We start from the raw sequence: 42,436 nt of genomic DNA, 5'->3' as shown, positions 1-42,436 counted from the left end.
GTGACGATGCGCTTTAGGGAAACACCCGTTCCCATACCGAACACGTAGGTTAAGACTAAAGCGGCCGATGGTACTTGGCTGGAGACGGCCTGGGAGAGTAGGTGGTTGCCAAATTTATGCGGGTGTAGTTCAATGGTAGAACACCAGCCTTCCAAGCTGGCCACGTGGGTTCGATTCCCATCACCCGCTTCATGCCGGAGTGGCGGAACTGGCAGACGCACAGGACTTAAAATCCTGCGGGACTTACCTCCCGTACCGGTTCGATTCCGGTCTCCGGCATAACAAAAAAGAGAGTAACTATAAGTTATTATAGTTACTCTCTTTTTTTATTTTTAGCAATACTCATATAAAAATGGTTATATAGAAAAAAATATTTTAGAATAGACTTTTGACTAATTAACAAAATGAGTTATTAGATTCATATATTCCAAAAGGCAGGTTAACAAAGGCTACAGAACAATTATTTAAACTAAAATAGAGAGCATTATAAATTGTATTGTAATAGAGATATAAATCTTATGGAAGCTTCGAAAGAGTGTTTCACTGAGATTGTAGTTATGTTACAAACTTCTAATATGAAGGGATATTTACAACTATTAGATGGTTTAGGAATAAATGTGTTTGCAAAAGTAAAGGATAAAAAGATAAGCATATTTTTCAGTCACTTTTTACTAAACTTTTTTATTAATATTAGCAATCTATGAGAAATACAATTATTAAAGAGACTCTAGGTATACTTTATATTTAATAAAAAATAATAAAATCAACAATTACAAGGGATTGGTATTATAAAAAAATAAAAAAATAGACACATATATACTAAACTTATGGTTTCATAAAAATAAATTTTTTACTAAAAATGATTGACGATTGCTAAAAAAGTAAGTATAATTCGTATGGTGAAGTTTAATTTGTGTAAACAAAAAGTTTATTATTAGATACATAGAAACAATCAAGAGGGAGGCAGAACAATGGATATTGGGAGCAAGATCAATCAGCTTAGGAAGAAGAATGGCTTGACTCAAGAAGAACTGGCTGACCGATGTGAACTATCAAAAGGGTTTATTTCTCAGGTAGAAAGAGGGTTAACATCACCTTCTATTGCTACTTTAATAGATATATTGGAGTGTTTAGGTACTAATCTTAAGGACTTTTTCAATGAAACAAGTCAAGAGAAGATTGTATTTACGAAGCAAGATGTTTTTGAAAAAGAAGATAAAGAACTCGGAAATATGATTACATGGCTTATTCCAAATGCTCAAAAAAATGACATGGAGCCTATTTTAATTAATATTGATCCAGGTTGCAAGGCAATGGAACAAGCGCCTCATGAAGGTGAAGAATTTGGCTATGTGCTATCGGGAACTATCTATATACACCTGGGTAATAAAAAGTTTAAAGCTAAAAAAGGTGATAGCTTTTACTTTAGACCAACAGGAGATCATTATTTAGAGAATGCAGGCAAGACTAAAGCTACTGTACTTTGGGTTGCCACACCACCAAGTTTTTAAAGGAGATGGGATTAATGAAAGAAACCAAACAACAGACAGAACCTATTATAAATCTTGTAAATATATCTAAGACCTTTGATGATGGCGCTCAAATTTTAAAAGATATTAATATGTATATTAGACGCAATGAGTTTCTTACATTACTAGGCCCTAGTGGATGTGGTAAAACAACTTTACTTAGAATTATTGGTGGATTTGAAGAAGCCAGTAGTGGCGAAGTATTATTTGAGGGCAGTAACATTGCAAAGTTACCACCGTATAAAAGACGTATCAATACAGTATTCCAAAAGTATGCTTTATTCCCTCATATGACAGTTGGAGAAAATATTGCTTTTGGACTTCAAATCAAAAAAGTAGACCAAAAAACAATTGATGAGAAAGTAGCACAGATGCTTGAACTTGTTAATCTTAAAGGATTTCAAGATAGACGTATAGAATCTTTAAGCGGTGGTCAGCAACAACGTATCGCTATTGCAAGGGCAGTTGTTAATGAGCCAGAAGTACTTTTACTAGATGAGCCACTTGGAGCACTTGATTTAAAGCTTCGTAAAGGTATGCAAATGGAACTTAAAAAGATTCAGCAAAAACTTGGGATTACATTTATTTATGTAACACATGATCAAGAAGAAGCACTTACTATGTCTGATACAATTGCTGTTATGAATGAAGGACGTGTACAACAAATTGGTACACCAGTAGATATTTATAATGAACCTAAAAATGCATTTGTTGCAGATTTCATTGGGGAAAGTAATATCCTTCAAGCTACAATGATTAAAGATTATCTTGTATCTTTCCATGGTGTAGATTTTGTATGTGTCGATACAGGATTCGGAGAAAATGTAGCAGTAGATGTTGTAATTAGACCAGAAGATATTCGTATTGTAAAAGAAGAAGAAGGTATGCTGAAGGGTACAGTAGAATCTGTTACTTTTAAGGGGGTACATTATGAGATGATGGTTAAGAGTAATAATTACACATGGGCTGTACATTCTACAGCTATGGCACCAGTAGGAGCAAAAGTAGGAATGGTATTGACACCAGAAGATATTCATATCATGAAGAGGGGGTAAGAAAATTGGATAAAAAAAGATTAGCACTACCCTATGTAATATGGGCGAGTATTTTCGTTGTCGTACCTGTACTTATCATTGTATATTATAGTTTTTTTGATAAAGGTATTTTCACTTTACAAGGATATAAGCAAGTGCTTAATCCAAGATATTTAGGAAATATTATGGATTCTATAGGCATTGCTTTTATTAGTACAGTAATTTGTCTTGTATTAGCTTATCCATTAGCAATGATTTTAAGTAGTAAAGAAATGTCAGCAAAAGGGATTATTTTACTTCTTGTTATTTTGCCAATGTGGATGAATTCTTTACTTCGTACTTATGCATGGGGATATTTATTACAGGATACAGGTGTAGTAAATAGCCTATTAAGTAGTATGGGACTGCCAACAATGCAATTTTTATATAAAAAAAGTGCTATTGTATTTGGGAATGTGTATAATTTCTTCCCATTTATGGTGTTACCAATTTATAATGTACTTTGTAAAATTGATAAAAATGTTATTGAAGCTTCCTATGATTTAGGAGCAGATAAATTTACAACCTTTAAGCGTATTATTTTACCATTAAGTATGCCTGGTGTTATAACAGGTATTGTAATGGTATTTATGCCAGCACTTACAACATTCTTAGTATCTAGATTATTAGGTGGTGGTAAAACAACGCTTTTAGGTGACCTTATTGAGCAACAATTTAACAAGACAGGCGATTGGGCATTTGGTTCAGCCTTATCTGTTATTTTAATGATTATTATATTGATTACGCTTGTCTTTATGTCTAAGAAAGATTCATTTGATAAAGGAGGCGGCCTATTTTGATGAAATTTATAAAAAAGTCATATGTAGCATTTATTTTGCTTATTATGTATGCGCCTGTAGCCATTTTAATGGTGTACTCCTTTAACGATTCTAAACTACCAATTTGGAAGGGGTTTACCCTTAGATGGTATGAAGAAATATTTAAAGATTATAGTATTCAGCAAGCTTTTTCAAATACTATATTAGTTGCAGTAGTATCTTCGATTATAGCGACCATAATTGGAACTTTTGCAGCTATTGGGATTGAACGTATGACAGGCTGGAAAAAAAGTCTTGTAATGAACGTTACTTATATTCCATTATTAAGTTCAGAGATTGTAACAGGGGTATCATTAATGTTACTTTTTGGGGCGCTTGGGATGACACCAGGTATTTCAACTCTCATTTTGTCACATATTACATTTAGTATACCTTATGTGATTCTATCTATTATGCCTAAACTTAAACAGCTTAACTATAACATATATGAAGCAGCTTTAGATTTAGGAGCTAAACCAAGTTATGCATTTAGAAAAGTTATTTTACCTGAAATTTTACCAGGTGTACTTGCAGGGCTATTTATAGCTTTTACATTGTCTATTGATGATTTTATCATTAGTTTCTTTAATACAGGTCCGGGAGTAGATACTTTGTCAATAAAGGTATTCTCTATGACACGTAAAGGGGTAGCTCCGACGATTAATGCTATTTCAACTATTATGTTTGGGACTATCATTATTATTCTGATTACAACTAATATAATGGCAAGTAAAAAACAAAAAAAAATAAATAAGTCTAATAAGAGTTTATAAACCAAAGGGAAGGATGATCAAATAAAATGAGAAAATTATCAAGGCTATTTTTAGGAATGGCTTTAGCAGGAACTATGGCAATTACTTTAACAGGATGCGGTAATAATGATGATAAGCCAGTAGTTAAAGTATTTAACTGGGGAGATTATATTGATCCAGAAGTCAATAAAATATTTGAAGAAGAAACAGGTATTCGTGTTATTTATTCTGAATTTGGGACAAATGAAGAGATGTTCCAAAAACTTGAGCCAGGTAATGTAAGTTATGATATTGCAATACCTTCAGATTATATGATAGAAAAAATGATCAATAATGATATGTTAGAGCCTATTGATGTGACAAAGCTTACGAATTATCCTAAAATAGATGAGCGTTTTAAAAACCTTCCATACGACCCAAATAACCAGTATTCTATACCATATATGTGGGGAACGGTAGGAATTATCTATAATACAACAATGGTAGAAGAACCAGTAGATAGTTGGAATGCTCTTTGGGATGAAAGATATGCAGGTAAAATCTTTGTATATGATAGTGAACGTGAAGGTATTATGGCAGCTCTTAAAAAGTTAGGCTATTCTATGAATACAAGAGATCCTAAAGAACTTGAAGAAGCAAAACAAGAACTTATTAAACAAGCACCACTTGTACTAAGCTATGTTGGGGATGAAGGTAAAGGTAAGATGATTAGCGGTGAAGCTGCCCTTATGATGGCATGGGCAGGAGATGCTATGGTTATGACAGAAGAAAATCCAGACTTAGCTTTTGCACTTCCAAAAGAAGGAACTAATTTCTTTGTAGATGCAATTGTAGTACCAAAAGGTGCAGAAAACTTAGAAAATGCTTATAAATATATTGATTTCTTATGCCGTCCTGACATTGCAGCAAAAAATGCAGAATATATTGGTTACTCAACACCAATCAGTGAGGCACGTGCACTTCTTCCAGAAGAGATAAGAAATAGTGAAGTTGCTTATCCATCAGAAGAAGAGACAGATAAAATGGAAATGTTTACAGACCCATCAGATGTTATTAAATTATATAGTAGTATTTGGATGGAAGCGAAATCAAGCGCATCTCAATAAGAATAAAAGAACCTATTTAGGCTATAATCTAGATAGGTTCTTTTGCTCTTTTAAAATTTATAATATTCCTATATAATAAAGTAAAAAGTAGTTCTTAATAAAAGGAGGAAGTAAGAAATGAAAAAAAAGCATGCAAAAAATGAAGAAATAGAATTCTATACTAAAGAGTATGTAGCAGGTGAAAATGATACAGATAGTTGTGTAGAAATGGTGCCTAATATTGTACCAGTACAACGTCCAAATCCGAATGCATGGACCTCTTTCATTCTAGGTATTATTAGCTCAGTTGCATGGATTATTCCTCTTATAGGTCTTCCAATTACAATTGTAGGCACAGTACTTGGTGCAACAGGTATGCGTAACAAACGTAGTAAAGGAATTGCAATTGCAGGCTTTGTGACTAACTTAGTATTTTTAGCAGCAACAATTGCAGCAGGTGTACTTGAAATTATTTACTTTGTAAAAAAAGCTAAAAAGAACAAATAGTAACTTTTTGCATACTATATAGATAGAGTAGCGTATAGGAGGAAGTCTATATGTATGCGAAGGTTATTATTGTAAATAGCGAAGCACTAGGAAAAGGAGATGAGGGAGTAGGTCAGACGCTACTTGCTGTTTTCCTAAGAAAAGTGCTGGCTAGTCTTAAAAAGCCAGATGCTATTATTTTTTATAACTCTGGAGTAAAACTTCTTGTACAAGGCTCACGTTATTTAGAGGTATTAGTGGCATTAGAAGAGCAGGGTGTAGAGCTATTAGCATGTGGAACCTGTGTTTATAAAGTATGTAATCAAAAAGCTTTACTAGCAGGTCGAATTACAAATATGAGTGAAATTACAGATATTCTATTGGATGCAGAGACTGTTATTACACTATGAGAGACTATAGGCAGTAACCTAAATACAGGTTTACTGCTTTTCATTTGTATAGATAAAAGAAAACTGGACAAAAATGAGAATGAAAGAGGTGGAAATAATGAAAATCTTACATACTTCAGATTGGCATTTAGGACGTACATTACATGGATATAGTTTAATTGAAGATCAAGCATATATGTTAGATCAGCTTATAGAATATATGATACAAGAGAAGATAGAACTTCTTATTATAGCAGGAGATGTATATGATAAATCACTGCCTAATGAGGAGGCGGTAGCTCTTTTTAATCAATTTATTAGCCAGGTCATCGGTAGACTAGAGATACCTACAGTTATTATTGCTGGAAATCATGATAGTAATACGCGTATTCACTTTGGAAGTGAGCTTTTTGCAAGTAAGCACCTCTATATAGTAGGAGAATGTGAAAAGGGCTACCAACAGGTAACTATTGAAGGAAGTGAGACTATAGATGTCTATCTCATTCCTTATATGGAGCCAGCCTATGTACGTGAAATAGCAGGAGATGAAACCATTAAACGCCATGATGATGCCATGCGTTATTTAACAAGGCAAATAGAAAAAGAAAAAAATGATAGGGCCACTTTATTAGTAGTACATGCTTTTGTAGCAGGGGGAGACTTATCTGATTCTGAGCGTAGATTATGTGCTGTTGGAACCGCTGAAATGGTAGGAGCAGATTGTTTTAAGCCTTTTACTTATACTGCACTAGGGCATTTACATAAGCCACAAGCTATAGGGAGTGAGCATATTAGATACAGCGGTTCACTTTTAAAATACTCTATATCTGAAGCAAACCAGCCAAAGTGTTTTGTGAAACTAGAGATTGTAGATGGGCAACTTACTACATTAGAAGAAGTATCCCTTAAACCAAAACGTGACCTGAAAATTGTACAAGGACCTATTGAGGCTATTGTAAAAGCAGGTGCACAGCTGGGAGAAGAAGAGAGACAGGACTATGTGTATGCTAAGATAGAAAGTAAAGGAACGGAAGATGTAGTAGGCCTTTTGAAACAAATTTATCCTTATACACTAGGTGCTGAATTTGTAATGAATAAAACGACTTCTAAAGACAGAGAAAGTAAACAGAGTGAGTTTGAGGCAAGAAAGAAGAAGTCTCTTTCGGAACTTTTTATAGATTTCATGGATTATGTAGGAGAGACTACTTTTGATGAAGAAGAAACTGCTTATATGGGAGAGGTTATTAAGCAGATTGAGGAGGAAAGAAAATGAGGCCTAAAGTATTAACCATGCGTGCATTCGGGCCTTACGGTGGGAGCCAGGTCATTGATTTTACTTTATTAGAAGATATTAATATGTTTCTTATACATGGACCAACGGGTTCAGGTAAGACAACCATATTAGATGCCATTTGTTATGCACTTTATGGGCAGACTAATGGTGGTGAGCGTACAGCAGAAAGTATGCGAAGTAAGTTTGCAACCACAGATGAGCCAGCAGAAGTTACCTTGACTTTCTACTTAAAAGGGGATGAATATAAGGTTATTCGTACCCCTAAATTTGAGCGCCCTAAAAAAAGGGGTGAAGGGTTTACTGTAGAAGAAGGTAAAGCACTTTTATATAAGCTAGAAGAGGACGAGTTTAAGCTTGTAGCGGCAAGACTTCAAGAAGTAGATAGAAAGATAGAAGAATTGCTTGTCTTTAATGTAGATCAGTTTAGACAGGTGATTATGATTGCACAAAACAAGTTTAGAGAGCTACTGACTGCTGATAGTAAAGAACGACAAAAAATTTTACAAGATATTTTCGAGACAGGCATTTACCAAAGTGTAGAAAAGCAGCTAGAAGAAAAAAATAATGCACTTACTGAAGCCATGAAAGAAAAAAACATGGCTTATGAGATGCTGTTAAGTAGGTTAAAGGAAGAAAAGGATGAAAGGCTTATCAGTTACTTACAAACTAAACTACTTAATAATACACCAGAGGTAAGTGAAATTTTACACGACCTTATTAAAGAATATAGAATCTATGAAGAAGCTAATAAAGCTAGAACAATAGAACTTAAGACAGAGCTAGAGAAAGCACAAAATGTTTTAATACAGCAAAATGAAAAACATTCAGCTTACATGCAACTTCAAGAGGTAAAAGAAAAATTAAACAGATTTGTTTTAGAAGAGACAAGCTATAGACAGCTTGAACAAGAAGTTAAAAGCTTACAAAAGCTTCAACCTATTTTAGTTGTAGAAGAGCAGTGGCATAAGGCACAGGAAGAAGAAAAGCAAAATATACAGGCTATTACACTCTTGCATAGAGAAAAGGAAAAAGAGGAAGGGAGCCTTAGTCAGCTATTAAAAATACAGGAAGATAGTAAAGAAGAAGCCGCTAAAATAGAAGCGGACAAAGGTAGATATCTTGCATTAGAAAGTTATTTACCTAAGATAGATAGTCTAGGGGAACTTATGAGTGCTCAGCAAAAATATGAACAGGATAAGCAGAAGCTAGAAATAGAGAAGGAACGTATAGAAAAGATTATAAAAGCTTATGAAATACGTATCAATGAAGCAGAAATAAAGCTGAAAGATAAAGACACTTTAGCAAAAAGCATTCAGGAAGGAAAGGTTACCCTTCAAGCTATAGAATATATATTAGAATGCCAAGGTGAAAAAGCGCGAAAATCAGCAGAGCTTATAACCTTACGTAATCAATATAAAGTTATTGCACAAAACCTAGAAAAGCTTAAAAAAGAAGAGATGCAGTTAAAAGTACAGTATGATGAAGTTACACTAGCATGGATGAATGGACAAGCAAGTATTATGGCAGAACATCTCGAAGAAGGTAAGCCATGTCCTGTATGTGGCAGTACAGAGCATCCACATAAGGCAAAGTCAGGCCAGACACTTGTAAATCCAGAGATTATGAAAAAGTTAGAGACTAAGAGAAGTACTTACATTGCAGAAATCAGCAAAAAAGAAGAAGAGCAAAATAGCATTCTCATACGTGGAAAGAGCTTAAATGAAGATATTACACATCTAGATAAAAGAATAAATAGTTATGTAGAGAAAATAAATCAGTCAGCAGAAGAGATTACATCGACTTATAAAGGGCAAGTAGAAGAAAGATTAGGAGCTAATGAAAGAAAACTTCAAGAAATTGAAAAGCTTACTGGGATGATTGAACAAGATAGAAGTAAAGTGACACTTGAAATGAATACACTTGAGAAAATAAAAGAAGCCATTTATACGTGTCAAACTCAGCTTGAACTGCATAAGAGTAGAGTAGAAGCAATTAGGAGTGAGTTGCCAGAAGGTATGGCAACTCGAGATCAGCTTCTTGCGCAAATGAAGGCTTTAGAGGAGGAGCGAAAAGCCTTTGAGGCGCGTATGCAGCGTCTTCAAGATGAATTAGAGAAGGTTAAAGTACAGCTTTCTAAAATCATTGGTATGCTTGAAGAAAAGGAAAAAGTCTTAAGTGATTTAAAGGCAAAGGTGATAAAAGCTGAAGACAGTTTTAATAAGGCTTTAAATGAAGGACAAATTGAAGATTTACAAACTTATGAGGTACTTAAATTAAAAGTTAATGAATTAGAATCGCTACAAGAGAAGATTAAGGCATATTATACTCAAAAAGCTATTTTAGAAGAGAACAAGAAAGTACTAGAAATAAAGGTAGCTGATTTTCGTATTGAAATGCTTATAGAAGCTAAGGAGCATTTTGAAGTACTTGATAAAGAAAAAGAGAAATTGCAACTTGAAGGAGCAGATTTAGAGTGTCATATTATGCTTTATGAAGAAGTTGAGCAAGGTATAGAAGCTCTTTATGAGGAAAGTAAAGCAGTTGCTAAGAAGCAGCACATTATAGGAACCATGGCACAAATGGCAAAAGGGAAAAATAGTAAAGGTTTATCTTTTGAGCGCTATATTCAAAGTAGTATCTTTGATGAAGTATTAGAAAGTGCTAATCAGAAGCTACGTCCTATGACAACTTCAAGATATGAGCTATATCGTACAGGTGACATGAAGCGTAAAAATGCTCAGTCTGGTTTAGATATTGCTGTTATTGACCATTATGTAGGTCAGACTAGACCTGTCAGTACTCTATCTGGGGGAGAAAGCTTTATGGCAGCACTTGCACTTGCACTAGGTCTTGCAGATGTTATCTCAAGGCTGGCGGGAGCATCTAGCTTAGATACTATGTTTATTGATGAGGGATTTGGAACACTAGATGAGCAATCTCTAGAACTTGCTATTAAAACTTTACTCAGTTTACAAGACACAGGTAGGTTAGTAGGGATTATTTCACACGTAAAAGAACTTAGGGAACAAATTCCAGCACGCCTTGAAATTACAAGAACTAGTAAAGGTAGCTCAGCGCAGTTCAAGTTATAAAAAATACTATCATTACCCTATAAAATAAGGTATATTATAAATAATAACCGACTAGAGGTAAAATCAAGGAGTGGAATTAATGAATAGAACTAATATTATTCATTTACTAGAGAAAAAAATCAATCGTGAGTATATTATAGAAGATGAAATGATGAATAAGCATACAACTTTTAAAGTTGGCGGACCAGCTGATCTTTATGTAATTCCTAGGTCGGAAGAAGAGCTTGTGTATGCTATAGAGGTATGTAAAAGTCAAAATGTACCTTATTATGTTATTGGGAATGGAAGTAACTTACTTGTTACAGATAAAGGTTTTAGAGGTGTCATTATTGAAGTTTATAGGCAAATGTCAGATATTACAGTAGAAGGGAATTGCATTACAGCCTATGCAGGTGCATTACTTTCAAAAATTGCAAATACAGCTTTAGAGCATGGATTAACAGGTCTTGAGTTTGCACATGGTATTCCAGGGACCCTTGGTGGGGCAGTAACAATGAATGCAGGAGCTTATGATGGAGAGATGAAACAAGTTTTAGAATCTGCTACAGTAATCGATGATAAGGGGCAGGTTAGAACCTTATCAGTAGAAGAACTAGAACTTGAATATCGTAAGAGTATTATAAGCAGACTAGGTTATACAGTTATTAAGGCTACAATGTGTCTTGAGGGTAGTGATAAAGAAGCCATTTCAGCTAAGATGAAGGACCTTATGCAAAGAAGACGTGATAAACAGCCTTTAGAGTATCCAAGTGCAGGAAGTACTTTTAAACGCCCAGTAGGACACTTTGCAGGAAAACTTATTATGGATGCAGGACTACGTGGCTATCAGTTAGGTGGCGCACAAGTTTCAGAAAAACACTGTGGTTTTGTTATTAATAAAGATCATGCAACTTGCCAAGATATATTAGATCTTATTCACTATATTCAAGAAGAAGTAAAAAGTAAGTTTGATGTACAAATAGAGCCAGAGGTTAAAATGATAGGAGAAAGATAAAGGATGGAATTTATTATTGTTACGGGTATGTCTGGAGCAGGTAAGAGTACAGCAATTAACTGTTTAGAAGACATGGGATATTATTGTGTAGATAATTTACCACCAACACTTATTCCAAACTTTGCAAGTCTTATCGTAGACAAAAGACAACATTATGATAAGGTAGTCTTAGGGATAGACATAAGAGGTGGCATCTTATTTGATGACTTATTTACAAGTTTAGATGCATTAAAAGTAGCAGGATATGAATACAAAATTATCTTTTTTGACTGTTTAGATGAGGTGCTCATTAAACGCTATAAAGAAACAAGAAGGCTTCATCCTCTTGCACGTAATGAGCGTATTCAGGAAGGAATAGAAAAAGAGCGCCTTATCTTGACAGAAGTTAAGAATAAAGCAGATTATATTATTGATAGTACACATCTTTTACCGAAAGATGTAAAAGATGTGATTTATAATATTTTCACTCAGAAAGCAGATTTTCAAAATCTCATGATTACTATTCTCGTATTTGGGTTTAAGTATGGTGTACCTATAGATGCAGATTTAGTCTTTGATGTACGTTTTGCGCCAAATCCATACTATATATCAGAACTTAGACCACTTACAGGAAATAATAAGAAAGTGGAAGACTATGTTATGAGTTTTGAAGTAACACGTCAATTTACAGAAAAACTTAAAGACATGATAGACTTCCTTATTCCTCACTATACTAAAGAAGGCAAAAATCAACTCGTTATAGGGATTGGTTGCACAGGAGGGAAACACCGTTCGGTCGTTATTGGTAATGCCCTCTATAATTATCTAAAAAAATGTGGTAATGCAGTAACAATTCAGCATAGAGATATAGATAAAGATAGTAAGAGAGGTAAATAACATGAATACAAGTTCCTTAAAGGTCGTAGCAATTGGTGGCGGCACAGGCCTTTCAACTATGCTTAGAGGTATTAAAAAATATACCCCTAATATTACAGCTATTGTAACAGTGTCTGATAATGGTGGGGGATCTGGCATATTAAGAGAAGAGATGAATATTATTCCTCCAGGAGATATTAGAAACTGTATCGTAGCATTAGCCAATACAGAACCGGTTATGAAACAATTGTTGCAGTATAGATTTAAAGAAGGCTCTTTAAAGGGACAGAACTTTGGAAATCTCCTTTTAGCAGCACTTGCAGATGTAAGTGGGAATTTTGAAAAGGCGGTACAGGTAACAAGCAATGTTCTTGCTATAACAGGGAAGGTATTGCCTGTAACCCTTGAAGATGTACAACTTTATGCTACATTTGAAAATGGTATATGTGTAAAAGGTGAGACCCAGATTGTAGATTATAGTAAAGCTAATCATATTATGATTGAAGATATTAGATTAGAGCCAGATAATCCAAAGCCGGCAGAAGAAGTTATAGAAGCAATTGAAGATGCAGATATAATTTTATTAGGGCCAGGAAGTTTATACACAAGCATTATTCCAAATCTACTTATTAAAGAAGTATCAGAAGCTACTAGAAAGTCTAAGGCTGAGAAAGTTTATATTGCAAATATGATGAGTCAGCCAGGTGAAACAACAGGCTTTACTATAGAAGATCATATAGAGGAACTTGAAAAATTTATTGGCAAAAACACGCTAGATAAAGTAATTGTAAATAATGAAGATGTACCAGAAGAATATCTTAAAAAATATATAGAAGATGGGGCTCACATGCTCATGCTAAATGATGCCCATCCTATTTGGCAGACACTTAAGCGTATTGAAGCACCTCTTGTACAGGTGAACCATGAAAAGCAGTTTATTAGACATAATCCAAATAAATTAGCTGAATATATTTTTAAAGATATTTAAATAATAAAGAGTATCTAAAGAGGTGGCAAAATGTCTTTTTCTTCAGAGGTGCGTAAGGAACTTACAGAACTTACGGGTGATGCAAGGCACTGTATGATTGCAGAAATTGGAGGCTTCTTACTCATTGCAGGTAAAATAGAATGTGAAAAAGGAAAATTTAGTATTCAGATTCAAATAGAAAATGAAGCCATTGCTAGAAAATACTTTACAATGATAAAAAAAGCTTTTAATATTAATACAGAAGTCCTATTAATAGCTCATAAGAATAAAAATAGGAAAACATATCTTCTTAAAATAAATAATCCAGAAGATGCAAAGAAAATTTTATTAGCAACAACACTATTAAAGTATGAGCATAATGTACCTATTTTACGTAATCATATGGATTACACAATGGTACAAAGTATTTGTTGTAAACGAGCATATTTAAGAGGCTCTTTTTTAGGGGGAGGTTCAGTCAGCGACCCTGAAAAAGGTTACCATTTTGAATTTGTAACGATTTATTATGAGAATGCAGAGTATTTACAAAATACGATGAAAAATTTAGAAATGGATGCAAAAATAGTAACGCGAAAAGGAAGTTATGTGGTATACTTAAAGGAAGGTTCACAAATTGTAGATTTGCTCAATGTTATTGGGGCCCATATTGCACTTATGCAATTGGAGAACATAAGAATTGTAAAAGAAGTACGCAATAATGTTAATAGGCTTGTAAACTGTGAGACAGCTAACCTTAAGAAAACTGTTTCAGCTGCAGTTAGACAAGTTCAAGATATTGAATATCTAAGAGATACTATTGGCTTAGCAGCACTTCCAGAAAACCTTGAGCAAATTGCTAGATATAGACTAGAGTATTCCAGTGCAACACTTAAAGAGTTAGGGGAGCTCATGGTTCCTCCAGTAGGGAAATCAGGGGTTAACCATAGACTCAAGAAATTAAGTGAAATCGCATGTCAAATAAGGGAACAAAGAGGAGGATTAAGTAAAAATGATTAAAGAAAGAGTATGTGTAGGTCTTAAAAACGGCTTAGAAGCAAGACCAGCAGCATTATTTGTACAAATTGCAAGTAAGTTTGAAAGTCATATTGCAGTGGTAGTAGATGAAAAAAATGTTAATGCAAAAAGTATTATGGGAATGATGTCTCTTGGAACAATTAAAGGGGCAGAAATTGAACTTGTTGTAGATGGAGAAGATGAGAAAGAAGCAGTAGCTGCTCTGAAAGAATTCTTAACTACAGAAGAAACAGCTGAATAATGAATAGGAACAGTGTAGATGAAAATCTACACTTTTTTATTTGGGTGGTAGACAAATAACAGAAGACTTATTATAATATTAGTTGATAATAATTATCCTAAAATAAATAGATAGTGTTTTAATCGATGATAGATGGGTATCTTAATGAATTCTATATAGTATAATGGAGGCTTAATATGGAACAGTTAAATCAAGAAATAAAAGATAAATTAGAAAAAGTATGTATTTGCCGTGGCATTACAAAAGCAGCCATTAAAGCAAGTGTACGTAATGGGAAAAAAACAGTAGAAGACATTGCGGCTGATACAGGTGCTACATTAGGTGGTTGTAAAGGATTTAGATGTAATGCTAAAATCCAAGAGATTATTGAAGGTTATGGAACGGAGTGGAATTAATCCACTCTGTTTTTTATTATATAGGAAATTAGGCGTTCGCTTAAGAAAGGAATATGGCATTAGCCACTTTTTTGTTTTATTTTAGAAAGCTCGTACATATACTAATAGAAATGATAGGAATAGGAGTAGGAGTTATGGCAGCATGCAATTTATTAGTTTATGGCAGTGGAAATTGTGAATTAGCAGCTGTAATTGAAGCAGAAGTAAGTAGACTTTTACAGGTTGAATCTGAAGAAGTGAAGATTTTTGCAAGAGGCTACATCCTAGAAAATAGTTGCTTAGCATTGTATAAGCGCTTCACTCCCTTAAAAGAACAGCTCGGCCAAGTCAAAAAAGGGGGATTATATGAGTATTTTTATGATGGAGCGGAAAAAGTAGAACGGCAGGAGCTCAGGATGGAAAGTAGTGCACATAAGGAGGCTCTTGAAGAATGTGTGCAAATAGGGATTAAAAGGATGAGGGCAGAAGTCATAACATTAGTACTCATAGGAGAGAGCAATGAAACGGGGCTTTTTTGGGATTTCACAGAGGAACATCCTTCTAAACTGACCTATAAAGCATTAGATGAAGTCCTTTATAAATTGGGAAAGCGTAATCATATAAAGTTTGATGTGATTATGGATATACCGATATGGCATGGAATAGAAGTACCTCATGCACTGGCTAAGAACCCTTATATTAAAAGTTTATTTATGTATGAAAGGCAGACACCCCTGCATATTTTTCCTGTTGCATGTTGGATACAGCGTACTTATTTAGAGCAGAAGAATTATTTAGAAGTCCTTTATAAGTATTATTATGTGACGTTGGACCAAGAAAAGTGGAAGGAATGTATGGACAGCTGGAGACGTTATTGGGATAGTCCAGATCATATAATGTGGAGGCAGTTCTATGAGAATTATAAGGCCGTGGTACTTTATACAAATCCAGAAAAGCCAACACAGTATGCTAAACTTTACTTTAGACAACAATGTATCCCTGAGCAGAGAGAGACTATTAGTGAACAGGAGCTTCAAGATTATTTAGTAGAGATGTATCATACTACCTTTGATGACAAAAATATTAAACTTTGGTTAACAGATTTTAAAACTTGCGTAGATTATTATAAATTGTAGATTTTTGGTAGCTATCCATTATATAATGTAGAAAAGTATAAAAAGATATAAGTGTACAAGAAGGAGGAACATCTTGAGCAATAAACTACATTGTATAAAGGGCATAGTGGGTATAGGGGTGCTTGTTTTACCAACAGTCATATATGCTAAATCTCCAGATTCCATTAGAATTGGACTTGAGTCAGTATATAAGGATGCTTATACCATACAGATTAAAAGTGAAAGCCCACTTGCTGTGGGTTATTTTGATGAGGAGAGATGGATTCAGGAAGGTTATCTAGAGAGCGAAGAAATAAATGTTACTTTAGCAAATCAGACATACTATAGTTATGATGAAGTTTATAGTGACTTAGAGGAAGCCTATGCTGTATTAGATGCTTATGATAGTGAAGCAGTTGTAGCATATGTAGAACCAGGTGAGTATAAAATTTATACAACAGATGACTTTGAGGCACAAACAAAAGTACATACGAATAATAATCGCATTCAGATTGCAGATTCTTATGGTGAAATTCTTTTAATTAGTGAGAATAATAATAGTCCATTAGGTTTTAGAGGAAGTTATAATACCTATGATTTTCCTGCAACAGGAGTAGGGAATAGCCGTATCTATAGAGGTGTAATAGAAGTGGTAAAAGGACAGTATAAAGGTCTTACAGCAGTTAATCAGGTAGATATGGAAGATTATTTATATGGAGTTGTACCTTGTGAGATGTCTGCTTCTTGGCATGGAGAGGCCTTAAAGGCTCAGGCTGTTGCAGCTAGGTCTATGGCTACATTCCAATACAATAGATTTTTATCAAGAGGTTATAACTTAGTAGATACAACAACTAGCCAGGTATATAGAGGGATTACTGCAGAAGATTCAAGGTCAAATGCAGCAGTAGACGCTACAAGTGGTGAAATAGCCACTTATAATGGAAAAGTTGCAGAGACTGTTTATAGTGCAAGTAGTGGTGGTTATACAGCAGACTCTCAGTATGTGTGGGGAAATGCAGTACCTTATTTAAAAGCTAAGCCAGACCCATATGAATCAGCAGCAAATCATGTACCTTGGACACGTACAATTACAACAAAAGAACTTGAAAAATGCGTAGCTAATCAAGGACAAAATATAGGTACAGTAAAAGGAGTTAGAATAGAAGGCTATACAACAAGTGGTAGAGTAAAAGCTTTAACTATACTAGGAACAAATGGTGAATATACTGTAAAGAATGAAGCTACAAGAACTTTCTTTAGTGGAAGTAATGAGGGTTCACTTAAAAGTCGTATGTATAAGTTTACACCTTATGACGAGGGGAACCAAGTTACGCCACCTGTTATCCCAAAACCATCTCAGCCAGAAAGTTCTAATAAGGTGAATATCTTAACTTCGGATGGGGCGGTTACATTAGACTTAGAAGGGCTATGGATTGAAAGTGACGCTACTTTTTCTAAAGTAGAAGGAGAAGTATACATACAGGATCAAGATAGTGTAACAAGTAGCATAGAACTTGGTATAGGTGATGCAGCAGATAATACGGATAGAGATTTAGATTTTAAAGAGGATGCCATAACATCAGAAGATGCTACGACTGTATATGGTGATATTACCTTATATGGAATGGGGTATGGTCATGGTGTAGGTATGTCACAGTATGGTGCAAAAGGCATGGCAGAAGCCGGCTTTGATTATGAAGATATTATTATGTATTACTATGATGGCGTTATCATAGAATAAAATAAATAAAGAGTAGCAGATTTAAACGCATTATACGTTTTAATCTGCTACTCTTTTTATTAAATACCTGTATCTTTTATATGACTTGACGAATTTAGGCATAAACTTTAGTATTATAGGTAGAAATTCGAATAACCTAAATGGGCTGAGATAGATTGGAGATATTATGAATACATCAGACTTTTACTTTGATTTACCTGAAGAACTGATTGCACAGGTACCTCTTAAGAACCGTACTGCTTCGAAGTTAATGGTACTTGATCGTGAAACAGGCGCAATTGAACATAAACATTTCTATGACATGATTCATTATTTAAATCCAGGAGATTGCCTGGTGCTTAATGATACACGTGTTATTCCTGCAAGGCTTTTTGGTGCAAGAGAAGGTTCAGGTGGGAAGGTAGAGTTCCTACTTCTCACAAGAAAAAGTGAAAAAGATTGGGAAGTCCTTGTAAAACCAGGGAAAAAAGCACGTATTGGTGATCGTATTGTATTTGGTGAAGGGATTCTTACAGCGACTATTAAAGAAATCATAGAAGATGGTAAGCGTATTGTAACTTTTGAATATGAAGGTATTTTTGAAGAAGTGCTTGATCAATTAGGTGAAATGCCACTTCCGCCTTATATCCATGAGAAGTTAGAAGATAGAGAGCGCTATCAGACAGTTTATTCTAAACATGAGGGAAGCGCAGCAGCGCCTACAGCGGGACTTCACTTTACAAAAGAGCTTTTAGAAGAGATTAAAGCAAAAGGTATTCATATTGCCTATGTGACACTTCATGTAGGACTTGGTACTTTTAGACCTGTAAAAGTAGAGAATGTATTAGAACATGAAATGCATTCAGAATTCTATATGATTGATGAAGAGAACGCTAAAATCATTAATGAGGTAAAAGCAAATGGAGGTAAAGTTATTTCTGTAGGAACAACAAGTACAAGAACACTTGAATCTAATGCAGATGAAAACGGTTTTGTAACAGCAGGCAGTGGATGGACCAATATCTTCATTTATCCAGGCTATACATTTAAATGCGTAGACAGACTTTTTACAAACTTCCACCTTCCAGAATCTACTTTAATTATGTTAGTAAGTGCCTTAGCAGGTAAGGAAAATGTATTACATGCATATAATGAAGCTGTTAAAGAAAGATATCGTTTCTTCAGCTTTGGGGATGCTATGTTCATCAAATAATAAAAGCAATAAAAAAGTAGTGATTGAAGACACTTTATAGAATGTCTAGTCACTACTTTTTCATTTAATAAGTATATTTGACTTTTTATTTAAAGAGTTTTTTCTTATAGTAGCCATCTGCTTGGTAGATAGCTCCGAGAGGATTATGGCAAAGAACTCTATCTTTAACTGCAAATATAGTAATAGGTGCTTCTGAGTGTTTAATAAAGAGTGTATCGTGACCAACACAAAGACCAAATAAAATATTTAAATCTGTCTTAGCTTCGTTTAATAAAAGAGCTTGTCCAATTGGATTACACATAATATCATTTTTTACATAAGTTTCTTTCTCAGGTTGGTCAATCCCTAAGAAGCCTTTAAGAATGGCTCCATTTTTACATACAACAGATACAACTTCTAAACCATGGTGTTCTAAAATTTTAACAAAGGTTTTAGCTTCCTCATGTAAACCTGTACAAAAAGCAAGACCAATACGTTTAAAACCACATTTTTTAGCAAATTGAATTGTTTCTTCTACTCTAGTCCAGTTTGTATTTCCTTCAGACTCTACTAAAGCAGATTGAAGAGCGATTGTTAAATTATCGCCAGTATGTAATTCTTTAGCCTTAGTTTGAAGTTCAATATTTCTACTAGGACATAATTTTTTTGGCATTTTTTCTTCATTTTTTTCTAAGCATCCTCTTGAAGGACATTTTGCGCAAATACTCATAGTGTATCCCTTTCTATAATGAAATAAAGTTTAAATTAAACAATTTTTAAATTAAATAATTCCTAAATAGTTTATGCCATTGTAAATACTAATTAAAATGATACCTACAACCATAGCAAGATAAATTTTATCTACACCTTTGAGAGAAAGTTTTTTAGAAATAACAGGGCCTACTGTTCCACCAATAATACCACCTGCAATCATCATAAAGAATACAGACCATTCAAATTCAGGTACAGCACCTTTAAAGAGTGTTTGAAGAATACTTGCTGCTTGTGAGAAGAAGATGATGTAAATTGAGTTAAGTGCAGCAGTTTTACTATCCATTGCAAAAAATAGGTAAAGTACAGCAAGGTTAATTGGCCCACCACCTATACCTAAGAAAGAAGAAATAGTACCTAAACTAAATCCGATTATAAGAGGCATTATCATACCTTCTACTTGAAGTGGACGAATTTTAGCTTTTTTAAGTGTAAAGATTAAAATTCCAAAAGTAATGATAGCTAATAAGAAAGATTGTACAGCACCAGCCATTTCCGGATTTCCACTAAGTGTTTTAACTATATCAAAGATTTGTTTACCAAGTAATCCACCGATAGCAGCACCAATAGCTAGTATTGTTCCTTTCTTTTTATCAATTTTTACTTCAGAATGCCTGTTACGGTAAAGTGTCATGGTTGTCATTGAAAGAACTGTACATCCTGATAGGAAACTAATGGTTGAAACATTAAGTGTTCCTAGAGAATCTAGTACAGGTTTGATAATAACACCACCACCGATACCACTGATAGCACCTAGTATAGATGCCCCTAAACAAATGAGAAAATAAATGACATACATAATTATACTACCTCACATTATTAATATATTGTCTAAAAATATATTATTATGTATTATTGATTATGTCAAATTTTTTAAAAAATAGCCTATGATATTTTTTGAAAAAGATAAAAAATGTTATACCCTTAGTGTTTAGAGCTAACATCCTCTTCTTTAAGTGTAGCCATCATAAAAAGCTTCTCAATCCTGCGATTTTTGTTAGTGGAGCATGAGGGTGGAGAGGTATTGGACCCGATATTAAGCCTATAAGAAAAGAGAGAAAGAAGTTATAAGGGCTTGCATCAATTAGTTCGACACGTTATACATAGATATGAAGGCGTACTATAAAGCTATAAGAAAGCAGAGGGTGGCTGAAAATAAAATGTTTGAGCTAGAAGTTCAAGATTAAAGAATGGGTGGCATGAAATCATTTCACCTAATAAAGTAGGGAGAACGTGATGAATCAACAAGAAAAATATGCACTTATTACAGGTGCAACAAGTGGAATTGGTAAGGCAATGACCTATTTATTAGCCGAGGAGGGTTACCATTTAATCTTGGTAGCACGTAATAAAAATAAACTTGTAGAATTGCAAAATATACTTATACAGGCGTATAATAAAAAAATACATGTTTTTAGTGTAGATTTAACGCAGATAGGTGAAATAGAGTGTTTAGTAGAGGCTTTAGATGGACAAGCTTTAAAAATAGATGTATTTATAAACAATGCAGGAATAGGGGTATATGGGCTCTTTAGTCATGTAGAAGCAGAGTATGATTTAAGTGTGATTGATACGAACATAAAAGGCTTTACATATTTGATTAAACGGATTAAGCCTTATTTGAAAGCAGAAGCCTGTGTACTTCAGGTAGCTTCAACGGCTGCCTTTGCACCAGGTCCTTATATGGCAGTCTATTATGCATCAAAGGCGTATGTATTATCTTTATCTATGGCTCTTAGAGATGAGTGGAAAGCTGAAGGAATTTATATAAGTACCTTATGCCCTGGACCGACTAAGACAGCCTTTATAGAGAAGGCTCATATGCAAAAGTCTGGTCTAGCTAAATTTACAGCTATGACACCAGAAGCTGTGGCAAAAGTCGCTTATAAAGGGATGAAAAAGCATAAGGCAGTTATTATACCTGGCTGGACGAATAAGCTGGCATGCTTAGCTATGTCTATTTTACCACTTAGCATTACTACAAAGCTTGTACGTAGTACGCAAAAGAAATAAAAGAGGAGGGAGCTAGATGATAACTAAATACAGTAAGAACTTTAAAATTAATTTTAGAGATACGGATTTTAACTATAACCTACGCATGAATGCTCTGGTAGATTTCATGCAGGAAGTAAGTGGAGAACATGCTTTATCACTTGGGATAGATTTTACAACAGATGAAGACCAGAAAGCTTACTGGATTGTATCAAGAGCAAAGATGCATTTAGATACTTATCCAAAATGGCAAGACTATATTCGTCTTGAAACTTATCCAGTAGGACTTGAAGGGCCTTTTGCAGTGAGACGCTTTGATATTTTTGATACAGAAGATAGACAGATTGGCTATATTATAGGCTATTATATCTTAATGGATTTTAAAACACATAGACCATTAAGAGTGAAGAATATGCCAGAGGTTGCAAGTCTTTTAAATTGGCTTTATGAAGGTGAATCACTTCCTAAATTGAAAGCGCCTGTAGAAGTAATAAAAGAGGATACAAGAAGAGTACGTAGCGGCGAAATTGATATTAATAGACATATGAACAATGCACATTATGTAAGATGGGCAACAGATATGTTAGATTGCAGTGAGTATGATGAAAAGATTATTGAAAGTATCCAGACTAACTACACAACATCTCTTGTAGAAGGGGACATTGCAAAAGTAGTAAGGGGTCTAGATGAAGAAGGTAATACCATTATACAAGGAGTAAGTCCTGATGGTGCCATTACTTATTGGACAAGTAAGATTGTATTTAAATAGACATAAGATAATATTTTCATAAAGCAACTTATATATTATACTACTTGTATGTGTTTTATTTTAATAAAACAGAGATTGAAGTAAGGAAGGAAAACAAAATGGAATTTATAGAAATTTTAAAAGCCATTATTCTTGGAATTATTGAGGGGATTACAGAGTGGCTTCCAATTAGTAGTACAGGTCATATGATTTTAGCAGATGAATTTATTCAGTTAAATACATCTGATGCTTTTAAAGAAATGTTTTTTGTAGTAGTTCAGCTTGGTGCCATTATGGCAGTAGTTGTTCTGTTCTGGAATAAGCTTTTCCCATTTTCTTTGAAAGATAAGAAACTAGAAATTAAAAAGGATATTTTTGATTTATGGTTTAAAGTAATTGTAGCAGCACTTCCAGCAGCAGTGATTGGTTTATTATTTGATGATATGTTAAATGCTATTTTCTACAATTACCAAACAGTTGCTTTAATGCTTATTATTTATGGAATACTCTTCATTATTGTCGAAAATCGTAATAAGAATAGAGTACCTAAAGTTGAGACACTTGAAGCCTTAACTTATAAAACAGCCTTGATGATTGGTTTATTCCAAGTACTTGCCTTAATTCCAGGTACATCACGTTCAGGTGCAACCATTATTGGAGCCATTTTAATTGGTACATCACGTTTTGTAGCAGCTGAATTTACATTCTTCTTAGCTATACCTGTAATGGTTGGAGCAAGTTTATTAAAACTATTAAAATTTGGTTTAGCATTTACAGCAAGTGAATTAACCATTCTACTTGTAGGGATGTTTGTAGCCTTTATTGTTTCTGTTTTAGCTATTAAATTCTTAATGGGTTATATTAAGAAACATGACTTTAAAGCTTTCGGATACTATCGTATTGTATTAGGTATTATTGTACTTGCTTATTTCTTAATGAGATAATAAAAAAGGGCCGCATAGCGGCCTTTTTTGATGCATTAGAAATGCTATTCTATTGCCATAAGTATTAAAGGAGAAGCATCTTCAATGCCTAAGCAGTAGGTAAGCTGACCAGTTGATAAGTTATAGCCAGAAATATAATTTCTAAAGCGTAGGCCTAAAGGATCTACAGTAGCAATAAAAAGTGTATCCCCTTTAATACTTAGGTCAATCAACTTACAAGAAGAGGAGGGGAAACGAGTGGTATGCATAGGTGAGAGATTAAAAGATTCATCTAATACACTCGTATATAATACGCCATCTTGCTCACCATATACTAAAGTAGTATGTGCTTGACTTATGACTCCTGTTGTTGTAAAAGGTAGAGGAATAAAAGACTCTACATCAGTAAAAGGATTATAAACTTGAAGTTTGTCTCCAGCTATAAAAAGAGCTATGCCATCTGATGTAAGTGTAAAATGGGTGCCACCTAAAGCAGAGGGGTGAGTTCCTAATTGCTTAGAACTTGTCACTTTTAGTGTAGGTAAATCCACAGTATAAATAAGTGCATTATAAGCATGGGCCTGACCAGCAAGAATAATAAGTTGGTCACCTACTTGCTGCATATGAGACACGTACATAGGACTGAGGTGGGTAGACTCATCTATAATCAGCTGTTTAATTTCATCCGTTGTACGGTTTAATACACGAAATGAGCTTAAGTCACCAGGAAAGGCAAAATACACAAAGTCTCCTGACTCATAATAGTCTTGGAACATCATGGAGAAGTCCTCATTGTTTTTGAGAAAAGCCTTTTTATACTGCCTATAAGCAGCATTAGGTATAAAGCCTTCGCTATAGGGTACAAAGGTTTTATTAGAAACTTTTGGCTTTGAGGAAGTCAAGGTATAGCTCTTAATTTTAGTGTAGTTAATATTTGAGTAAATAATATAAATATCAGTAAAATCCACATTATTATGTGTATTTACGATTAATTCTGTGTATAAGTCATCCTTAAAAGAAAAAAGGCTGAGGATAACTCCAGCCAAAACCAGAAAAAAAATAAAAATTTTATTTTTCATATTACCAATCCTTATCTGGATTAAAGCCGTAAATTTGTAAAGTTTCAAGATATGGGCTACGTCCTATATCTCCAGGGGAAACAAAAATACCACCAGAACTATCAAGGTCAATACCAAACTGATTGAAGGTATGCCATACAATATGTGAACAATGTGTGCTAGATGGAACAGGCTTATTATTTTTCATAGCTAAAATATTATAAGGAATACCTTGCATATTTTCAGTAGCATAGCGTGCAATTTCATCTAATTGATCTTGGTCAGTATCTTTAAGACGCATCATCTTAAAAGTTGGATATAAAGTCCACTTAGAAGCATTTTGTTCCATGCTTACGGTAAATGGTTCTAAGGATTCCAGCACTTTACCACGTACTTTGTCAATAACGATACCAGCATGGCCGTGGCGCCAGTTATAAGTATAAGTAGATTTAGTGAGGAAGATATAGCCGTTATCATAAGGTGCTAGTTCAAAGGCTGCAACTTGTTTGCCTGTTTCATCTTGGACAACATCGATATTAGTTACAGGAGTCATGGCTGTCTTGACAATACGAGGAGAGTTAAGATACTTGGTTTGGAAGCGGAGAATAGTCTCTTCAAAATCTGGTTCTTTTTTTAGTATATCAATCATAGGGGCAGCAAGGCCGGTTTGATGATACAAAGTATTATAATCTTCTTCCGAGAAGCTCGTTTGTTTAAGAATAGGCATAAGGTCTACATACGCTACTTCAGGCACAAAAAACATATTACTTCTTGCATGAAAGCCTAATAAGATATAAATAAGTATAGCAATACCTAAAATACTGCCAACTATTATAAATGATCGTTTTAATTTTTTCATAAAGGAGCCTCCTTATTACATTATCCACATTATAGCAAAGGATTATTGTACAAGAAAGTAGGACTTCCCTATTTAATAAAAAACTAGAAAAATACAAGTGAAGCATATAGAATAAAAAAAGATAATGATGCAAACGAGGTGAGCAGATGATTAAGCTAATTATTTCTGACTTAGATGGAACACTAGCGGATAACAAGGGGCAAATACCAGAAGAAGCCTTTACTGTTATAGAGGATTTAGAGAAGAAGAATATTCATTTTGCTGTAGCTACGGGAAGACAATGTGCTACAGTAGAGAATGACTTTAAATCTGTTTTAGATAAAATTTATGTTATTGCAGATAATGGAGCACTTATTAAACATAAAGGTAAATGTGTCGGTGTGACGTACTTAGAGCAGGAGAAAGCTAGAGAGGTTATAGAAGAAGTTAAAAGGCTAGAAAATATAGAGATGATTATTTCATGTGAAGATACTGCTTATAAAATAACAAAAGATAAGGCTTTTCATGAAGAGGTTTCTAAATATTATTATAGCTTAAGTTATGTACAGGACCAAAGTCTTATTGAGGCATCCATTATTAAGCTAGCACTTTATAATAAAGATGGTATTACAAAGGAGTTTGAAACTTGGCTTAGGGAAAAGTGGGGAGAAGATTTCTCCATTACTGTATCAGGGCGTAATTGGGTAGATATTGGAAGCCTATATACAAGCAAGGGCATGGCTGTTAAAATGCTAAAAGAGCAGTTAATAATTGAAAAAGAAAACTGCATGGCCTTCGGAGATTACTTCAATGATGTATCTATGCTTGCTGAAGCAGAGGAGAGTTATGTTATGGAGCATGCACCAGAGGAAATGAAAGCTTATGGCAAATATAGTTTAGATGAGGGGAGTGTACTTAAAGTTATTAAAGAGAGATGCTTATGAAATTTTAAGAAGAATATGTAATCATTAGAAGTAGTATGGGACAAGTTTGCGGCCGCATATAATACTCCAAAAAGGAGTGATCCACATGACTTACAAGACGCACATTATAGGTGGAGTGGCCCTGGCCATAGCCATTAATGAATATCTTATTCCTATAGAAGGAATAGAATTAGTTTATTATTATGGAAGTGCTATAGTGGGTTCGCTTTTACCAGATTTAGATCATCCTAAAAGCTGGATTAGTAGCAAGACCGTTATATTGCATTATCCTTTTCGGAAACTAGGGCATAGAAAAGCTACACATAGTTTATTTGCTGCCATACTTTTATGGGCAGTACTCACACTACCTTTTGGTATAAACTTCCTAGCATTAGGGAGTTTGTTAGGATACCTATCACATTTAATATTAGATATACTTAATCCAACAGGAGTTCCCTTACTTTATCCTTTTACTAAGGAAAAATATAAAATAGGAAAGATACACACAGGAGATACAGGAGAATATATTGTTACCGTATTACTTATCATTATAAGTGTAGTAATGATTAGGATATAAATAAAAGGTGAGGACTAGTAGTCCTCACCTTTTATTTGCAATAAGCGGCTTTAACCTGTTCGAGTTTAGAGGTTGCGCCTTGAAGTAATAAGTCAGCAATGGCAAGAGCGGCCATTGCTTCTACGACCACAACTGCACGTGCTACTACTGTAGGGTCATGGCGCCCTTCAATAGCAATATCTACGTTTTCTAAATGTGTATTGATCGTATGTTGAGTTTGTGCAATAGATGGTGTTGGTTTGAAGTGAGCACGTAGTACAATAGGACTACCGTCAGAAAGACCACCTAGTATACCACCTGAATGATTAGTACGTTTATGTATAGATGGAGTAGTCTTATAATGTGTGCCAACAAAACCGTGCGATTCATGACCATTTTCGCCATATTGAGGAGCTGTGTGAGTATAGAATGCATCGTTGTACTCTGAACCCTTCATCTGAGCAGAGGCGATGCCAGAACCTACTTCAAAAGCTTTAACGGCATTAATACTCATAATGGCTTGTCCTAAAATGGCATCAAGTCTATCAAAAACAGGTTCTCCGATACCTACAGGCATACCTGTAATTTGGCATTCAATAACACCACCAATAGAGTCTTTTTCAGTTTTCATTTGCCCGATATAATTTATAGCCTCCTCAGCTTTTACCGCATGAGGCATAGAGAGAAGGTTATTAGAAATTTCATTAAGATTCATTTCTTCATCAGATACAGAGATAGGACCTAAAGCCTTAGTGTACGCTTTAAAATGAATTCCCATTTCCTCTAAAAAGCGCATAGCAATACTACCGGCAGCTACTCTAGCTGCTGTTTCGCGAGCTGAGGAACGTCCACCACCACGATAATCACGGTTGCCGTATTTCATACTATAAGGGTAATCGGCATGAGAAGGACGATAGATGTCTTTAATTGCATCGTAGTTGTGAGAGCGGTGATCAGTATTGCGAATCATAAGGCAAATAGGGGTACCTGTTGTTTTACCCTCAAAGAGGCCAGATAAAATTTCTACGTCATCATCTTCTTTGCGAGAGGTAGCGATTTTAGCGTTACCTGGTTTTCTTCTTACCATATTCTTCATAATATCTTCCTTTGAAAGAGGTATATTAGAAGGGCAGCCATCTATAATGACACCTATAGCAGGGCCGTGGGATTCACCAAAAGTGGAAATTGTAAAATGTTTGCCAAATATTGAACCAGACATAAATTAAGCCTCCTTATTAGATTTTTCTTAATTGTATCAAATGATGTAATTATATTCAATAAGACCGTTTAAAAGTATAGAAAAATGACAAAAATACAGGATAGAATTCTTGTAATCATCGTCTTTTTCTTGTAAACTGTATGATAGTATATGACAGATAGGAGACCTAATTAAAATGTACGAATTACTAAAAGTAGAAGGACGCGCGAAACGTGGTAGATTCCATACTGTGCATGGAACAATTGAAACACCTGTATTCATGAATGTAGCAACAGTAGCTGCCATTAAAGGGGCATTAAGCGCGGATGACCTTCATAATATTAATACACAAGTAGCTTTATCCAATACGTACCACTTGCATTTAAGACCTGGTGACAAGGTGATTAAAGAGCTTGGTGGTCTTCATAAGTTCATGGTTTGGGACAAGCCGATTCTTACAGATTCAGGTGGGTTCCAAGTATTTTCTTTAGCGGCTATGCGTAAGATTAAAGAAGAAGGCGTGTACTTCTCATCTCATATTGATGGACGCAAAATTTTTATGGGACCAGAAGAGAGTATGCAAATTCAGTCAAACATTGCTTCAACAATTGCTATGGCCTTTGATGAATGTCCACCAGCACTTGCTGATAGGGAATATATTATTCCTTCCGTAGAACGTACTACAAGATGGCTTAAACGTTGTATGGCAGAAATGAATCGTTTAAACAGCCTAGAGGATACAATTAATAAAAAACAAATGCTCTTTGGTATTAACCAAGGTGGTATTTTACCAGATATACGTATTGAACATGCTAAAGTTATTCGTGAGTTTGACCTTCCAGGTTATGCTGTAGGTGGACTTGCAGTAGGTGAGAGCCATGAAGATATGTACAATGTATTAGAGGCAGTTGTACCCTACTTACCACAAAATAAACCAACTTATTTAATGGGTGTTGGTACACCAGAAAATATTTTAGAAGCTGTTGATCGCGGGATTGATTTCTTTGACTGCGTGCTTCCAGCACGTAACGGACGTCATGGGCATGTTTATACAAACCACGGTAAGATAAATCTTTTCAATCAAAAATTCGAAAAAGATATGAGTCCAATTAGTGAAGAGTGTGGATGTCCAACCTGTCAGAAATATAGTAGAGCATATATCAGACACCTTCTTAAAGCAAAAGAGATGCTTGGTATGAGACTTTGTGTTATTCACAACCTTTACTATTTCAACAACTTAATGACTGAAATTCGAGATGCATTAGACAAAGGTGAATTTGCTAAATACAAGAAAATGCGTCTAGAAGGATATAAACAAAATAACAATTAATGGAGGAGACTATTATGGCACCAACAGCTTCAACAGGCGGAATGCTTATGTCAACAGTACTTTATCTTGGATTTTTCTTCGTAATTATGTACTTCTTAATCATTCGTCCACAAAAGAAAAGAGACAAACAAGTTGCAGACATGCAAAGCTCTATTAAAGTAGGCGATGAAGTTTTATTAAACACAGGAATTTATGGTAAAGTTGTAGACATTATCAACGACTTATTTATCATTGAACTTGGTCTTAACAAAAGTGTTCGTATTCCAGTTAAACAAGTAGCGGTAGCGGCAGTAGCAGCACCAAACCTTACTATCGCAAAAGCATCTGAACCAGTAGATGATGAAGATGAATACGAAGATGATGAATATGAAGATGGTGAATACGAAGACGAGGATGAGGAATAATCATCCTCGTCTTTTTATTAAGGAGGATAGAGATGTTAGAGAACAATAGAATGGTACAAGCATCTTATGAAGGGAATAAGCCCAGCTTAGCTTCTATTATTATGATGCCTTTTTTATTTACGCTAACATTATCTATAGGTAATGTACTAAGCGAACTCATAGGCTCATTATTGTTTAATAATCTAGAAGAGAGCTTATTTAGGATATATATGCAGTATTTTCAATATGCAGTATCTTTTGCATTAGCAGGAGCCATTGTAGTACTATTCATGTGCAAAGTACAAGGAAAAAACTGGAGAAGTATAGGCTTATTTAAAGAGAAAGCGGTAGTAAGTTATTTTAAAGGAGCAGGTATAGCCTTTTTAGGAATAGTAGCGATTATTAGCTTTTTACAATTTAAAGGAGAACTTACGATTAGCCCTATTCAAATTAATAGAGGCGTTCACTTATTTGGTATTATTTTAATCATTTTAATAGCTTGGATTATTCAAGGGGCGGCAGAAGAACTGTTTCTAAGGGGCTTTATGTTTCAGGCTATTACAGCACGCTATGATGTTTATAAAGGGATTATTATACCAGCTATTGTTTTTGCACTTCTACACTTAGGCAATAATGGTATTAATGCCATTAGTTTAATTAACATTCTATTATGTGGTTTAGCCCTTATGTTGATAGTATTAAAAGATGGTAATCTATGGGGAGCCTTTGGGTTCCATACGGCATGGAATTTATTACAAGGGAATGTATTTGGGATTTCTATAAGTGGTAATATGATGGACGTAAGTCTCTTTAAGACAGTTATACAAGCGGATACAATTTGGTCAGGAGGAGCCTTTGGACTTGAAGGGAGCCTACTTACTACTTTATTTTTTATCCTTGCTAGTCTGGTGTTAGTAAGACAATTAAGTAAACATAATAGATAAAGATTTCTTTATAAAAAGTTCTTAATTTATTAGACAGTGCGTCATAGTTTGTTAAAATATCCAAGGCATAATAATACGTGAAGAGAAGATATGTAGCAGAAATCTTCCCTAACAATCGACGCTACATACTCACTCTAAATTAAAATCTCCCCATATTATTATCCCTTTTTCAGTTTGTATAAAAATATAAACGGAAGCAAGAAAGGCGCCCTCCCCAAGGCGCCTTTTTTGGTTTTTAAATGGGGAATAAGTAAGGCTATTAAATACATACTATATTCTTTATTTTTGTAAGAAAGATCTTAAAGTAATTTATCGAAAAATATTAGGGCATTTCGAAATAAAAAACAGAAAATTGTAAACTTATAGATTAAAAAGGAATAGTATATAGTGTTAGTATATAATAAGAGAGGGGTTTATCAATGAGAAAAGATTGTTATTATGATGACTACGATTATGATTACGAAAGTAGAAATTGTTGCTCTCAAGTGAAAGATGTTGATATCCGACTTACTAGATTAGAACAGCGACAAGAACAATTCCAAGCTCAAGTTCAAGCTCAGTTACAAGAAATGGAACAAAGGCAAGAACAATTCCAGGCTCAAGTTCAAGCTCAACTTCAGGCCCAAGCCCAACTTCAAGCTCAACTTCAGGCACAATTACAAGCAGTTGAGCAGAATCAAGCTCAGCTCCAAGCTCAACTCAATGCTCAGGCCCAACTACAAGCTCAGCTTCAGGCACAATTACAAGCAGTTGAGCAGAATCAAGCTCAGCTACAAGCTCAACTCAATGCTCAGGCCCAACTTCAAGCCCAGCTTCAGAACCAATTACAAGCAGTTGAGCAGAATCAAGCTCAGCTACAAGCTCAACTCAATGCCCAGGCTCAACTTCAGGCACAACTTACGGCTCAGGCTCAAGCTCAGCTTCAGGGGCAAGCAACTTCACAAAATGATACAGAAAGAACTAGTATAAATACCCCAAGTACTAGCACAGTAGATAATAGATTTACAATTCGTATTAATGTTGGTGGTTCAAAATCTAATGCAGACCCTGATACCGATGTAACTCCTGTGCAAGTAGGGATACCGGTTCAAGTATCCGAAACGAGTGTGAAACAGGAGCAGGAGAAATAAGAACAGGTGGTACAGCTGAACAAGGTAAAGATAAAAGTCTGATCTAGTAAAATTTTGATAATCTAGTTAATGACACAAATATAAGAAGAAGTATATAAGAATTGTATAAAATATAAACAGAAGAAATCAAGGCGCCTCCCTAAGGCGCCTTTTTTGGTGTGTGTAAATAGCAGATTTAACATAGATTTAACATAAGCCAAATATGTTTTGAACATTAGGGTTCTATCCTATGCTTGTAAATTAAATAAGGGGGCAATAAAAAATGAAAAATAAATTATTTAGAATATTAGGTATAACAGTACTCGGAATGGCAATGTTAACAGGATGTGCATCAGGTGCAGGTAATGCAGCTGCAAATGCGGGCAACGCAGCAGACGGATCAGCTCCTGCAAAAACAGAAAGCAGCAAAATTGTAGCAGTTGGTTCTACGACAGTAGCAGTGCCAATGGAAGAGTTAGCAAATAAATATAAAGAAATTGAGCCGAATGTAGTTGTTGAAGTACAAGGTGTAGGTTCATCAGCAGGTGTTAAAGCGGCAGCAGATGGGACTGCAGATATAGGTATGGTTTCACGTGAACTTAAAGATTCAGAGCAAAGTGATGACCTTGAAGTAACAACAATTGCATACGATGGTATTGCTATAGTAGTTAACCCAGCAAATGGCGTAGAAAACTTAACAAGTGAACAAGTTAAAGGTATCTTTGAAGGTACAATTACTAACTGGAGTGAAGTTGGTGGTGCTGATGCAGATATCATCGTTGTAACACGTGAAGATGGTTCAGGTACACGTAGTGCATTTGAAGAAATTCTCGGTCTTCAACAAGAAATCGATGGTAAAAAAGTATCTTCAATCTCTCAAGGTGCACTTGTAGCAGAAGGTAATGGTACAATCAAAGCAACAGTAGCTTCTAAAGAAGGTTCAATTGGTTTCGTATCATTAGGTTTCATTGATGACACAGTTAAAGCAATCAGTGTAAATGATGTTATGCCAACAGTTGAAACAGTTAAAAATGGTGAGTACAGTGTTTCTAGACCACTTCTTGTTATTACACATAAAGATGGTACACAAACAACAAAAGACTTCTTAGAGTTCATCTTAGGTGATGAAGGTCAAGAAATTGTAAGTGAAAAATATATCTCAGTAAAATAAGACCTTTGTAGTAATAGACCTTGCAAAGAGAGAGATAAGGTGATCAAATATGGATAAAGTAATGAAGAAAGTATTCTGGTGTTTTGCAGCACTGACTATGACAGTGGTTGCATTTATGGGAGTCTATATTATAGCTAACGGGCTCCCTTTTTTTAAACATACAAGCTTATGGGCATTTTTAACAGGCAAGAACTGGATGCCATCAGGTGAGATTTTTGGGATATTCCCAATGCTTGTAGCAAGTTTATACGCTACAATAGGCGCTATGGTTATTGCAATCATTGTAGGTGTGAGTACAGCCATCGTTCTAGTGGAGCTCCTACCAGCTAAACTTGCAGCATTATTATCAGCAGCAGTAGATTTGCTGGCTGGTATTCCTTCAGTTATTTATGGTTTCTGGGGACTTATGGTAGTTGTACCACTTATCAATGATCTTTGGGGTGGTAAAGGTGCAGGAAGTAGTTTGCTTGCTGTAATCTTTATTTTAGCCCTTATGGTACTGCCAACTGTTATTCGTATGACAGAAGTAAGTTTAAGGGCTGTACCAAATGAATATAAAGAAGGTGCCCTTGCATTGGGATCAAGTAGACTTCAATATATTTTCAAAGTACAGCTTAAAGCGGCAAGTTCAGGAACACTTGCTGGAATTATTTTAGCCATTGGGCGTGCTCTTGGGGAAACAATGGCAGTTATTTTAGTAGCAGGTAATACAGCGTTACTCCCACAAAGTATTACTGACCCAGTTAGAACGCTTACAGCTAATATTGCTATAGAAATGGGCTATGCATCAGGTGTCCATCAACAGGCACTTTTTGCAACAGGTATGGTTTTATTTGTTCTCATTATTGCTATTAACTTAGCAATGCACATGCTTAATACTCGTACAGAAAGGAGAGAACGCCGTGAAAGCAAAGGAAAAAATACTCTATAGTCTCTTAGGAATTATTGCCTTTTCAACTTTTGGCATGCTGATTTGGATTTTGTCTTATATCTTTATTAAAGGCATTGGAAATGTGGATTTAATAGGCCTTATGCCAGCTATCATTACAACAATATATATGGTTGTAATTGGTTTAGTTATAGCTGTACCAATCGGGATGGGAACAGCCATTTACCTTAATGAATATGCCAAACCATCTAAGTTTGTAAAAGGTATTAGATTTTCAACAGAATGTTTAGCGGCGGTCCCTTCAATTCTATTCGGATTATTCGGCATGATGTTCTTCGTTACACAACTTAAACTTGGTTATTCCATCTTAGCAGGTGGACTTACAGTAGCTCTTATGATACTTCCAACAGTTGTAAAAACAACAGAGGAAGCTTTAAAGACAGTGCCACTTAGTTATAGAGAAGGGTCTCTTGCATTAGGGGCCTCTAAATTTTCAACTATTATGAAAGTTGTTTTACCAAGTGCAGTACCTGGTATTTTAGCAGGAATTGTATTTAGTACAGGGCGTATTATTGGTGAAACGGCTGCAATTTACTTAACAGCAGGTATGGTATTTAGAGTACCAGGAAATGTAATGGAATCAGGTAGAACTTTATCAGTTCACCTTTATATGTTAGCTAAAGAAGGTATTTCATTAGAGCAGGCTTATGGTACAGCTATAGTTTTATTAATGGTAGTACTTGGACTTAACCTATTAACTTATGTGATCGGAAGGAAGATGAAAAATGGCAAATAAAATCATTAAAGCACGTGACTTATCCTTTTACTATGGTGATTTTAAAGCTTTAAAAAACATAAATATAGATGTAGTTAAAAATGAAGTTTTAGCATTTATTGGACCATCAGGATGTGGAAAATCTACTTTTTTACGTATTTTAAATCGTATGAGTGACTTAGTGGAAGGAACAAAAGTAGAAGGTAGCATTACTTATAATGAGCAAGATATTTTCAGTATGGATCCTATTGAACTTAGAAAAGGAGTAGGGATGGTATTCCAAAAACCAAATCCTTTCCCAATGAGTATTTATGATAATATTGCTTACGGACCACGTATGCAAGGTATTAAAAAGAAAGCAGACCTTGATGCTATTGTAGAAGACAGTTTAAAAAAGGCTGCGATTTGGGATGAAGTTAAAGATAAGCTTAAAAAGAATGCTATTAGCCTTTCTGGTGGACAACAGCAACGTATTTGCATTGCAAGAAGTATTGCTATGAATCCAGAAATTTTACTGATGGATGAACCAACTTCTGCACTTGACCCTATTTCAACACTAAAAATAGAAGACCTTATTAATGAACTTAAAAAGCAATATACAATCGTTATTGTTACCCATAATATGCAGCAGGCAGCACGTATTTCTGACCGTACAGCATTCTTCTTATTAGGAGAATTAGTAGAAGTAGGCCCAACAGATAAATTATTTGACCAACCGGAAGATAAACGTACAGAAGACTACATTACTGGAAGATTCGGCTAAGGAGGATTAGGGAGATGTCACCAAGAAGAGTATTTGAAAAAGAATTAGAAGAATTAAGACTCGATGTTATTAAAATGGGCAGTGAAGTTGAAAGACTTGTAGGTGAAGCGATTGAAGCTGTTACGACACAAAACAAAGAACTTGCTCAAAAGATTATTGACAATGATGATAAAATCGATGCTATGGAAATTGAGATTGAAAAGAAATGCATTAGCCTTATTGCACATCAGCAACCTATAGCTAGAGACTTACGCCTTATTATGTGTATTCTAAAAAGTGTAACAGATATGGAGCGTATAGGAGACCACTGTGAGGATATTTGTACATATAGCTTAAAATTAGAAGATGGCACATGGGATAAGGAAGTAGCATATAAACGACATATTGAAAGAATGGCACAAAACGTAAGAAAAATGCTCATTAAAACATTAGATAGTTACGTACAAAAAGATGCAGACCAAATTCGTGAGATTTGTTCCTACGATGACCAAATTGATGAAGAGTTTACAAAAATCTTTAAAGAAATTGTACTTGAAATGAGTAACAAACAAGAGTTTGCACCAAGTGGAGCAGCATACCTTATGATTATTAAATATCTTGAGCGTATTGCTGACCATACTACTAATATTGCAGAATGGCTTATTTATAATTTGACAGGCGAATATAGTAAATAAGAAAAAGAAGGCTTTTATAGTCTTCTTTTTTTGTGGGAAAAATTAACTCATAAAACATAAATAAATATGAAACTTTTTCGAGGAAAAACAACTCTAATAGATAGATAACACATTAGACATAAAAATATGATTAAAATATGGGAGGAATATTAAATGAAATACAAAAAAATATTTATAGGAGTGCTTATGCTTCTAGGTAGTACTATGATGGTTATGTCAGGATGTAGCAGTAAGTCTGAAGAAAAAAATGAAGAGGTACTTACTTATTCAAATTTAGTGGATGAGGAAGGCAAGCAAGAAGTAGAAGAGTATTTGCTTGAGAGGGGAGTACCAGCACAATCTATGAAGGTATTTAGGGATTGGGTTAATGATTACAATGAACATATTAATGCAAAAGAAAACTTAAAAAAAGGATTTCAGACTATTTCCACAGCACAGGCAGACTACAAAGAAATAGATTTTGAACCACGTGAGAATGAAGAAGGCATACCATATTCTGAAATAAACTGTAGATTAACTGCTTTTTTACTCTTTAAAGACTTTGTAAGTATTACTCATCCTATAGAAGCAGCAGATAATTATCTAATGTTTGATGTAGAGGCCATGGAGCAATATCCATTAATGGCATTTGATAAAGGGGATGAAAGTAAATTCATAACTTTATTTAATCCTGTAGTTGTAGAAGATACTACAGATAAAGATAAACATATAAAAAGTATTAGTGAAGAATGGCAAAATAGAGGAATTTCCTTTGAAGAAGTAGAAGGAATTTCTCTGCTGAACTTATGGATGCATGATCCTTATGAGCAAAAAAGATTTGTAGGGCATAGTGGTATATTAGTTAGTTTAGAGGAAAGTTTTATATTCATTGAAAAATATTCAGCAAGCAATCCTTTCCAGGTTTCTAAATTTAATGAAAAGCAAGAAGTAATAGATTATCTTTTAAGTAGAGAGGATATCTACGGTGATGATAGTGAGTCAGATATTATCATTACAGAAAATGAGAAAGTCGTTTATTAATAGAAAAATAAAAGAAGCAGACTGCTTATTTCAAGTAGCCTGCTTCTCTTATTTTTATTCTTCAATAGTTGTATCTTCCGTACCAGTAGCATCATCAGAAGTAACATTTTCTGATATGACATCTTCAGTAGCCTCTTCTTCTTGAAGAGCTTCTTCGTTAGGTGTTTCTTCTTTAAGAGATTCACCATCAGCAGTTTCTTCAGTAATAGCTTCAAGAAGAGGTACTTCGTAGGACGTTGTAAGAACAGCATCTTTATTATCTGATAAAGCGATTTTTATAGCGTCCATAAGTATACTGGTAGATGCGGAAATAGTGCTTGTTTCAGGCAAATCAAGAGATTGTGTTGAAGTAACGTAGTCGTTTACAAAAGGAATACTCTCATTAAGGTCTTTGTAAAGAGTTCTTTCTGTTTCATCAAACCCATCTAATGAAATAGATTTGATCTGTTTGTCCTTAACTTCAACAACTAAATCCATGTCTGCATCTGTAAAAGCAATATTCGCTATGTACATACCGTCTTCATAGCTGTCATCTGGTGCAAAGGTTGCAGTAGTATCATCACCTGACAGCATAAATACTGAGAAGGCTACAACTGCAACAGCTAGCATAATAAATGGAATCTTGAGGTCTTGTAATTTGAAGACCAAAAATTTAGGATGAGACATTATTACCCTCCTTTTTAATATATAAGATGTCCTATTACATATATATGGAATAAGGGACAAATATATGTCTTTTAATTAAATGAAATTTATACTATGCACAAGGGGGGAAAATAGCACGTATAGTATTAGTAGAAGGGAAGAAGTTTAGCAGGAGGGGATTCCTATGAGAGCGTCTAGACAATGTTTAAGAAGGTTACATGATGAGCTAAGAGAAGTCATATGCCCAGAGAGAGAGATTAGGGGGATTTTTATCGATGAAAGAACGAAAAAGCATATTAGAAGACGCCATCCTTATACGTATAAACTTTACTTTGATAAGTTAGTGGAGGTGCTTAGGGAACCAGATTATATAGGAATAGATGGGCTTGCAACGGGACGATTTGAATTGGTGAAATGGTACAAAGATCCTTTGCTAGTTGCACTCAAAATAGATGAACAATATAGAATATTTGTTTCAAGTATGTATATTATCGAACCGGGTCGAATTAAGAAACGTATAGAATACGGTACATTAAAAGGTATTGAAATCCATAAGGTTGAGCATAAAAAAATAAATTGCGTGTAGAGATTAAATAGAGAATAAAAGTTAAGGTTTCGAACATTAAATGTAAACGTCTTATAAAATGTTCGAAAAAACTATTGACCTCCTCTTAGTTGTAATGTATGATACAGATATAAGAAATTTACAACGTACTCTATATTACAAGAATAAGAGGGGGATTTATTGTGGAGAAATTTTTTAAACTGAAAGAAAACAAGACCACAGTTAAAACAGAAATTCTAGCTGGTATTACAACCTTTATGACAATGGCCTATATATTAGCTGTTAACCCAGATATATTAAGTGCAGCGGGTATGAATAAACACGGTGTGTTTGTAGCGACTGTACTTGCGTCTGTCATAGCAACAGTAGTAATGGCTTTTGTAGCTAACTATCCATTTGCATTAGCACCAGGTATGGGCCTTAATGCATTCTTTGCTTTCACAGTATGTGGTGTAATGGGATATTCATGGCAGTTTGCATTATTTGCAGTATTTATAGAAGGTATTATCTTTTTAATTCTTACAGCATTCAATGTGCGTGAAGCATTATTCAATGCTATTCCAAGATGTATGAAGTATTCAGTAAGTGCAGGGATTGGTTTATTTATTGCTTTCCTTGGATTCAAAGGAGCAGGTGTTATCGTATCAAATCCAGATACATTTTTAGCACTTGGTGATATGACATCACCACAAGCTGTACTTTGTATGTTAGGTGTAATCCTTATAGTAGTACTTATGAAACGTAATGTAACAGGTGCAGTATTAATTGGTATCGTAGCAACATATCTTTTAGGTATTGTAGCAGAGCTTACAGGATGGTATGTAGTAAATCCTGATGCAGGTGTTTACTCACTTATTCCAAACTTTGCGGGGGCAGAAGGATTATTTGGTGGACTTAGTGAAGTAGCATTCAAATTCCCAGCAATGAGCGAGGTATTTGGAAGTGCGGAAAGCATTCTTACTTTTGCTACTGTAGTATTCTCATTCTTATTTGTAGATTTATTTGATACATTAGGTACACTTATTGGTGTAGCAACAAAAGCTGATTACTTAGATGAAAATGGTCAACTTCCACGCGTTAAACAAGCACTTTTTGCTGATGCAGTAGGGACAACAGCAGGGGCACTTCTTGGAACTTCAACAGTTACGACTTTTGTTGAAAGTAGCGCAGGAGTTATCGCAGGCGGACGTACAGGTCTTACATCACTTTCAACAGCAGTTTGCTTTGGATTAGCACTTTTTGCAGCGCCAATCTTCATTGCTATTCCATCTTTTGCAACAGCGCCAGCACTTATTGTAGTAGGGATTTTAATGCTTGAAAGTATTGTAAAAGTAAACTTTGAAGATATTACTGAAGCATTACCAGCATTCTTAACACTTGCTATGATGCCATTTACAGCAAGTATTTCAGAAGGTATCGTATTTGGTGGTATCTCTTATGTAGCAGTAAAAGTGTTAACAGGTAAAGCTAAAGATGTAAGTATTGTAATGTACATTATGGCACTACTTTTTGTACTTAAACTTATTGCCTAATACAGATTCCATTGTTTTAAACATTTACTATAAGGTTCTTATATGACTGACGGATAAGCAGAATTAACTGCAAGGAGTATAAGAATGTAAGCCGACCGTCTGGGCACTCTACTATTACGGTAGAAGCCTGGACGGTCTTTTTTATTCCATAAAATAGATTATTTTATTATAAAACCTAAAAGGAGAGAGAAAAATGAGAGCATTAATTAGTGTTTCAGACAAAACGGGGATTGTAGAATTTGCGAAAGAACTCATAAGCTTAGGTGTACAAATTATTTCTACAGGGGGAACATATAATACACTTAAAAATGAAGGACTTAATATAATCGGAATTTCAGAAGTAACAGGTTTTCCAGAATGCTTAGATGGTAGGGTAAAAACGCTTCATCCAGCTATTCATGCAGGTATTCTTAACATTCGTGAGAATGAAGAACATCAAAAACAAATGCAGGAACTTGGCCTGTCTAATATTGACCTTGTTGTAGTAAATCTTTATCCATTTAAACAAACAATACTTAAAGAAGACGTTAAATTAGAAGAAGCTATTGAAAATATCGATATCGGTGGACCAACAATGCTTCGTTCAGCAGCTAAAAACAATCATGATGTAAGCGTTATTGTAGACCCAGCAGACTATATTGTTGTTCTTGATGAGCTTAAAGCAAGTGGCAAAGTAAGTACAGATACTAACTTCTACTTAGCAACAAAAGTATTTGAACATACTGCAAACTATGACACAATGATTGCTAATTACTTAAGAGTACAAAGAGGCGATTATAGCTTACCAAATACGCTTACAATGTCTTATGAAAAAGTACAAGATATGCGTTATGGTGAAAATCCTCACCAAGTAGCAGCTTTCTATAAAGAAGTAGGTAAAACAAAAGGTACACTTGCAGATGCTATTCAGCTTAATGGGAAAGAGCTTTCATATAATAATATTAATGATGCAAATGGGGCATTGGAATTACTTCGTGAGTTCAGTGAACCAGCAGTAGTAGCTGTAAAACATGCTAACCCATGTGGTGTAGGTGTAGGGGCTAATGTACTTGAAGCTTACCAAAAAGCTTATGAAGCAGATCCAGTATCAATCTTTGGTGGTATTATTGTAACAAACCAAATTATTGACAAAGAAACAGCACTTGAAATGACTAAGATTTTCTTCGAGATTGTTATTGCGCCAGATTATACTGATGAAGCATTAGAAATATTTAAAACTAAGAAGAACCTTCGTGTCCTTAAACTAGACAATATTACTTACTTCGATCCACATGCACTTACAATGAAAAAAGTAGATGGTGGACTTATCGTACAACAAAAAGATTTAGAACTTTTAGTAGAAGAAGATCTTAAGGTAGTAACAGATCGTGAGCCATCAGAAAAAGAGATGGAAGATTTACGTTTTGCGTGGAAGCTTGTAAAACATGTTAAATCAAATGGTATTGCATTAGCTAAAAATGGAATGTCAGTAGGTCTTGGCGGTGGTCAAACTAACCGTATATGGGCGACAAACCAAGCTATTGAACATGGAATTGAATTCTTAGGAGAAGAAGGTGTAAAAGGTAGTGTTCTTGCATCAGATGCTTTCTTCCCATTTGATGATTGTGTAAAAGCAGCAGCTGCTGCTGGTATTACAGCTATTATTCAACCAGGTGGTTCAATCCGTGATGAAGATTCCATTAAAGCATGTAATGAAGCAGGCATTGCTATGGTCTTTACGGGAATGAGACATTTTAAACATTAAGAAAAAGAACTCCTTAAAGAGAGAAACTTTAAGGAGTTCTTTTTGGAAGATAATTGGTTAAAAATGGGAAAATTATAAAAATATACTTTAATTTTTATTTGATTCATGATAGAATAATCTTAAAGTTGTTTATTTTGTAAGGGGGGAGACCATGGACATTGATGCTAGAATGAATGATATTTCAAATGCTCTAAAAGAGCTTAAAAACTATACAGATATTGAAGGTTTTGTAACAGACTTGGAATATCATGTAGGTCAATTATCCTATTTTTATGATGAGCTCACACCAAAGCAGACGGGTGATCCATCAACTACTTTTTATAGGCCTAAGCATATACCAAAAGTACACCAGATTGCATATTTTAACTTAACAAGGGGATTTCCAAAGGAACTTTATGGTGGGCATTGGTGCTATGTGTTTAAGTATTTTAAGAGTAAGTTTGTAGTAATTCCAACGACATCTGTGAAAGCAGATTCATTACCACCTGACCCAGAATTTCAATTAGATATTGCAGTAAATAACTTTAAGAATGGTATGCTTACAAGACTTCAGCTTAGTGATATGCGCACAGTAGATATACAACGTTTATATTGTGGAAAAGGATTTTATGACGTTATTACAGATAGAGAATATATTGTGCAAAGCGTAAATAAGATGCTATTAGATAAGTAAATAGGGGATAATATAAAAAGATGGATAGGTAGCAGCGATTGATATGCTCCCCTTAAGGTAGACAGTTTAAATAATAAAACTGTGGGCATGGTATGATAAAGTAGACACAAAGTTAAGATAAAATAGTGAAAGGTGGTCTACTTATGAGAAGAAGTTATGATAAACAGTTTAAAATTGCTGCAGTGAAATTAGTTCTTGAAG

The 42,436-nt window shown here is 34.7% G+C and carries 43 protein-coding genes, 2 tRNA genes, 1 rRNA gene and 1 riboswitch; of the genes, 40 read left to right on the top strand and 6 right to left on the bottom strand.

Annotated elements, in window-relative coordinates:
- The 21 genes from rrf to queA all read left to right on the top strand — a co-directional run.
- Window positions 1-114 (top strand): 5S ribosomal RNA (rrf, locus tag H8718_RS14945); the annotation flags it as partial.
- 4 nt (window positions 115-118) lie between these two features.
- A tRNA-Gly gene (locus H8718_RS14940) sits at window positions 119-189 on the top strand.
- Between the two features lie 4 nt (window positions 190-193).
- Window positions 194-279 (top strand) — tRNA-Leu (locus tag H8718_RS14935).
- A 692-nt stretch (window positions 280-971) separates the two neighbouring features.
- Window positions 972-1,511 (top strand): helix-turn-helix domain-containing protein, encoded by a 540-nt coding sequence (locus H8718_RS14930; RefSeq protein WP_249333506.1) that lies wholly within the window; start codon window positions 972-974, stop codon window positions 1,509-1,511.
- A 14-nt stretch (window positions 1,512-1,525) separates the two neighbouring features.
- Window positions 1,526-2,584 (top strand): spermidine/putrescine ABC transporter ATP-binding protein, encoded by a 1,059-nt coding sequence (potA, locus tag H8718_RS14925; RefSeq protein ID WP_249333505.1) that lies wholly within the window; start codon window positions 1,526-1,528, stop codon window positions 2,582-2,584.
- A 5-nt stretch (window positions 2,585-2,589) separates the two neighbouring features.
- A complete protein-coding gene (locus tag H8718_RS14920; protein WP_249333504.1) occupies window positions 2,590-3,402 on the top strand; it encodes an ABC transporter permease in 813 nt (270 codons plus the stop codon).
- Window positions 3,402-4,193: an ABC transporter permease gene (locus H8718_RS14915; protein ID WP_249333508.1), complete on the top strand. Its 792-nt coding sequence runs from the start codon at window positions 3,402-3,404 to the stop codon at window positions 4,191-4,193. Before H8718_RS14920 ends, H8718_RS14915 begins: the two co-directional genes overlap by 1 nt.
- A gap of 26 nt (window positions 4,194-4,219) precedes the next feature.
- Window positions 4,220-5,278, top strand: a complete 1,059-nt coding sequence (locus tag H8718_RS14910; protein WP_249333503.1) for an ABC transporter substrate-binding protein — start codon at window positions 4,220-4,222, stop codon at window positions 5,276-5,278.
- 117 nt (window positions 5,279-5,395) lie between these two features.
- Entirely contained in the window at window positions 5,396-5,764 is a 369-nt protein-coding gene (locus H8718_RS14905) for a hypothetical protein (protein ID WP_249333502.1), read from the top strand.
- Window positions 5,765-5,814: 50 nt separating this feature from the next.
- A complete protein-coding gene (locus tag H8718_RS14900; protein ID WP_177668471.1) occupies window positions 5,815-6,153 on the top strand; it encodes a DsrE family protein in 339 nt (112 codons plus the stop codon).
- Window positions 6,154-6,250: 97 nt separating this feature from the next.
- On the top strand, window positions 6,251-7,405 hold the full coding sequence (locus tag H8718_RS14895; RefSeq protein ID WP_249333501.1) for an exonuclease SbcCD subunit D: 1,155 nt from the start codon (window positions 6,251-6,253) through the stop codon (window positions 7,403-7,405).
- Window positions 7,402-10,518: an AAA family ATPase gene (locus tag H8718_RS14890; protein WP_249333500.1), complete on the top strand. Its 3,117-nt coding sequence runs from the start codon at window positions 7,402-7,404 to the stop codon at window positions 10,516-10,518. Before H8718_RS14895 ends, H8718_RS14890 begins: the two co-directional genes overlap by 4 nt.
- A gap of 79 nt (window positions 10,519-10,597) precedes the next feature.
- Window positions 10,598-11,512 carry a UDP-N-acetylmuramate dehydrogenase gene (gene murB / locus H8718_RS14885; protein ID WP_177668466.1) on the top strand — a complete coding sequence of 305 codons (915 nt, stop codon included), beginning with the start codon at window positions 10,598-10,600 and terminating at the stop codon, window positions 11,510-11,512.
- A gap of 3 nt (window positions 11,513-11,515) precedes the next feature.
- A complete protein-coding gene (gene rapZ / locus H8718_RS14880) occupies window positions 11,516-12,388 on the top strand; it encodes an RNase adapter RapZ (protein ID WP_177668464.1) in 873 nt (290 codons plus the stop codon).
- A gap of 1 nt (window position 12,389) precedes the next feature.
- The gene (locus H8718_RS14875; protein WP_177668462.1) at window positions 12,390-13,355 is read left to right on the top strand and encodes a gluconeogenesis factor YvcK family protein; all 966 of its coding nucleotides are present in this window, start codon (window positions 12,390-12,392) and stop codon (window positions 13,353-13,355) included.
- A 30-nt stretch (window positions 13,356-13,385) separates the two neighbouring features.
- The gene (whiA, locus tag H8718_RS14870) at window positions 13,386-14,351 is read left to right on the top strand and encodes a DNA-binding protein WhiA (RefSeq protein WP_177668460.1); all 966 of its coding nucleotides are present in this window, start codon (window positions 13,386-13,388) and stop codon (window positions 14,349-14,351) included.
- Complete coding sequence (locus H8718_RS14865; protein WP_177668458.1) at window positions 14,344-14,610, top strand: HPr family phosphocarrier protein; 267 nt, start codon at window positions 14,344-14,346, stop codon at window positions 14,608-14,610. Before whiA ends, H8718_RS14865 begins: the two co-directional genes overlap by 8 nt.
- A 176-nt stretch (window positions 14,611-14,786) precedes the next feature.
- Window positions 14,787-15,005 (top strand): (2Fe-2S)-binding protein, encoded by a 219-nt coding sequence (locus H8718_RS14860; RefSeq protein WP_177668456.1) that lies wholly within the window; start codon window positions 14,787-14,789, stop codon window positions 15,003-15,005.
- 134 nt (window positions 15,006-15,139) lie between these two features.
- Window positions 15,140-16,120: a hypothetical protein gene (locus H8718_RS14855; RefSeq protein WP_249333499.1), complete on the top strand. Its 981-nt coding sequence runs from the start codon at window positions 15,140-15,142 to the stop codon at window positions 16,118-16,120.
- A 73-nt stretch (window positions 16,121-16,193) separates the two neighbouring features.
- On the top strand, window positions 16,194-17,840 hold the full coding sequence (locus H8718_RS14850; RefSeq protein ID WP_249333498.1) for a SpoIID/LytB domain-containing protein: 1,647 nt from the start codon (window positions 16,194-16,196) through the stop codon (window positions 17,838-17,840).
- Window positions 17,841-18,006: 166 nt separating this feature from the next.
- On the top strand, window positions 18,007-19,032 hold the full coding sequence (queA, locus tag H8718_RS14845) for a tRNA preQ1(34) S-adenosylmethionine ribosyltransferase-isomerase QueA (RefSeq protein ID WP_177668452.1): 1,026 nt from the start codon (window positions 18,007-18,009) through the stop codon (window positions 19,030-19,032).
- 85 nt (window positions 19,033-19,117) lie between these two features.
- On the opposite strand, the gene H8718_RS14840 is transcribed toward queA, so the two are convergent.
- Together H8718_RS14840 and H8718_RS14835 are read right to left on the bottom strand one after the other, a co-directional pair.
- Entirely contained in the window at window positions 19,118-19,741 is a 624-nt protein-coding gene (locus H8718_RS14840) for a DUF1847 domain-containing protein (RefSeq protein WP_249333497.1), read from the bottom strand.
- A gap of 51 nt (window positions 19,742-19,792) precedes the next feature.
- Window positions 19,793-20,581 (bottom strand): sulfite exporter TauE/SafE family protein, encoded by a 789-nt coding sequence (locus tag H8718_RS14835; protein ID WP_249333496.1) that lies wholly within the window; start codon window positions 20,579-20,581, stop codon window positions 19,793-19,795.
- A 437-nt stretch (window positions 20,582-21,018) separates the two neighbouring features.
- Between H8718_RS14835 and H8718_RS14830 the strand changes: the two genes are divergently transcribed.
- From H8718_RS14830 to H8718_RS14820, 3 genes are all read left to right on the top strand, one after another.
- On the top strand, window positions 21,019-21,795 hold the full coding sequence (locus H8718_RS14830) for an SDR family NAD(P)-dependent oxidoreductase (protein ID WP_177668447.1): 777 nt from the start codon (window positions 21,019-21,021) through the stop codon (window positions 21,793-21,795).
- Between the two features lie 16 nt (window positions 21,796-21,811).
- Window positions 21,812-22,543 carry an acyl-[acyl-carrier-protein] thioesterase gene (locus tag H8718_RS14825; RefSeq protein ID WP_177668445.1) on the top strand — a complete coding sequence of 244 codons (732 nt, stop codon included), beginning with the start codon at window positions 21,812-21,814 and terminating at the stop codon, window positions 22,541-22,543.
- A gap of 98 nt (window positions 22,544-22,641) precedes the next feature.
- Window positions 22,642-23,466 (top strand): undecaprenyl-diphosphate phosphatase, encoded by an 825-nt coding sequence (locus tag H8718_RS14820; RefSeq protein ID WP_249333495.1) that lies wholly within the window; start codon window positions 22,642-22,644, stop codon window positions 23,464-23,466.
- 44 nt (window positions 23,467-23,510) lie between these two features.
- On the opposite strand, the gene H8718_RS14815 is transcribed toward H8718_RS14820, so the two are convergent.
- Entirely contained in the window at window positions 23,511-24,347 is an 837-nt protein-coding gene (locus H8718_RS14815; protein WP_249333494.1) for a hypothetical protein, read from the bottom strand.
- A 178-nt stretch (window positions 24,348-24,525) separates the two neighbouring features.
- Window positions 24,526-25,362: a hypothetical protein gene (locus H8718_RS14810; RefSeq protein WP_249333493.1), complete on the bottom strand. Its 837-nt coding sequence runs from the start codon at window positions 25,360-25,362 to the stop codon at window positions 24,526-24,528.
- A gap of 146 nt (window positions 25,363-25,508) precedes the next feature.
- Here H8718_RS14810 and H8718_RS14805 point away from each other — a divergent pair, with 146 nt between their 5' ends.
- Window positions 25,509-26,285 carry an HAD family hydrolase gene (locus H8718_RS14805; protein WP_249333492.1) on the top strand — a complete coding sequence of 259 codons (777 nt, stop codon included), beginning with the start codon at window positions 25,509-25,511 and terminating at the stop codon, window positions 26,283-26,285.
- 85 nt (window positions 26,286-26,370) lie between these two features.
- Entirely contained in the window at window positions 26,371-26,841 is a 471-nt protein-coding gene (locus H8718_RS14800; RefSeq protein ID WP_249333491.1) for a metal-dependent hydrolase, read from the top strand.
- Between the two features lie 31 nt (window positions 26,842-26,872).
- Here the strand turns inward: H8718_RS14800 and aroC are convergent, their stop codons facing one another.
- On the bottom strand, window positions 26,873-28,039 hold the full coding sequence (gene aroC / locus H8718_RS14795; RefSeq protein ID WP_249333490.1) for a chorismate synthase: 1,167 nt from the start codon (window positions 28,037-28,039) through the stop codon (window positions 26,873-26,875).
- A 175-nt stretch (window positions 28,040-28,214) separates the two neighbouring features.
- Between aroC and tgt the strand changes: the two genes are divergently transcribed.
- From tgt to H8718_RS14745, 10 genes are all read left to right on the top strand, one after another.
- Window positions 28,215-29,348 (top strand): tRNA guanosine(34) transglycosylase Tgt, encoded by a 1,134-nt coding sequence (gene tgt, locus H8718_RS14790; RefSeq protein WP_249333489.1) that lies wholly within the window; start codon window positions 28,215-28,217, stop codon window positions 29,346-29,348.
- A gap of 14 nt (window positions 29,349-29,362) precedes the next feature.
- Window positions 29,363-29,752 carry a preprotein translocase subunit YajC gene (gene yajC / locus H8718_RS14785; protein ID WP_249333488.1) on the top strand — a complete coding sequence of 130 codons (390 nt, stop codon included), beginning with the start codon at window positions 29,363-29,365 and terminating at the stop codon, window positions 29,750-29,752.
- 32 nt (window positions 29,753-29,784) lie between these two features.
- Window positions 29,785-30,675 (top strand): CPBP family intramembrane glutamic endopeptidase, encoded by an 891-nt coding sequence (locus tag H8718_RS14780; RefSeq protein ID WP_249333487.1) that lies wholly within the window; start codon window positions 29,785-29,787, stop codon window positions 30,673-30,675.
- Between the two features lie 419 nt (window positions 30,676-31,094).
- On the top strand, window positions 31,095-31,805 hold the full coding sequence (locus H8718_RS14775; RefSeq protein WP_249333486.1) for a hypothetical protein: 711 nt from the start codon (window positions 31,095-31,097) through the stop codon (window positions 31,803-31,805).
- A gap of 262 nt (window positions 31,806-32,067) precedes the next feature.
- A complete protein-coding gene (locus H8718_RS14770) occupies window positions 32,068-32,955 on the top strand; it encodes a phosphate ABC transporter substrate-binding protein (RefSeq protein ID WP_249333485.1) in 888 nt (295 codons plus the stop codon).
- Between the two features lie 49 nt (window positions 32,956-33,004).
- On the top strand, window positions 33,005-33,886 hold the full coding sequence (pstC, locus tag H8718_RS14765) for a phosphate ABC transporter permease subunit PstC (RefSeq protein WP_249333484.1): 882 nt from the start codon (window positions 33,005-33,007) through the stop codon (window positions 33,884-33,886).
- Entirely contained in the window at window positions 33,858-34,640 is a 783-nt protein-coding gene (gene pstA / locus H8718_RS14760; protein ID WP_249333483.1) for a phosphate ABC transporter permease PstA, read from the top strand. The genes pstC and pstA overlap by 29 nt, the downstream gene beginning before the upstream one ends.
- The gene (gene pstB / locus H8718_RS14755; protein WP_177668419.1) at window positions 34,630-35,382 is read left to right on the top strand and encodes a phosphate ABC transporter ATP-binding protein PstB; all 753 of its coding nucleotides are present in this window, start codon (window positions 34,630-34,632) and stop codon (window positions 35,380-35,382) included. Before pstA ends, pstB begins: the two co-directional genes overlap by 11 nt.
- 14 nt (window positions 35,383-35,396) lie before the next feature.
- Complete coding sequence (gene phoU, locus H8718_RS14750) at window positions 35,397-36,056, top strand: phosphate signaling complex protein PhoU (protein ID WP_177668417.1); 660 nt, start codon at window positions 35,397-35,399, stop codon at window positions 36,054-36,056.
- A gap of 153 nt (window positions 36,057-36,209) precedes the next feature.
- Window positions 36,210-37,076 (top strand): DUF4300 family protein, encoded by an 867-nt coding sequence (locus tag H8718_RS14745; RefSeq protein WP_249333482.1) that lies wholly within the window; start codon window positions 36,210-36,212, stop codon window positions 37,074-37,076.
- A gap of 54 nt (window positions 37,077-37,130) precedes the next feature.
- Here the strand turns inward: H8718_RS14745 and H8718_RS14740 are convergent, their stop codons facing one another.
- A complete protein-coding gene (locus H8718_RS14740) occupies window positions 37,131-37,742 on the bottom strand; it encodes a hypothetical protein (protein WP_177669007.1) in 612 nt (203 codons plus the stop codon).
- Between the two features lie 163 nt (window positions 37,743-37,905).
- On the opposite strand from H8718_RS14740, the gene H8718_RS14735 reads away from it, so the two are divergent.
- From H8718_RS14735 to H8718_RS14720, 4 genes are all read left to right on the top strand, one after another.
- Window positions 37,906-38,307, top strand: a complete 402-nt coding sequence (locus H8718_RS14735) for a PBECR3 domain-containing polyvalent protein (RefSeq protein ID WP_249333481.1) — start codon at window positions 37,906-37,908, stop codon at window positions 38,305-38,307.
- A gap of 158 nt (window positions 38,308-38,465) precedes the next feature.
- Entirely contained in the window at window positions 38,466-39,818 is a 1,353-nt protein-coding gene (locus tag H8718_RS14730; RefSeq protein ID WP_249333507.1) for an NCS2 family permease, read from the top strand.
- A gap of 32 nt (window positions 39,819-39,850) precedes the next feature.
- Window positions 39,851-39,930, top strand: a riboswitch (ZMP/ZTP riboswitch).
- Window positions 39,931-40,011: 81 nt separating this feature from the next.
- Entirely contained in the window at window positions 40,012-41,562 is a 1,551-nt protein-coding gene (gene purH / locus H8718_RS14725) for a bifunctional phosphoribosylaminoimidazolecarboxamide formyltransferase/IMP cyclohydrolase (RefSeq protein WP_249333480.1), read from the top strand.
- 151 nt (window positions 41,563-41,713) lie between these two features.
- Complete coding sequence (locus H8718_RS14720) at window positions 41,714-42,235, top strand: hypothetical protein (protein ID WP_177669001.1); 522 nt, start codon at window positions 41,714-41,716, stop codon at window positions 42,233-42,235.
- Window positions 42,236-42,436: the final 201 nt, after the last annotated feature.

It is taken from the genome of Zhenhengia yiwuensis (assembly GCF_014384995.1).
Lineage (GTDB): Bacteria > Bacillota > Clostridia > Lachnospirales > Cellulosilyticaceae > Zhenhengia > Zhenhengia yiwuensis.
This window is presented reverse-complemented; position numbering and strand designations above follow the sequence as displayed.

Coding starts and splice junctions, on each gene's coding strand:
- H8718_RS14745 (WP_249333482.1), top strand. CDS start 36,210: ATGAAATACAAAAAAATATTTATAGGAGTGCTTATGCTTCTAGGTAGT.
- aroC (WP_249333490.1), bottom strand. CDS start 28,039: ATGTCTGGTTCAATATTTGGCAAACATTTTACAATTTCCACTTTTGGT.
- H8718_RS14895 (WP_249333501.1), top strand. CDS start 6,251: ATGAAAATCTTACATACTTCAGATTGGCATTTAGGACGTACATTACAT.
- H8718_RS14860 (WP_177668456.1), top strand. CDS start 14,787: ATGGAACAGTTAAATCAAGAAATAAAAGATAAATTAGAAAAAGTATGT.
- H8718_RS14905 (WP_249333502.1), top strand. CDS start 5,396: ATGAAAAAAAAGCATGCAAAAAATGAAGAAATAGAATTCTATACTAAA.
- H8718_RS14835 (WP_249333496.1), bottom strand. CDS start 20,581: ATGTATGTCATTTATTTTCTCATTTGTTTAGGGGCATCTATACTAGGT.
- H8718_RS14780 (WP_249333487.1), top strand. CDS start 29,785: ATGTTAGAGAACAATAGAATGGTACAAGCATCTTATGAAGGGAATAAG.
- H8718_RS14915 (WP_249333508.1), top strand. CDS start 3,402: ATGAAATTTATAAAAAAGTCATATGTAGCATTTATTTTGCTTATTATG.
- H8718_RS14800 (WP_249333491.1), top strand. CDS start 26,371: ATGACTTACAAGACGCACATTATAGGTGGAGTGGCCCTGGCCATAGCC.
- whiA (WP_177668460.1), top strand. CDS start 13,386: ATGTCTTTTTCTTCAGAGGTGCGTAAGGAACTTACAGAACTTACGGGT.
- H8718_RS14840 (WP_249333497.1), bottom strand. CDS start 19,741: ATGAGTATTTGCGCAAAATGTCCTTCAAGAGGATGCTTAGAAAAAAAT.
- phoU (WP_177668417.1), top strand. CDS start 35,397: ATGTCACCAAGAAGAGTATTTGAAAAAGAATTAGAAGAATTAAGACTC.
- pstC (WP_249333484.1), top strand. CDS start 33,005: ATGGATAAAGTAATGAAGAAAGTATTCTGGTGTTTTGCAGCACTGACT.
- tgt (WP_249333489.1), top strand. CDS start 28,215: ATGTACGAATTACTAAAAGTAGAAGGACGCGCGAAACGTGGTAGATTC.
- H8718_RS14720 (WP_177669001.1), top strand. CDS start 41,714: ATGGACATTGATGCTAGAATGAATGATATTTCAAATGCTCTAAAAGAG.
- murB (WP_177668466.1), top strand. CDS start 10,598: ATGAATAGAACTAATATTATTCATTTACTAGAGAAAAAAATCAATCGT.
- H8718_RS14890 (WP_249333500.1), top strand. CDS start 7,402: ATGAGGCCTAAAGTATTAACCATGCGTGCATTCGGGCCTTACGGTGGG.
- H8718_RS14770 (WP_249333485.1), top strand. CDS start 32,068: ATGAAAAATAAATTATTTAGAATATTAGGTATAACAGTACTCGGAATG.
- yajC (WP_249333488.1), top strand. CDS start 29,363: ATGGCACCAACAGCTTCAACAGGCGGAATGCTTATGTCAACAGTACTT.
- H8718_RS14735 (WP_249333481.1), top strand. CDS start 37,906: ATGAGAGCGTCTAGACAATGTTTAAGAAGGTTACATGATGAGCTAAGA.
- H8718_RS14810 (WP_249333493.1), bottom strand. CDS start 25,362: ATGAAAAAATTAAAACGATCATTTATAATAGTTGGCAGTATTTTAGGT.
- H8718_RS14865 (WP_177668458.1), top strand. CDS start 14,344: ATGATTAAAGAAAGAGTATGTGTAGGTCTTAAAAACGGCTTAGAAGCA.
- rapZ (WP_177668464.1), top strand. CDS start 11,516: ATGGAATTTATTATTGTTACGGGTATGTCTGGAGCAGGTAAGAGTACA.
- H8718_RS14775 (WP_249333486.1), top strand. CDS start 31,095: ATGAGAAAAGATTGTTATTATGATGACTACGATTATGATTACGAAAGT.
- pstB (WP_177668419.1), top strand. CDS start 34,630: ATGGCAAATAAAATCATTAAAGCACGTGACTTATCCTTTTACTATGGT.
- H8718_RS14820 (WP_249333495.1), top strand. CDS start 22,642: ATGGAATTTATAGAAATTTTAAAAGCCATTATTCTTGGAATTATTGAG.
- H8718_RS14930 (WP_249333506.1), top strand. CDS start 972: ATGGATATTGGGAGCAAGATCAATCAGCTTAGGAAGAAGAATGGCTTG.
- H8718_RS14855 (WP_249333499.1), top strand. CDS start 15,140: ATGGCAGCATGCAATTTATTAGTTTATGGCAGTGGAAATTGTGAATTA.
- purH (WP_249333480.1), top strand. CDS start 40,012: ATGAGAGCATTAATTAGTGTTTCAGACAAAACGGGGATTGTAGAATTT.
- H8718_RS14875 (WP_177668462.1), top strand. CDS start 12,390: ATGAATACAAGTTCCTTAAAGGTCGTAGCAATTGGTGGCGGCACAGGC.
- potA (WP_249333505.1), top strand. CDS start 1,526: ATGAAAGAAACCAAACAACAGACAGAACCTATTATAAATCTTGTAAAT.
- H8718_RS14830 (WP_177668447.1), top strand. CDS start 21,019: ATGAATCAACAAGAAAAATATGCACTTATTACAGGTGCAACAAGTGGA.
- H8718_RS14910 (WP_249333503.1), top strand. CDS start 4,220: ATGAGAAAATTATCAAGGCTATTTTTAGGAATGGCTTTAGCAGGAACT.
- H8718_RS14900 (WP_177668471.1), top strand. CDS start 5,815: ATGTATGCGAAGGTTATTATTGTAAATAGCGAAGCACTAGGAAAAGGA.
- H8718_RS14740 (WP_177669007.1), bottom strand. CDS start 37,742: ATGTCTCATCCTAAATTTTTGGTCTTCAAATTACAAGACCTCAAGATT.
- H8718_RS14805 (WP_249333492.1), top strand. CDS start 25,509: ATGATTAAGCTAATTATTTCTGACTTAGATGGAACACTAGCGGATAAC.
- H8718_RS14825 (WP_177668445.1), top strand. CDS start 21,812: ATGATAACTAAATACAGTAAGAACTTTAAAATTAATTTTAGAGATACG.
- queA (WP_177668452.1), top strand. CDS start 18,007: ATGAATACATCAGACTTTTACTTTGATTTACCTGAAGAACTGATTGCA.